At 55.3% G+C, this 53,724-nt stretch carries 46 protein-coding genes and 7 pseudogenes; 32 read left to right on the forward strand and 21 right to left on the reverse strand.

The window, feature by feature from the left end:
* Positions 1–135, reverse strand: a pseudogene (locus tag BLL36_RS30865) (IS4 family transposase); the annotation flags it as partial.
* A gap of 429 nt (positions 136–564) precedes the next feature.
* Between BLL36_RS30865 and BLL36_RS28525 the strand changes: the two are divergent.
* Both BLL36_RS28525 and BLL36_RS28530 read left to right on the forward strand, forming a co-directional pair.
* Positions 565–2,019 carry a tyrosine-type recombinase/integrase gene (locus tag BLL36_RS28525; protein WP_076954933.1) on the forward strand — a complete coding sequence of 485 codons (1,455 nt, stop codon included), beginning with the start codon at positions 565–567 and terminating at the stop codon, positions 2,017–2,019.
* A gap of 89 nt (positions 2,020–2,108) precedes the next feature.
* Complete coding sequence (locus BLL36_RS28530; protein WP_076954934.1) at positions 2,109–2,423, forward strand: hypothetical protein; 315 nt, start codon at positions 2,109–2,111, stop codon at positions 2,421–2,423.
* A 579-nt stretch (positions 2,424–3,002) separates the two neighbouring features.
* Here the strand turns inward: BLL36_RS28530 and BLL36_RS30870 are convergent.
* Positions 3,003–4,574 carry an HNH endonuclease signature motif containing protein gene (locus BLL36_RS30870; protein ID WP_165448125.1) on the reverse strand — a complete coding sequence of 524 codons (1,572 nt, stop codon included), beginning with the start codon at positions 4,572–4,574 and terminating at the stop codon, positions 3,003–3,005.
* A gap of 489 nt (positions 4,575–5,063) precedes the next feature.
* On the opposite strand from BLL36_RS30870, the pseudogene BLL36_RS31420 reads away from it, so the two are divergent.
* Positions 5,064–5,547: pseudogene (locus BLL36_RS31420) on the forward strand (MFS transporter); the annotation flags it as partial.
* A gap of 129 nt (positions 5,548–5,676) precedes the next feature.
* Here the strand turns inward: BLL36_RS31420 and BLL36_RS28550 are convergent.
* Together BLL36_RS28550 and BLL36_RS28555 are read right to left on the reverse strand one after the other, a co-directional pair.
* Entirely contained in the window at positions 5,677–6,498 is an 822-nt protein-coding gene (locus BLL36_RS28550) for a hypothetical protein (protein WP_076954936.1), read from the reverse strand.
* Positions 6,498–7,172, reverse strand: a complete 675-nt coding sequence (locus tag BLL36_RS28555) for a hypothetical protein (RefSeq protein WP_076954937.1) — start codon at positions 7,170–7,172, stop codon at positions 6,498–6,500. The genes BLL36_RS28550 and BLL36_RS28555 overlap by 1 nt, the downstream gene beginning before the upstream one ends.
* Before the next feature lie 171 nt (positions 7,173–7,343).
* Here BLL36_RS28555 and BLL36_RS28560 point away from each other — a divergent pair.
* The 5 genes and pseudogenes from BLL36_RS28560 to BLL36_RS28580 all read left to right on the forward strand — a co-directional run.
* Positions 7,344–7,718: pseudogene (locus tag BLL36_RS28560) on the forward strand (aldehyde dehydrogenase family protein); the annotation flags it as partial.
* Positions 7,719–7,812: 94 nt separating this feature from the next.
* A pseudogene (locus BLL36_RS28565) lies at positions 7,813–8,034 on the forward strand (amino acid ABC transporter substrate-binding protein); the annotation flags it as partial.
* A 361-nt stretch (positions 8,035–8,395) separates the two neighbouring features.
* Positions 8,396–8,827, forward strand: coding sequence for a nucleoside triphosphate pyrophosphohydrolase family protein (locus tag BLL36_RS28570; RefSeq protein WP_008037541.1), 432 nt, complete (start codon positions 8,396–8,398; stop codon positions 8,825–8,827).
* A gap of 23 nt (positions 8,828–8,850) precedes the next feature.
* Positions 8,851–9,993, forward strand: coding sequence for a hypothetical protein (locus tag BLL36_RS28575; protein WP_076954938.1), 1,143 nt, complete (start codon positions 8,851–8,853; stop codon positions 9,991–9,993).
* A complete protein-coding gene (locus BLL36_RS28580) occupies positions 9,993–12,191 on the forward strand; it encodes a hypothetical protein (protein WP_076954939.1) in 2,199 nt (732 codons plus the stop codon). The genes BLL36_RS28575 and BLL36_RS28580 overlap by 1 nt, the downstream gene beginning before the upstream one ends.
* A 220-nt stretch (positions 12,192–12,411) precedes the next feature.
* Here the strand turns inward: BLL36_RS28580 and BLL36_RS28585 are convergent.
* Positions 12,412–12,519 (reverse strand): annotated as a pseudogene (locus BLL36_RS28585) (transcriptional regulator); the annotation flags it as partial.
* A gap of 211 nt (positions 12,520–12,730) precedes the next feature.
* Here BLL36_RS28585 and BLL36_RS28590 point away from each other — a divergent pair.
* From BLL36_RS28590 to BLL36_RS28600, 3 genes are all read left to right on the forward strand, one after another.
* Positions 12,731–14,338 carry a hypothetical protein gene (locus tag BLL36_RS28590; protein ID WP_076954940.1) on the forward strand — a complete coding sequence of 536 codons (1,608 nt, stop codon included), beginning with the start codon at positions 12,731–12,733 and terminating at the stop codon, positions 14,336–14,338.
* A 38-nt stretch (positions 14,339–14,376) separates the two neighbouring features.
* On the forward strand, positions 14,377–15,753 hold the full coding sequence (locus tag BLL36_RS28595) for an AbiJ-related protein (protein ID WP_076954941.1): 1,377 nt from the start codon (positions 14,377–14,379) through the stop codon (positions 15,751–15,753).
* 241 nt (positions 15,754–15,994) lie between these two features.
* Positions 15,995–17,023: a hypothetical protein gene (locus BLL36_RS28600; RefSeq protein ID WP_076954942.1), complete on the forward strand. Its 1,029-nt coding sequence runs from the start codon at positions 15,995–15,997 to the stop codon at positions 17,021–17,023.
* A 303-nt stretch (positions 17,024–17,326) separates the two neighbouring features.
* Here BLL36_RS28600 and BLL36_RS28605 read toward each other — a convergent pair whose 3' ends face one another.
* From BLL36_RS28605 to hpaA, 7 genes and pseudogenes are all read right to left on the reverse strand, one after another.
* Positions 17,327–19,144 (reverse strand): ATP-binding protein, encoded by a 1,818-nt coding sequence (locus BLL36_RS28605; RefSeq protein WP_076954943.1) that lies wholly within the window; start codon positions 19,142–19,144, stop codon positions 17,327–17,329.
* Positions 19,144–19,578, reverse strand: a complete 435-nt coding sequence (locus BLL36_RS28610; RefSeq protein ID WP_076954944.1) for an ABC-three component system middle component 2 — start codon at positions 19,576–19,578, stop codon at positions 19,144–19,146. The genes BLL36_RS28605 and BLL36_RS28610 overlap by 1 nt, the downstream gene beginning before the upstream one ends.
* Positions 19,579–20,649: an ABC-three component system protein gene (locus BLL36_RS28615; protein ID WP_076954945.1), complete on the reverse strand. Its 1,071-nt coding sequence runs from the start codon at positions 20,647–20,649 to the stop codon at positions 19,579–19,581.
* A gap of 54 nt (positions 20,650–20,703) precedes the next feature.
* On the reverse strand, positions 20,704–21,009 hold the full coding sequence (locus BLL36_RS28620) for a hypothetical protein (RefSeq protein ID WP_076954946.1): 306 nt from the start codon (positions 21,007–21,009) through the stop codon (positions 20,704–20,706).
* A gap of 551 nt (positions 21,010–21,560) precedes the next feature.
* The gene (locus BLL36_RS28625; protein ID WP_076954947.1) at positions 21,561–22,820 is read right to left on the reverse strand and encodes an MFS transporter; all 1,260 of its coding nucleotides are present in this window, start codon (positions 22,818–22,820) and stop codon (positions 21,561–21,563) included.
* A 75-nt stretch (positions 22,821–22,895) separates the two neighbouring features.
* The gene (hpaR, locus tag BLL36_RS28630) at positions 22,896–23,318 is read right to left on the reverse strand and encodes a homoprotocatechuate degradation operon regulator HpaR (RefSeq protein WP_076954948.1); all 423 of its coding nucleotides are present in this window, start codon (positions 23,316–23,318) and stop codon (positions 22,896–22,898) included.
* Positions 23,319–23,570: 252 nt separating this feature from the next.
* Positions 23,571–24,474 (reverse strand): annotated as a pseudogene (hpaA, locus tag BLL36_RS28635) (4-hydroxyphenylacetate catabolism regulatory protein HpaA).
* A 181-nt stretch (positions 24,475–24,655) separates the two neighbouring features.
* On the opposite strand from hpaA, the gene BLL36_RS28640 reads away from it, so the two are divergent.
* The 9 genes from BLL36_RS28640 (at position 24,656) to BLL36_RS28680 (ending at position 33,433) form a co-directional block, all read left to right on the forward strand.
* Complete coding sequence (locus BLL36_RS28640) at positions 24,656–25,315, forward strand: fumarylacetoacetate hydrolase family protein (RefSeq protein WP_076954949.1); 660 nt, start codon at positions 24,656–24,658, stop codon at positions 25,313–25,315.
* Positions 25,316–25,326: 11 nt separating this feature from the next.
* Positions 25,327–26,097, forward strand: a complete 771-nt coding sequence (locus BLL36_RS28645; RefSeq protein ID WP_076954950.1) for a fumarylacetoacetate hydrolase family protein — start codon at positions 25,327–25,329, stop codon at positions 26,095–26,097.
* A gap of 5 nt (positions 26,098–26,102) precedes the next feature.
* The gene (gene hpaE / locus BLL36_RS28650; protein ID WP_076954951.1) at positions 26,103–27,563 is read left to right on the forward strand and encodes a 5-carboxymethyl-2-hydroxymuconate semialdehyde dehydrogenase; all 1,461 of its coding nucleotides are present in this window, start codon (positions 26,103–26,105) and stop codon (positions 27,561–27,563) included.
* A 105-nt stretch (positions 27,564–27,668) separates the two neighbouring features.
* Entirely contained in the window at positions 27,669–28,526 is an 858-nt protein-coding gene (gene hpaD, locus BLL36_RS28655) for a 3,4-dihydroxyphenylacetate 2,3-dioxygenase (protein WP_076954952.1), read from the forward strand.
* 44 nt (positions 28,527–28,570) lie between these two features.
* Complete coding sequence (locus BLL36_RS28660; protein ID WP_076954953.1) at positions 28,571–28,963, forward strand: 5-carboxymethyl-2-hydroxymuconate Delta-isomerase; 393 nt, start codon at positions 28,571–28,573, stop codon at positions 28,961–28,963.
* A 52-nt stretch (positions 28,964–29,015) separates the two neighbouring features.
* A complete protein-coding gene (locus BLL36_RS28665; RefSeq protein WP_076954954.1) occupies positions 29,016–30,320 on the forward strand; it encodes an MFS transporter in 1,305 nt (434 codons plus the stop codon).
* Between the two features lie 12 nt (positions 30,321–30,332).
* Positions 30,333–31,136, forward strand: a complete 804-nt coding sequence (hpaH, locus tag BLL36_RS28670; RefSeq protein WP_076954955.1) for a 2-oxo-hept-4-ene-1,7-dioate hydratase — start codon at positions 30,333–30,335, stop codon at positions 31,134–31,136.
* A gap of 15 nt (positions 31,137–31,151) precedes the next feature.
* On the forward strand, positions 31,152–31,955 hold the full coding sequence (gene hpaI, locus BLL36_RS28675; protein ID WP_076954956.1) for a 4-hydroxy-2-oxoheptanedioate aldolase: 804 nt from the start codon (positions 31,152–31,154) through the stop codon (positions 31,953–31,955).
* Positions 31,956–31,972: 17 nt separating this feature from the next.
* A complete protein-coding gene (locus BLL36_RS28680) occupies positions 31,973–33,433 on the forward strand; it encodes an NAD-dependent succinate-semialdehyde dehydrogenase (protein ID WP_076954957.1) in 1,461 nt (486 codons plus the stop codon).
* Between the two features lie 68 nt (positions 33,434–33,501).
* On the opposite strand, the gene hpaR (BLL36_RS28685) is transcribed toward BLL36_RS28680, so the two are convergent.
* Positions 33,502–33,924, reverse strand: coding sequence for a homoprotocatechuate degradation operon regulator HpaR (gene hpaR, locus BLL36_RS28685; RefSeq protein WP_076954958.1), 423 nt, complete (start codon positions 33,922–33,924; stop codon positions 33,502–33,504).
* A gap of 52 nt (positions 33,925–33,976) precedes the next feature.
* Here hpaR (BLL36_RS28685) and BLL36_RS28690 point away from each other — a divergent pair.
* A pseudogene (locus BLL36_RS28690) lies at positions 33,977–34,902 on the forward strand (aldehyde dehydrogenase family protein); the annotation flags it as partial.
* 119 nt (positions 34,903–35,021) lie between these two features.
* Here the strand turns inward: BLL36_RS28690 and BLL36_RS28695 are convergent.
* From BLL36_RS28695 to BLL36_RS28720, 6 genes are all read right to left on the reverse strand, one after another.
* On the reverse strand, positions 35,022–35,303 hold the full coding sequence (locus BLL36_RS28695) for a DUF2218 domain-containing protein (protein WP_076954959.1): 282 nt from the start codon (positions 35,301–35,303) through the stop codon (positions 35,022–35,024).
* 84 nt (positions 35,304–35,387) lie between these two features.
* Positions 35,388–35,936, reverse strand: coding sequence for a VOC family protein (locus BLL36_RS28700; protein ID WP_076954960.1), 549 nt, complete (start codon positions 35,934–35,936; stop codon positions 35,388–35,390).
* A 34-nt stretch (positions 35,937–35,970) separates the two neighbouring features.
* Positions 35,971–36,957, reverse strand: coding sequence for a fumarylacetoacetate hydrolase family protein (locus tag BLL36_RS28705; RefSeq protein WP_076954961.1), 987 nt, complete (start codon positions 36,955–36,957; stop codon positions 35,971–35,973).
* A gap of 74 nt (positions 36,958–37,031) precedes the next feature.
* Positions 37,032–37,424 (reverse strand): hypothetical protein, encoded by a 393-nt coding sequence (locus BLL36_RS28710; RefSeq protein ID WP_076954962.1) that lies wholly within the window; start codon positions 37,422–37,424, stop codon positions 37,032–37,034.
* A 29-nt stretch (positions 37,425–37,453) separates the two neighbouring features.
* Positions 37,454–38,953: an aldehyde dehydrogenase family protein gene (locus BLL36_RS28715; RefSeq protein ID WP_076954963.1), complete on the reverse strand. Its 1,500-nt coding sequence runs from the start codon at positions 38,951–38,953 to the stop codon at positions 37,454–37,456.
* A gap of 99 nt (positions 38,954–39,052) precedes the next feature.
* Positions 39,053–39,850: an IclR family transcriptional regulator gene (locus BLL36_RS28720; protein ID WP_076954977.1), complete on the reverse strand. Its 798-nt coding sequence runs from the start codon at positions 39,848–39,850 to the stop codon at positions 39,053–39,055.
* 379 nt (positions 39,851–40,229) lie between these two features.
* Between BLL36_RS28720 and BLL36_RS28725 the strand changes: the two genes are divergently transcribed.
* The 5 genes from BLL36_RS28725 to BLL36_RS28745 all read left to right on the forward strand — a co-directional run bounded on the left by BLL36_RS28725 (position 40,230) and on the right by BLL36_RS28745 (position 45,967).
* Positions 40,230–41,600 carry an aminotransferase gene (locus BLL36_RS28725; protein ID WP_076954964.1) on the forward strand — a complete coding sequence of 457 codons (1,371 nt, stop codon included), beginning with the start codon at positions 40,230–40,232 and terminating at the stop codon, positions 41,598–41,600.
* 35 nt (positions 41,601–41,635) lie between these two features.
* Positions 41,636–42,760: an ABC transporter ATP-binding protein gene (locus BLL36_RS28730; RefSeq protein WP_076954965.1), complete on the forward strand. Its 1,125-nt coding sequence runs from the start codon at positions 41,636–41,638 to the stop codon at positions 42,758–42,760.
* Positions 42,761–42,860: 100 nt separating this feature from the next.
* Positions 42,861–43,916, forward strand: coding sequence for an ABC transporter substrate-binding protein (locus BLL36_RS28735; protein WP_076954966.1), 1,056 nt, complete (start codon positions 42,861–42,863; stop codon positions 43,914–43,916).
* A gap of 18 nt (positions 43,917–43,934) precedes the next feature.
* A complete protein-coding gene (locus tag BLL36_RS28740; protein ID WP_076954967.1) occupies positions 43,935–45,152 on the forward strand; it encodes an ABC transporter permease in 1,218 nt (405 codons plus the stop codon).
* Between the two features lie 2 nt (positions 45,153–45,154).
* Positions 45,155–45,967 (forward strand): ABC transporter permease, encoded by an 813-nt coding sequence (locus tag BLL36_RS28745; RefSeq protein WP_076954978.1) that lies wholly within the window; start codon positions 45,155–45,157, stop codon positions 45,965–45,967.
* Positions 45,968–46,026: 59 nt separating this feature from the next.
* On the opposite strand, the gene BLL36_RS28750 is transcribed toward BLL36_RS28745, so the two are convergent.
* The gene (locus BLL36_RS28750) at positions 46,027–46,779 is read right to left on the reverse strand and encodes an IclR family transcriptional regulator (RefSeq protein ID WP_231998916.1); all 753 of its coding nucleotides are present in this window, start codon (positions 46,777–46,779) and stop codon (positions 46,027–46,029) included.
* Positions 46,780–47,090: 311 nt separating this feature from the next.
* Positions 47,091–48,521, reverse strand: coding sequence for an NAD-dependent succinate-semialdehyde dehydrogenase (locus tag BLL36_RS28755; RefSeq protein WP_076954969.1), 1,431 nt, complete (start codon positions 48,519–48,521; stop codon positions 47,091–47,093).
* Positions 48,522–48,783: 262 nt separating this feature from the next.
* Between BLL36_RS28755 and BLL36_RS28760 the strand changes: the two genes are divergently transcribed.
* The 6 genes from BLL36_RS28760 to BLL36_RS28790 all read left to right on the forward strand — a co-directional run.
* On the forward strand, positions 48,784–49,176 hold the full coding sequence (locus tag BLL36_RS28760) for a cupin domain-containing protein (RefSeq protein WP_076954970.1): 393 nt from the start codon (positions 48,784–48,786) through the stop codon (positions 49,174–49,176).
* Positions 49,173–49,943 carry an HpcH/HpaI aldolase family protein gene (locus BLL36_RS28765; protein ID WP_076954971.1) on the forward strand — a complete coding sequence of 257 codons (771 nt, stop codon included), beginning with the start codon at positions 49,173–49,175 and terminating at the stop codon, positions 49,941–49,943. Before BLL36_RS28760 ends, BLL36_RS28765 begins: the two co-directional genes overlap by 4 nt.
* 45 nt (positions 49,944–49,988) lie before the next feature.
* A complete protein-coding gene (locus tag BLL36_RS28770) occupies positions 49,989–50,921 on the forward strand; it encodes a DUF6282 family protein (protein ID WP_076954972.1) in 933 nt (310 codons plus the stop codon).
* Between the two features lie 25 nt (positions 50,922–50,946).
* Positions 50,947–51,996, forward strand: a complete 1,050-nt coding sequence (locus tag BLL36_RS28775) for a beta/alpha barrel domain-containing protein (protein WP_076954973.1) — start codon at positions 50,947–50,949, stop codon at positions 51,994–51,996.
* A gap of 609 nt (positions 51,997–52,605) precedes the next feature.
* A complete protein-coding gene (locus tag BLL36_RS28785; protein WP_076954975.1) occupies positions 52,606–53,121 on the forward strand; it encodes a flavin reductase family protein in 516 nt (171 codons plus the stop codon).
* Positions 53,122–53,449: 328 nt separating this feature from the next.
* Positions 53,450–53,724, forward strand: a 275-nt coding sequence (locus tag BLL36_RS28790) for an FAD-dependent oxidoreductase (RefSeq protein ID WP_394329506.1), incomplete at its 3' end; no start/stop codon positions are given.

The raw sequence follows: 53,724 nt of genomic DNA on the forward strand, positions 1-53,724 counted from the left end.
CAATGAAACAAGGGACATCAGTTCAACGATGGTTGAGAACAGAAGCTCACGCGGATATTGCCGCTGACGATGTTCTTCGAACACCTGATCGACCCATTCGCCAGGAACGACCTGCTCCAGTATCACTTTGGTCATGACACTGGCCGGTGCTTTTTTCTCAAACCGCGCTAGAACTTCTGCCCACATCGCTTTCGTCACCCTGACTGGAGTTTTGGGGGATTTTATCAAAGACCTTGAAAGGGCTGGCTTTTAACACTAAAGCCTGCGAAATCACCTGGCAGATTTGCGCGAGTTTTGCGCAGGCACAAAAAAGCCGATCTAGCTGATCGGCTTAAGAGTCTGATTTTACTCAGGAATAATGGTCGGGACGGAGTGATTCGAACACTCGACCCCTAGCACCCCATCTCCTTTTTCATGCTTCTTGAAAGACTCCAAAATTTTACTCTGGATTTTTCTAAGCTAGTATTTACTTGAGCTCCAGCGGTGTTCTGCTCTACGAGAGTCCAGTAACGTCCATCAAGAGCCGACGTTTTTGTGGGGGCAAAAGTAGGGGGAACCCATTTTATGGCCAAAATCACCATCAAAGAACTCGAGTCGCTGACCGCCAATGATGCCGGCCGGATCCTCAGGGAGGATGGCAATCTCGCCGGTCGAATTTCAGTCCGTAAGGACGGCGTGTCGGTCAGCTTTTTCTATCGGTATCGCTGGGGCGACCAAAACAAAGAGTACGCCTGCGGAACCTGGCCGCGCAAATCCCTGACGGACATCCGCAAGGCCCGTAACCAGGCCAGGGCGCTCATTGATGAGCAGATCAATCCCAACGAACACAAGAAAGCTGCCAAGGCACAGGCATACGCCGCGGCTAACCTAGAGGCCGAACAAGTAAAAACGGCGAAGGTGAAAACGCTGACCGTCCAAGATCTGGCACAGGCCTGGCTGTTGGATGGCGTCGCGCGCAAAGACGGCAATGCCGAGTTGCAACGACGCTTTAACAAGGACCTTTTGCCAGCACTCGGCAAGACCGCAGTGAACAGCGTCTCCGAACACGATGTTCGGGCTCTGATCCGGGCCGTGATCAACCGCGGCGCTCACCGGCAAGCCATCAGTTTCTTCGCCGACCTCACTCAGATGTTCGGTTGGGCCAGAAAGCGCCAACCTTGGCGGGCCTTACTGATCGAGGGTGATCCAACTGAGCTGGTCGACATCTCCCCCTTGATCCCGGCCGACTACGAAGCCGAAAGAAGCCGCATCCTTTCATCGGCTGAGCTGTTGGAACTGCACAACCGTTTCCAGCAAATGACCGCCGATTACGACGCCCTCCCCGCCGGTCAAAAATACGACGGCATTCGACCGCTGAAGAAGGAAACCCAACTTGCGCTATGGATTAGCCTAGGCACGCTGTGCCGGATTGGCGAGTTGCTGCAGGCCGAATGGAAAAATGTCGATCTAGACCGGCAGACCTGGTTTCTCCCCAGTGAAAACGTCAAAGGCACCCGGGGCAAGAAGCAGGACCACCATGTCTTCCTCTCGCCCTTTGCCCTGCATTTCTTTCAGGAACTCAAGACCCTGACGGGGCATTCCCAGTGGTGCTTCCCCAACAAGCAGGATGATGGGCATGTGAATGTGAAAGTGGTGAGCAAACAGGTAGGCGATCGCCAGGCCCGATTCAAAAACCGCAAGGCCCTTTCACGACGGCGTCACGACGATACCCTGGTGCTCGCCGACGGCCAGAACGGCGACTGGACGCCACATGACCTGCGCCGTACCGGGGCGACCATGATGCAAGCCTTAGGCGTTAGTCTGGATGTCATCGATCGCTGCCAAAATCATGTCCTGGCCGGCTCTCGGGTGAGACGTCATTACTTGCATCACGACTATGCCGAAGAGAAGAAAAACGCCTGGAACCTGCTGGGCGATCGGCTCAGTGCGGTGTTGTCCTCGAACTACGAGCACACGCCAAACGAGTCTATGTTGTCTTTTTCAGTGTACGCGGTGCCAGAGACGCGAGCACCGTCATAGGTGGGTGCGCCCATAGCCTCCCGGAATTTAACATCCGCGAGCCCCCGTGTTATGCCTTAAATTCGCGACAAGCAAAGGTGACAGACTGCATGTACACATTCGTGAGCTTCACCGTCGCGGAACTGTTCGAAAAGGTATGGCAAACACCCATGGTCAAACTGGCCCACGAAATTGGTGTTTCCGACGTCGCCGTCGCCAAGGCTTGTCGCAAAGCCGGCATCCCTCTCCCTGGGCGTGGCCACTGGGCCAAATCGGAAAAGCAGCGGCAACGCAAACCCAAACCTCCTCAGGTCGAAGGCGATGTCCGATTCCAGGTGCTCGACCCTGACAACTCGCTTGCCACGACTGGCACTGATTTAAACTCATCTATAGTTCGGCGAACGATTGAAGCCCCTATCAATTAACCGAACCTCACGCGCTGCTGAGTCAATGGCTAAAGAGCGCAAAAGCGTCGAGGATCAAGGACGGCCACCTCGATTACCCGCTGGGTGGGTTGGCGCTGTAGTCACTCACCTTGTTCTGGTCCTTTGAACGGGGCGCAGGGTGACAGGGGGGTGGTTTGAGTGTCAATTAGTGGCACTTTGGATTTTATATGGAGGGCTTCGGTCGTAAGCGGTCCATAAACCTCACTTTCAAGGTGCTTTGCTAGACATTGGTTCTATGCGCTCGACTGTCCTGTGGAGCCAGCTTGTAATGTTGCGATCCGCCGCAAAAGTCAAAAAAACAGTGGCGCGGCGCGTGACTCCCTTTGTCGATAGGCCCTACCGACTCCGTAGCAGTAAATAGTGAGGGGGGGGATACGAAGTCATCACCCATGAAGCACCGCATTCTATTCAATGAACAGTAATAAGCGGGGGATTTGCATTGTTAATACCCCCTCGCTTACTTTTAACTAAGACCACCCATGTTAAAAATACTCGTAATATCTATACGCTCATATCAGATGGGCTCTGATCTTTCAGATCTTTGCATGCAAAACCAGCCTACCTATATTGTCTCCAATCATGATTTCGATTAAATTTTTGGGAGACTCGCCCCTCTCCGCGGCATGGAATGCACTCATTTGCATGATAACGTCCTTCGCCCTTGCATAGCTGACACTCTACCGTATCATATCTTGACCAATCATGATCGTAGAAGAAGCTCTCGCTTACTTTTCCATCACCACGGCATGGTGGACAATCATAACCATCATACAAGCCGGTTCCACCACAGAGTTTACACGCCACTAAATCATACATGGACCAATCGTGATAATCGTGAAAGCCCTTAGTGACTTCGCCTCTACCGTCACACGGAGGACAATCATTGCCGTCATGTAGGCCGTTACCATCACAGAGACTGCATGTGACTAAATCATACATGGACCAATCGTGATACTCGTTAAAACCCTGAGTGACTTCGCCTTGGCCATCGCACGGAGGGCAATTATTGCCGTCATGTAAGCCGCTACCATCACAGAGGCTGCATGCGACTAAATCGTATCCTAACCAATCATGGTAATCATAAAAACTCTGAGAGACTTGGCCCTCACCACCACAAGGTGGGCAATCATGGCCGTCGTGCTGACCGCTACCTTCGCAAAGCTTACACGTAACCAAATCGTACATTGACCAATCATGGTTGTCGTAATAACCCTGAGAAACCTGTCCCTCACCTCCACATGCAGGACAATCCGCGCCATTGTGCATGCTGGAGCCACTACATAAATGGCAATTGATAAGCTTATAGGCAGATAGATCAATATGATCCTTAATTTCTGGATCTATATCTCCGGCGCCTAAACACACGGGGCATGTATCAAAAAAATGGGTTGCACCATGACCTTCACAGAGAGGGCATATGTGCTCTTGGTTTTGTTCTATGTATGAATCGATTTCTGAGTTCAGGAATTCAGAACTGTTAAAATTAGCATGATCGATTTCGGTATCGGAATACGATTCTGTGGAGCTGGCGATTTTCTCCAAGGTACTTTGGAATTCATCGTCCGGTATTATCTTACGGACGACATTATGAATCCCCAAAAGAGATTTGGCAGCGTTAAGTCCTGCCAAATATGACTCTATCAGATTACCTTTAACCTTCCACAATTGCCGCTGAAATATCCTTAGACCTTTCTTAAGAATCAGGACTTCTTCTTTGTCGATGTTTGCGGGAATTCGAGCGTTGTCATATTCCGTATGATGATCAGGGCATAGGAATATCAGATTTTTAGGATGATTGCAGTGGGTGGCAGAGACGCAATCGATATGCGCAATTTCGCCGTGACTCTTGTTACACACCGGGCAAGAGCTTCTTGCTTCGCTCCTGATTTCACGCTTTATTCCCTCTGGAATATTGGGCCTTTGTCCCTTAGCAGTTTTTGGCCACTTTCCTTCCATTTTCTTATTTAGGCTTGCGAGTTCGTCTTGGTCGTAGTAATAGACCTCGTCGCGCTCTTGGTAGCTTATTTTAGTTTTATCAAGAATTGCATTTGAAGTGAGCCATCGCAAAAGACTCGGCGAAAGGTCAAACTTCAAAGCCGCTTCATACTCATTAATAAAGCTTTTTTTCATCTTGGAAGCCATTAGCATCGTTTTATTTTAAATTCATAAGGGAGGCAAAGGGAAAGTCCCGCGACATATAAAAGAGCGCAGCCTATTTTATTGTTTTATTCGTTTGGCAGGTAATAGTTTTTAGAATCTTTATGGTTTGGTTCAACGCCTTGTTAGCCGTTGCGTTTCCAGCATAAGAAAAATGAGCCATTTGAACTCCTTCATCCGTGACATGGCAAGTGGCCATAGACTACCCTACGCCGGAGATTTGGGGAATCTTCTTAAGGCGTCTGGCTATAAAACGGTAGCGAAGTCTAGATGGATTAATGCCAAATTTAGAATGGCGCATTCCGCTTTTTTTGACTGCAGATTGCCTTTGGCATCCATAGGTAAAAACGGTCGGGCTGGAGTATCACCCCATAGATGCGGAAAGTCCGCCCCCCCACCGAATTGCATCATCGCCGCATACGGTTTGTCGCTGCCAACTATGGCCGAACTGTCGGTTGCATGCGTGGTTACTCGCTTGCAGCCGCCATCGGACTGAGCGCATTGCTGGGGCCGAGCCAGGCAGGATCACGTGTTCTACAGGTGTTTTCGAGTAAGCGACACCCGATCTGGACGACCTTGATCTCCGTGATATTCGTAGCAATTGGTCTGCTGTTTGTGACCGTCGCACCGGAAATGACTGCGCTGGGGCTGGTGATCTATGGCGCGGGTAATGGTTTACGGGCTATCGTTCGAGGACTGCCGCCATTGGCCCTCATGTCGTCCACCCATTATGTTTTGCTGATGGGGCGCATGGCTCGGCCTTCGCTCATAGAACAAGCCTTGCCCCCCCCTTGCAGGCGGTTACCTGTCGCAGACCTGGGGCGCTGGCGGTGTGCTTGCGGGACGGAGTGTGCTGGCCGTATTGAACGTGCTCTTGGTTTTAATTACCAGAGCACGCCGAGATATTTTTCGGTCGCGTTGGCGAAACGCTCAAGGGAATGGGTAATGGATTCGAGTTCGTGCTACAAGCAGGATAGGAATATGCATCATGGAAATGACTGTGCTTTGCGGTGCCGAACCCAGCACGGCCATCCCTTTAGAAGCCTATGAGCGCATTCTCCAAAGGCTCCTCGCATCACCCCATCTTGAACCATAGCAAGCTAGCGAAAATGGCTAACGCCCCCCCGGCGATGACGGCCCCGGAGTGCTGTCCATACAGCCTTCGAACAGCCCAGCGTAACGGCCGGGCCTCCGCTTTTTTCTGCTTTGCCAATAAATCGGCGAAAGCGTGATTAAGCGTACCCAACTTCAATTGCGCTGATTCCGCTTCGCTCAACTGCTCCGCTAAATAACCAAACATCCTGTGTTCGAAAATATTTTCTTGCCATGTCTCGACGACAGACAAACCTTGTACCAGCATCGGACGTGATGATCCCTCACGTTGCGCCGAATCGTGGTAATCAAAAATCAAACCGAATTGTTCATAGAACCTGTTGCGCCGCGCTTTGTTATCACCTCGTGCCTGACCACTCAACAGCTGGATGGAGTTAACCGATGCGTCAGGCCATTGCTGAACCCACTCAACGATCACATTCATTAAGTAGGTACCGATCCGTTGCCCATTTAACTCCGGCAAACTGAGGTACACCGAGCCGTTGGACATTGAGGACGAGGTGAGGGAGACCGCATTGAAATGGCTTGAATAGCTACCATTGAATTCACCGTGGCCATTTTCAAAAGACGAGGCTCTGGTGGTAATTCTTTGGTAAGACAGTCGAATGGATGCCTCGCAAATTTTTCCGCTTGGGTCTCGTTTGTACACTTCCTCTCGCTCGACGATGACCCAGCCAATCGGCGGATCTTCAACGCACGCTCTGTCTCTAATTTCAAGCACTAAAATGCGAGGGTTGATGCTTTGTTGTTGTCGCCGACCCGTATCAAAAGAAGGTATTGCCATCAGTTCGTCCGTTCCTGGCCGTCGGAAAGTGGGAAAAATAGCTCATCTACTTTTGTGGTGATGCGCCCAACAATGGGTGCTAGATCTTGCCTGAGCGATCTAATCGCGTCAGCGGTATCGCCCATGCCTAACTGGCCGGCCATAAACTCTACGCCTTCTTCAAACAGCTGATCATGTCGCTCATCAGTGAAAGCTTCGCCATCCTTGTGGGCACGCTCTGAATTGCTCAGCAAATGTACCCGAGCATGTTGGAGGGCCTGCTCATAATCGCGGTTGTTCATTTCGATCGAGGCGATCAAACCTTTTGCGCCCATGTAGAAGCGAACAACGTCCTTTGCCAGCTCTCGCGGGAGAAGGTTTAGTGCTGGCGGCCCGGAATCGTAAATAGGGAATGGATTTTTCCCAATCGGCAGTATATTCAAAAAAGGTACGCCATCATCCTGCTCCGACAGCTCGTTGCCGCACTCTTCATTGAAAGCCTCCCATGCAGTGGAAATCTCGATGCGAAGGAGCATTAATGTCGTAATCATTCTCTCCTTGTCCGCCGCCGCCTCTTTTCTCAACGCCAACTCATGAGCATTGGTTGCTCCCTTAAGCGTAAAGAACCCTCCAATAGCGGCCCCTACAAGGCCCGAAACCAGGCTGACGTAAGTATCAGCGCTTCCCCAATCCATACGCTTCTTGCTCCAGTATTTTTATGCATAGAGTGCCGATGATAGGCCCTCAAACTAGGTGCGTTCACCGGTTGGTCCGACGTCGAGTCGCGCTCCAGTAACCAGCGAGTCATAAACGCTTTATAAAACCTGTCAGTAGCATTACGCATCGATAGATCACCTCGCAATGCCAAGGCTGAAGGGCCAGGATACGTCTACGAGCCTACGCTGTTCGGTGATGTCACCGACCAGATGACCTCATTCAAACAAAAATTGTTTGGACCCGTGGCATCGATCATCACTGCGCGGGACGCCGCACATGCTCTGGAACTGGCCAATGACAGTGAATTCGGGCTCGCCTCGACCGTCTACACACGCAATGTCGAACTGGCCCATAAGCTGGCCGGCGAACTGGAAACCGGAGGCGTGTTCATCCATGGCTATTGCGCAACCGATCCACGCGTCACTTTCGGCGGCGTAAAGAAAAGCGGTTTTGGCCGTTAGCTGTCGCATTTCGGTGTGCGCGAATTCTGCAATGCACAGACCGTCTGGCTGGCCCGTCACTAACAACAAGCAAGTCGCCAGGCCCCGCGAGACCTCTCGCCGAGCCAAGATGAGCGAGTCCGAAAAAGACTCGCCTCACCCTCATGAGGAGCTTTCGATGCGTGCCTTCCCTGCAATCCTGGGCGTTACCCTGACTGCGGCCTTAAGTAGTACTGCCCTCATGGCTGTCGAACCCACCGGCACGCTTAAGAAAATCAAGACCTCGGGGACCATTACCCTGGGTCACCGAGACTCGTCCATTCCCTTCTCTTATATCGCCAACAGATCCGGTCAGCCGGTGGGCTACTCCCATGACATTCAATTAAAGATTGTCGAGGCTACCGGCATCACGCTTCTGTCAGGGACGGGCGATTTTCCTTCTGCCTCGGCCTGGGCCAGAGGTGATGGGGAATTAGGGTCTGTCGTTGGTGAATCCACTAGCTGAAGGCTCCCTGCTGTCCTAGAGCGTGCCTGACAGACGTGGCACGCCTATGTGAAGAAAGGTCAGAGGTTAACACCATAATTGTAACGCCAAGCTTCTAACGCCTGGGTTTGCTCTGCCGGATGAAATGCAAACTACGAGGCAGAGGCGCCATGAGAGCGTCTGCGAAGCTAGGGCGGGCCAGGGTGTTTTGGATTGCTTTGCCCTGAAAAAGAAGCGTAGTGTCTGCTGCTAACGCCTCACCAACGGAGATGGATCAATGAGCAAAAGTTTTCGTGACCGCATCCAGACAATGAATGCGATGTACAAGCTGCCCATCCATGAGGCTCCACACCTCTTCCCGGATGCAGAAGATCGCCTCCTGAAATTCAAGCGGACGCTGCTCGACGAAGTCGCCGAGATCGATGACATTACTGAGCAGATTCGTCGAGGAGACGATGCCATCGATGTTCAGGTCGCCATTGCAGACCTTCTCGGCGACGTCATCGTGTATTGCCGCTCCGAGGCAATGAAGTACGGCATCCCTCTTGAAGCCGTACTGGAGCTGATCATGGACAGCAACGAGAGCAAGCTAGGTGCCGATGGCAAGCCTATCTACGATGAGAATGGGAAATTCCTCAAGGGCCCCAATTACTGGAAACCCGAGCCCCAAATCAAGCAGCTTCTGGCAAGCCTCCCGGCCCAAAAGTAACCCTACGTTTCAGAGGTGATAGCTTGGCAATTAACCACGTGGGGAAGTGCCGGAGCCTGGTTGAGATTGAGGAAATCATCTCCCAGATCGAGTACTCCGACAGCGATACCGTGTTTCGCTTCCCTATAGACACCCTCGGCGCTCGACATAGCCCGATGCATGACGCATCGCGACTGCAGATGGTCGTTACGCTCGCTCGCCAAAAACTCGAAGATGACTATTTGGACATTCATCCAAACGCTCAAGAACTTGATGCTCAGCAGGCTGTTTGTGATTACTCACCTGGGATTGCAGGGGTTCGGCTGTCCAAGGGAATACGGATTGGTAGCAAGGAAATTGATCGCCGAGACGTTCTGACCTTCGCGACCAAAAGAATGCAAGCGATGGATGCTCAAGAGTTTGACGACCTTGTCAAGGGGCGCTGTATAGACCTCCTGTGCGTCGGAGGTTCCAAAATCCAGTATCTGAAGCCGCTGTTTTCTTCGCGAGGCAAGGCTAAAGAGAAAGACGGCATGGCCCCAGTGATGCGCACGCTAGTGGATCGTACAACGCAGCAAAGCAGGGACAAAGTACCTGAGTCCTTGGTCGATGCGCTCGCTTTGTTCTCTGCTGAGCTTATTCAAAACACCCAAGAGCACGCGATCACAGACCATACTGGCAGGCCGTATCTCTCGCATGTCGAGGGGGTGCTGATGGGCTGGACACGGTTTTACGAGTCGACCTTCAAAGACGATTTCTCTGGCCACCCCGATCTGAACAAATACTGGAATGATGAAGCTGCTAGAACCGAAACCGGAGCCAAGAGCCTCCGGGCATTCGAGATCAGCTATTTTGACTCAGGGCCAGGGTTAGTCAGCCGCTTCACTGGCAAGCGCGTGCAAGAGATGTCACTCGAAGACGAACGACGAGCGCTTCTCCGTTGCCTGCAGCACAAATCAACGTCGAAATCCCAGACAGCAGCAGGTGAAGGCTTGCCCTCGGTCTTGCAAGAGTTGAGGCAGATCGGTGGGCTGATGAGGATCCGCACGGGAAGGCTGTCGATGTTCAACGCCTTCACGCCTGGCGATAACCGTGACCTCTTTGCTTTCAATGACTGGACTGAAACCAACCTTTCGCCCGTTCAAGGTGCGGTCATTTCTATTCTCGTACCGCTGAGGGCTCAGTGATGGAACGCTTTTATTCCTGGCGGCACCTGAAACACTGCACCACGCACGGCAGCATTGAAGCCCTAGTGCTCTGCTATAAACGCTGCCAGCTGACCGAAGGCAATGTGTATACCGATGTAGAGACCGCCCTCAAGAGTGATGCCAATCTTCCCGATTGCGTGTACATCGTGGGCTCTACCGAGCAATGCAACACGTTCAAGGCAGCCTGGGATCCGGCCAATCTGCACCTGCAAACCATGATCAAGCGCGGCATGAAGGCTGGCTTTGACTTCGTGAAGCAATACACCTTCGTTGAGTGGGATGGCACAAACTTCAATCAACACGCACTTGGAGCGCATACGGGCCCTTACAACGTGGATCTGAAGCTTCTCATAACCCGTGGCGTAAACAGCCTTATCGAGAAGAATAGTGCCATTCACCAGGCCCCCTCTGGCCATGTGTTCAAGCACCCTTCCCAACGCCGGAACAAGGTCTTCATCCAAGCAAGGGAAATCGCCTCAGGCGAGGCAGAGTTGTACGTCGTCGCATACTTGATCACGCTATGCCACGGGCAGGCCCTGCAAGGGAGCACCAAGGTTTTCATCGATACCATGGGTATCTATGCTTACGTCAAATGCGCTCTGGCCCTGTGCCGCTCCGAGGCAGAGATAGTCAGCTTCCACTCCTATGATGAGTTGGAGAAGATCAATCCTCCATCAGATCCCTATTTCTGCATTGTCTCCGCCTCGACGTCCGGAAGCATGGCAAAGAAGATGGCAAGCAGCGTTTGGGATCCTCAGCGAATCGCCACCATCGTCGATGTGACGTCCCAGGGACGAGCCGGCGACGTAATGGTCGCGCTTGATAATATGGGGGTCGCATTCCCTGACTTGAAAGTCAGCGACGGCACCCTGATCGAGATCATCGGCGAAAATTTCTCGTCAAAAGCCAAGCCTCCTCGACCAGTCGTTCTCGGACAGCCACATACTCCGAAAGCCTTGGCCGATTTCCATCAGTTTTTTGGCTTTTCGATACATCCTTTCAATACCCGAGTTGGAACGAAGAGCAAGCTGCTGCAGCTTGATGTCATCGAGTTGCTGGAACACGCAGAGTTTAAGAAATGGCTCGACGCAGAAATTGACTGGTCATTCCCCCTGACCGTAAGTCACGTTATCCACGCCGATGACGAGGCTTCCAAAGCTCTCGCAGTGATCGTCGTGGCTCGCCTGCGCACTCGCTTGGCTGCTGGTTCGTCGATTACGGTGCTTCCATACCACGAACTGGAGAAGGACAACTGCAAAGACGCCACCGGCGTAGTGATCGTTTCCACCGTCGCCCGAGATGGCGGCGTGCTTCGCGAAATCAGTCGCGATCTGCGTTCGTACATCAAAGCGTACATTCCGAGGCATTTTCTTTCCCCGATCGGTATCCCCCAGACGAACGCGTCATGGAACCAATTGCGTATGTTCTTGGTTCGCAACCCCACGACCAGGGAGTACGGCTTTTCCAACTGGATACAGCTCCCACTTGGTGAAGACTCCAATGACAACTCTTGGCATCGCTTGATCGAAACTCACAAGGCTCATTCGGAACAAAACATCCATGACCTAGGCCTTGAGCACCTGCCCAACACCTCCAACATCCTGCCGTCCCTCGATCTAGCTGGAAAGGCAGCCTTAAGTGCGTTTCGAGGATTTTTGCTTTCGCCACGAGGCAACCCGCTGCGGCTCTCAGAAGGTTTTCTCTTTTTCGGAAACAAAACCGAGATTGCCAGGCGCTACGCTGACGTTGAGCCCAGCATGGTGCACCTCACCATGGCAGCCGTGCTCCAAAACGCCCGGGAACACAAAGATCACGAAAGGCGTCTCTGCCCCAACGGCTACGAGTCGGTCGTATTGGCCCCAGAGTGCTTCCTCAGATTCAACGAGGCCATCCTGCAAGCGTGCATGCTGAGGGCATGCCACCCAGCGGAGTTGGACTACTCATCCAGCCCTGAGCTCAGCAAGGTGATGAAAGAGCTGTTAGTGAAGGTGTTTGCACGTTCGGACAAGGACTTCGGCGACGCAGCCCTTGAGTTCGCTGCTGCCATCGCCGTAGGCTCGCTTCGGCTGGCGAAAACGGATATGGAGACTCTGCTGGACGATGCGCTGAAGCAGCACGCTGGCAATACGTCCGAATTGCTCGGGATGCTTGTGCTGGCCAAGCAAGCTAATCACTAGAATGACCCGCTGAAAGTCGGCTTGCCGGCCATGGCATGTTGAATACAGAGAGACCAAGCAGTAGTTCAGGCAATGAAGTGGCAAATTCGATGGGCCCAATCAACGGCTCACTAATCTTGCTGGGCTACGGATCTGCGAGCCAGACGGTGGCGTCCGTTGGGACAGGCAGCATGAGCTGCCTGGTCTCGTTAGGCTGAAAACTCCTAGCGCGGCTGATGGATCAATTGAGCCACGACTCAACAGTTTCCGCACCATACTGTACTTTCCAGGCCTTCAGACCTTTGTGATTTCCCCCTTTGGTCTCTATAAATTCACCCGTGTGGGGGTTTGCCTGATAGTTCCCCGGCAACATCGATTCGACAGTGCACCACGGCAATTTTTCGGTCTGAGCGATGGCGTCCACTGTACAGTGGACGCCATGCATGCCATCGGAGCTGATTCGTCGTAAGCAGTGACGATCGCGTTGATCTAGCCAGAGACGGTGACCTCTCCAGGCCATCCTCCGCTGAGCCACCAATTGAGCAGTGCAAGGATTCGCGATGCCCAGATACCTCAGTAACAGCGCAATACGTCTTTTGGAAGCGAGCCAAGAATCTTTGGCCTTGGCGCTGCATTGCCTGGGCACTCCAAATCGGGGAAGCCTGAGAGTTGAGGTAGCTCGATACTCCCCCGCGATTGGATTGATCGGAGCCGCCGCTGAGCAGGCTTTGGCTGCAATTATCGTTCAGGTTCGGGGCGATGAGGCTCTGGCTGCGTCCTCCACCCAGTACAAAAGCGCGCGACAGATTTTGTCGGACATGAGGGATTTACTCCGCGCGCCCATTCCTGCCAGCTCTTTCCTGACCGCAGGCGTAGCCGACCCCGCTCAACAACGCGATTCGATCCTGCAGGCGTCAGAAGGATTTTCTGTGCTTTTCACCTACCGGGCGACCGGGCTCCATGCTGGCCTTGGTTTGTCTCGCACAGTGACACTGAAACAAGCCGTGAAGGTTCACAGTTTCCTTGAGCTCCTAGCCAGGTCAACTCGTATCCGCGCCTATATGGATCGGTTGCCGATACCACCAGATGAAGTCATCGACCAGACTGTATTGATTGATGACCTCATTCAAAAATTCCAAAGCACCGATGCAATTACCGAGCGGGTCAACGCCTTACGATCTTTGTTCCTGATCCTCCCCGAAGTCCCCCCAGAAGCACCGGAGTGGCTTGAAGCGTTTGACCGCTCCGTAGTCTCGCCACGCCCTGCTGACATCACTTTGCTTTTGGAAACACTTGAACGCGCGGCACCAATGAGGTTCCGTCGCATGAATGCAGGGGGCCAAGCACTACCAGTAGTTGTCCGGCCAAACGACCCAAATGCGTTACCTATCGCCTTGCAGGACATGCGCCAAGCCTTTGGCCACGCGCGTGAGCAGTTTGGCGCAGACGTGGGAAATGCAAATGGACGGCTCGATCAAGGTATTCTGGATCTGCCCCCAGAGTCCTTCTTGCTCGATTTGTGCCTCCAAGGCCCTGAGCAGCTACGCGAGACTCTGGATCGGCAAACGCTCACCGGTCAAGAGGTGTGGCCTTTCGTGGCTACTGCATTGAGCCAGCAAGGAACAGAGCGCCCATACTGGTTCTTGGTATCGATGGTCGACGACATCGGGCAGCTAATCGGCCAGCTTCGCAGGGCTTCGGCGGTATCGGCTCAGGGACAGTTCAAAGAACGCTGTACCGCAGCCATCAGAGCCCTTGAGGCCAAAAGACAGGAGCGCACACTTCCGCCAGCTACTGAAATTGCGACCTTTACCGTCACACAATCTGCTGCGACTGAAACCGCACGAGAAAGCATCCCCGACTCGATGGAGCGCAACGAAGGCACTGTTCGTGAAGCCTCTTTGAAAGCAATGCCGCCACTAGCCGCGTTATATGCCGGCGAATTCACTGCCGGCCAGGCTTTTCCTGCGGTGTATGCGTCCGAGAATCCAGATTCTAAGAAATACTGGACTCGCCAGTTGCTCATAGCAGCGACCGATGCCAGCGACCGCTCAATGCTCATCACTGCCCTGCGAGCCCCTGAATTCGCCAACCTAAAGACGGATGCTCGAAAAGCGCTGCGCCTGGTAGATATTCTGACCTACGGGCCGAATATCGAACTAGGGTGACCACGATCCGTTCAACGACATCGGAGCCCCCCCTGCGCATGCCTCGAACCCAGCAAAACCTCACCAGCCTGCGAGATACCTTCAGTCAGATCTTGGGCAACCAGAAAGACCACTACACGGATACACGGATCCCTGAATTGCTTTTCAGGCTAGGGCTGGATGATTGCACTGAGTACAGCTCCAAAAGGCAACACCTTGAGAAAGCAGTAGAAGCTTCGAGTGATGCTCAAATGTTGGCTGCCGCTCAGACAGCCTTGGAACTGATCGGCTTTGCGGCTCATGAGCGAGACCAGCTTCAAGAGCTGGTGTGGGACGATGGAACAGCGCCTGTCATCCCCGGTCGTTACCGAAGAGAGCTGGCAGAAATGCTCAACCCCATCGAGCTTTTCATAGACAGGGCTGCTTTTGAACACGTGCTCGGTGAGTTCTGGCAAATCGACACGATGTCGTTTGTGAATTTGCTGCGACCGACCCCGACACTTCGCCAAGAAATTGTCCGCCACTACATCGAAAATCCCGATTGGGATGCGGTGACGATCTTCGACAAGCTCGGAGCGTTTCAGTCCTCGCATGCCCGATTTGGCCGATTCGTCGAAGCCTTGGCTTCCTCCCGGGTATTGCCCAGCGAACCCGCTCAGCGAAAATTCATTGAGATCGTCAACGATACCCTCAAAACGTGTGGAGTCCACATTGTCGTCGGGGTGGGGGACGATGCCTTCCTGACGGCCTCCTTGGCTTACGTAGGATCAGCCAAGCAGTCCGCCCCCAAGAACCTGATCTTCGCCTCCACCACGAAGCCAGATCTGCGACTCGGCAACGCCTTGGACAACGATATAGAGGTGATGTCCGACCCGACGGATATCCTGATCTATGACCGACCTATCGGAAGCACCGGCCTCTTGTGGCGTGACCTACAGGCTTGGTATGCCCAAACCTATGACATCGAGGAAGGCCAAGCCAAAAATCGCCTATATCGGCGCCTGGAGGCCTGCTTGCCTAAATCATCGCCCCCTCAAGCGCTAGCCTTCAGCAGCTTTTTCAAGGCCTTCACGACACACATTCCTGAACTTCCAGTCTTACTGCCCGAGGTCTGGTTTCACTGGGATCCCCTGACGGTCTCACGGCGCGGCAAGGAGGCATTGCTCAGGTCGCGCATGGACTTCCTTCTACTATTGCCCGGCGGGGTGCGGGTTGTAATCGAGATTGATGGCAAACACCACTATTGCGATGCAACCGGACGCTCAAGTCCCCGCCTCTACGCCGAGATGATGGCAGCTGACAGGGCTCTAAGGCTGGTGGGGTATGAGGTCTATCGCTTCGGTGTTCACGAGCTTCAGCAGCCTAATGCCGAGGAGGTTCTGATAATATTCTATCGCTCGCTGTTTGAACGTTACTCATTGCTGCCGGCACCGTGATTCACTGATCCCATAAGCCGAAGATCGCTTAGCCTGAGCGCTGAAAAACTTTCCGCGAAGTAATTGATCAACGCCGATGCTTCCGGCCTCTTCCTGGATTCATATTGCTCCTCCAAATCCACAGATGGCACCATGTGGAAGACCTGATCATCACGATAGAATTTCAGCGAGACGCTGGGATGCTCACCCTCGCCCCCCCGAAGGCTCACATTTTCAAAATCTACCAAGGAAATCGAAATTCATGGACAGTGTTTTTGAAGGTACCTTCCCTACTGACGCGAGCCCAGAGGAAATCTTCCCGCAAAACGCGCTCTCAATATTGCCATTCGTTCCGGAGGCCATATCAGCCTGGGCGTCAGGAAACGACCTGCATACCTTCATTCACAAACTACTTGAAGGTACGGGTTATGAAGATCAGGCAGATGAAAGGCTGGAGGGAGCGATCAAACAAGCCCTGGCTTTGGCAGACCACTTTGCAGAGATCGCAAGTCATTCAATGCCGGCGCCTGGTGCACGAACCCAAGCACCCGTGATGGTCGACTTTGAGCATGACCCTGTGTTCGGACGGTTAGCCAAGACATTGATAGCTTGGCAAGAGACCATCGGAAACGTCTTGTCCGAAGCAGGATATTTTTCTCTTTCACACATGCTTGAAACCCGGTCTGATCTGATGTGCTCTGTACAGCTGGCGGGCGCGCTGTACTACCGTCAGTCCATGCAAGTGCTGCGCGGATTCATCGAAAGCGTCATTTTACCAATCCATTTTTGCAGACGGCCCGAGCTGTTCAAGAAATGGAAATCTAACGAGTACCAAGCGCCTTCGATACGTGGCAAGGACGGAGTTTTATCGCGCCTGAAAAAAGATGGGATCATTTCGACAGAGCTGGAAACTACCATCTCCGATGCCTACAACCTGCTCAATGGGTATATCCATGGTAGCGAAGAGAAACTGAACAACACCGGCCTGGATCGAGGCGAGTGGGAAGGTCATACATTCCAACAGGCGCGGTTCGAGGCATGGGCGCAGGTCTTTGCCTCACTCATCGAGGCCTCCCTCCCTCTCGTCAAAATCAATTTATCTCAGTGGGCAACAGCCAGGTTAGATTGGGAATTATTCTGTAGCGTATGCCATGGTCATGACCTCGAAACCAAGCAGCAAAGAATTGACCCACCGATGACTCAGCATCAGTGTAAGCAATGCAGTCATACCTTCTGGAGGAATGAGGACGGCCAGCAATTCGTGCATGCAACCGTAGAATTTCTCGACTGATCATTTCATGCGCTCAGGGCTGTGGAGAAGACCTCAACAGCCCGCCATGCAAACTGACTTTTTAGCTGACCTGCACGGGGATAGCCCAAGCCAAGCCCACGAGTTAATATTTGGGCGTTATTAGCTCTCCACGACTCCATGACTCGGGACTCAAGACTCAGGGCTCCCATGACGCTGATCGGGAAGGTTTAAGCTTTGGCCTGTACCTTCACCCAAACCAATCATTCGTGTTTACCGAGAGCCGAAAGCTAGTAAGTCGATCACCGCGCCATGTAAGGGTGACCGACAAACTATACAGTCGGATCAGCCTCGTAGTGGGAAGAAGCCGTATCTCCCACTCTTTCTGCTTTTCGTGAAGTGCTGATAATTCAAATGAGGGATGAGCGCCATATCAGGCTCCTTGTTCTCAAATACAATCACTTGAGAATCTTTGAAGTTGTCGGCAATATCCTGATAGAACGCATAAATCACGTCCGCTGCCACCTCCTCATCATCTTCTTCAGGCTCCGGATCCCCTTCTTTGTATGTCGTCAGTGGCGAATCAAGCACCACAAAGCCAGGGTGGCGCCCAGAGAGTTTTAGTAGATTCATCAGCCCTAGAGCAAATGCAGAAGACGCGATGGCTCGATACCCCTTGCCAAAATTGCCTCTCGCACTCCCACCAATGGAGATGTCCCGTGCTTTGAAGTTGAATTCCACCGGGGCGTGATTCGGGAAACTCCAGCGCTGCAAGATATCCTGAATCTCTTTAACCAAAGGCTTGGCAGACTCCTCAAAGCTTTCAGGGGTGTATTTGTTTTGCTCCTCAAGCAGCAATACACCCAGCTTTTTCAGCTCCCCTCTTAGCTTGGCCTTATTCGTAACGTACTTATCCAGCGCCGAGTGATCCTGGTTGAGGCATGAGGCTAGCTCCTTCAGATCGCTCACCAGCTGCACTGAGCTCTGAATCTCTGTGGAGATCAACTTCTCCAGTACTGCGATGGACGTTTTGGTAGTCTCAGCGGTGGAAGTATTCCGTTCAATCGCTGCCGCCAGGGATCCCTGTGCCTCCCCAAGCTCATGGAGGTTTTTCGAAATTCGCTCCAGCTCGAAGGAAACCCCCTTCTTGATGTCATCGACATCGGTTGTGCATGATTCGGAGTCGAAATGATTGCCACAGGTTGGACAAAGCACCGCGTCTGACTCGTCGAGTAAGACTGCCGCTTGCTCAATTCCCTGTAGACGCTGGCGGTCTGATTCATATTTCTGGCCAAGCATGCCAAACCGCCCCAGTAGGGCCCTATCTTCAGCAATTTTTCCTTCGACCACTTCCAGTTCGGAGATATGGCTGGCCTTTTGGGTGAATAGCCCTTCACTCGAATGAAAAGCGCCTTCCAGCTCAGTTTCTGCCACCTTCAGCCGAAGCTTAACTTGGGTCGTAAAAGAACTTAGCTTCTGGAGTTCAAGCGCCTCAGCCGCGTCGTCACCTGGATAGAATTGCTTGATAATGTCTTCGACAGCAGCTGCCCTGTGCCTCAATGCCCCTTTTGACGCCAACTCCTTTTTAGCCTGTTTAACCCCGGTGTCGTCTTTCCCCGTCAGCAACAGCTTCAGAATGGATGTCTCCATAGTGCGCTCATCTTTCTGACCCGTACCCAGTGGAGAGTACTCAGCCACGATTCGCGTTTCATCCATCAAAAATACTTTTTCGAAATCACGAAGAGAGAACGAAGCGTTATTGAGAGAGGCTGTACCTTTCAACAACAGCTTTCCATTCAACCCCAACCTATCCAGAAATTGATTGGAGATCGAATTCATCTTTGTAGGGTTATGTTTCACCCCCAGGGTTTGAACCTTCCCATCCTCATCGTAAAGGGTAGGCTTAGAGCTTTCTGAAAGGTGCCTCTCAATGGTGAAGGAACGCCCATCATCATGCACAAACTTAACGTTGAGAGTGGTGTAGCCCTGCGACTCGTTGATAGGCTTTGGAGGCGTATTTGCACCAAGGGCAAACTTCACGCACTGAACAATGTAGGACTTACCAGTGTTGGAGCCGCCTTGAACAACGTTCGCACCCTTCTCAAAATAAACAGCGGCGTCTGCACGGTCAGGGCCACTCACGACAACGCTTTCAATATACATCAGACCACCCTGTCAATTTTATAAATAGTGCGGCGTTGAGCGGCGAGAAAATCAACATTAGCCTCGACCCAAGAAACACGTCTTCTGAAATCCACATGGTATTCAGTACTCAACTTGGCGGCAAACACACTACCCGCACTCGTGATAGAGTATCGAACACCTTTCTCATCAACTTGGGAAGTAATCAAACCTTTAGCGGTAAATAGTTTTATGGCGCTTGGGAAAATTTCTCGCCTACGCACAAGTTCGGCAAGTCGATTCAAAAGGACTGGATGCAGGCTTGCATCCCCTTGAAAGTCACCACTATAAATAGAGGCATAGTCAAAAAAGATAAGTTCGTCGAGATCAAGCTGCCGGGCTAAGCCTGCAAGCAACAGAACAATGCGCGCACCAACTTCCACAGGGCTGTTGTACAAATCCTTTGAGCTCGTCATCTATTTCTTAATCCATTTAAACTTTAGGTCATTCACCAGTTGATGACATAGCCCCTTTCGATCGGAGGTCTGCAAGAAATGCCGAAGTGGATGAGAGTCATATGGAATATTAACGGACTGCGTGCTTACTTCGAGAAAACGTTGATACCCATCATCGAATTTCTTACGCACCACGCTGTGCAAGCCTTCGTGGCACTCACCTTTGAGGCTTTCATAGCATCCTGTAGGAAAAGCATCGCGCGAAAATATCTCCAGTGACTCAGCGCTGAAAAAGTTAATCCGAGCTCGCTCAAGATCTTCCTTATACTCAGAGTCCATGACGTTACTGAATGAATACTCTCCACCATCGGCATCAGAGAACGCATCTAAAAGCGCATCAATATAAATTTTCTCATTATCACCAACAGCGCTGGGCTCAGGCTTCCGAACCTGCGGTCGCTTAAGGTGATAGCTTCCAAACCGCGTCGTGTGATATGGCGTCAGGGCGTGCCTATCAATTAACTCCTGTGAAGACATTTCATCAACAAATGAAAAATCAAGGGTATTTATATAATCCAACAGACCACCCTCAAGAGGAATGGATTCCGTCTTCGTAATCTTATCCTTACATACCTTATCCCAACGCTTAATGATCTCAGCCTTGATGCGAGACTTCTTGGACAGCATATCGATGCAATCAGAGCTGCAGCCTTTCGGGGAAACAAAGCGGTACTCACGCGGCAGGGTGTAATCCTCCCTCCACGTGTAGTAAACCAGCTTACCCAGCTCCCCAACTACGTTTGCTACGCTCAGTTTATCTTTGTAGTGCTTGCATTGGTAATTGTCCCACTCCGTCGCATGCCGCGCGATGACATCGCGCCCCTTGTCTCCCGCACCAGCACAGCGAGTGACCGATTCGTAGTCTTTACCTAAGTAAGAGACGAACTCCAGCGTAAAGATTTCCCAAGTATCCGGAGACATGATCTGCAGGCGATCAAGGGGATGAATTGTTTCACCTTTTTCTACATCCAGTGCTGTGAGCTCGAATTCCGGGGGTGGAGGGAGCTTAATGGCATTTTCACCAAAAGACATTAGCTACTCCTCTGCGACAAGGTGCTTTGCTTGCTGAGTTGTAATTAGCCCATATCATAATCCGAGGTCGCGCTCCACCTGTAGAGTCTGGATACGATCTGGCATCTCACCAAGGATTTTATTTGGATTCTTCCGCAAGGCGCCCGTGAGCTTCTTCAGGAAACGCTGATTCAACTCCATATTCCCCATCAGTTCGGCAATAATAATTTCAGGGTCAACGTCAGCTTCTTCCAGTCCAATTCCCAGCGCCGCGCGGGCTGCGCCGATGGGTTTGTCCATCGCGTATTCGACTAGATCGGCAGGATGAAAAGCATATTCCTGCTTCTGTTCCTGGCCCTTTTCCTGCTCCTGCTCACTCATGCATGAGTTCCTTAGTTGTCGGCATATTGTTCGTCTGGGGATTCGTCTGGGTTCTTGAGTTATTGGGCTTTCAGGCTTTCAAGCGGGTGCTCTTCTAATCGCATTCACGGCTAAGACTCCCAAGTAGCCGCCTCGGGATATGATGGTCGTCTGTCTGCGTTTCTGTGGCGTAGCTGATCCATGCCGAATTCCTACCGCCCTACTCTCCCCTTAGGCGGGGGTGGCTGGCATCTAAGTATCCATAGGTAATGGCACAATACTATCTTTAATACGCCGTGCTGGGGAACCCGACGGGGTGCCTGGAGGGCTAACTGGAGGAGTCGTGCGGGGCGCTTGGGGACTGAGGGTTATGGAATTGCGGGCTTTGTGTGAGGGGTGGATGTAGCCGACATGTTCATCGATTTTAGAAAAATGGACAATGGACAAAAAAAATAAGCTACTGATTTGTATAGATTTTACATGTCCATTTATGGATTTAGCTCACACATACAGAACTTATCGGACGCGGCCACGACTTTTTCTTAATCGTCGAGAACAAGATTTCAGCCGATTCAATAAAGAGACCACGCGTGAGCGCTAACGCCTGCGTCTACCCGCTGCGAAATCCATTGCCACGCACAGTAAACGAGCAGTAAGGCCCCGGATATCTGCATCGCCCAGGGGCCACCGATCCTTGCGGCTAACAGGCCGGCGATCAGGCCTCCAATCGCGTCGAAGCCAAAGCGTGTCGAGGTGTAGATCGACACTATCCGGCCACGCAGAACTTCCGGGGCTTGGCTCTGCAGCAGGATATTGGTGCCGACATTGTTGATCGTTACTCCAAAACCCAATACGGCCATTGCGGCCAACGAAAGCGCCAAGTGCGTACTGGCCGCAAACACCATTAAGGCGATGGCGCTGATTGTGGCTGTGGCGATGATCAAACGCTGCAGTTGCTCGGCGGATTGGCGGCCGGCGAGTAGCAGAGTCGAGAGCAGTGAGCCGAATCCTGCGGCCCCCCAGAGCCAGCCCAGCGTCCTGGCATCACCGGAAAAGATGTCGCGGGCGAACACCGGCAACAATACGGCGTCGCTGGAGGCGCTGACGTTCACGACCAGTACACCCAGGATCAGGCCGCGTACCGAGGGCGCTTGAAAGGCGTAGGCCAGGCCTTCGCGAAAGACATTGCTCATGCTGCCGTTGGCGCGCACGCCCGCGCTCATACGAACGGCCAGCAGGCCGAAGATGAGTGCAACGTAAGACATCGCATTCAACGCAAAGCAAACAGCCTCGCCGACCATGCCGATCAGTAACCCGGCCAGAGGCGGGCCGACAAAGCGAGAACAGGTAAATAGGGTGGCATTCAGCGCCAGGGCATTCGGCAGGTCTTCGACATTGTCGACAAACCGGCTCAGCAGCGATTGGCGAAGCGGCGTGTCCACGGCGTTCAGCACACCGAGTGCGAATGACATGATCACGATCAGGTTGGCGCCAATGTGGCCACTGTAGGTCAGCAGTGCCAATAGCAGTGCCTGGATACCCAGCAGGGTCTGAGTGAACAACAGTAGCCGGCGTTTATCATGGCGATCAATCCATGCCCCGGCGATTGGGCCGACAAGCAACTGTGGCAACAAACTGGCACATGTCGTGATACCCAAGAGTGCCGCAGAGTCTGTTAGACGGTAGATAAGCCAGGACAGCGCCACCATCTGTACCCAAGTGCCCAGTGTGGAAATCGCATGGCCGATGAAGTAAAGGCGAAAGTTGCGATGGCGCAGCGCCCGAATGGAGTACGGCCAGCGAGACGACGTGGGTGATTGGGGGTGATTCACGACAGAGGACCCGTCAGAGGCAAATAATATTCACATGTTAACTTACTATCACCCCCTCGCGTGATCAGTCCGCCGTCAAGGCTTGATATTTTTCAGGTCATTGAGCAACGCCAGCAGCTGCTCCATTTTTTCCACGCCAAACTGTTCCTGGATTCTGAGGTAGTTGCTTTCCATGCCTTCGCTCATGGAGACGAAGCATTGCTGGCCGCGCTCTGTGAGCGCAACAAAAACGCGCCGTTGATCCTGGCTGGACTTCTGCCGACGTACGAGACCATCGCGCTCCAGACGACTTAAAACGCCTGTCATGCTCGGCTTTAGAATGCAGGCCTGATGTGCAAGTTGATGGCTTTCAAGTTCGCCCTGCTGGCGCAGTATCCGAATGACCCGCCACTGTTGCTCGGTCAGGTCATGCTTGTTCAGTGCTGGACGGAAGAAAGCCATTGCGGCTTCGCGAGCTTGCAGCAAGGTCAGTGTCAGTGAAGGTCTGGGGTTAGCCATAACGGAACTACTTGAATGGGCGAGTCGGCAGCTTAGTGTCGCCAGCCAACGGGTGCAAGCTGCGGACCAACGCTCGTTTATTCTCTTGTTAGCGCTTTTACAACGTGCCTTCAGTTGAACATCGCCCAGCAGCGGTGCTTCTGTGAAAAGTACAATCCGTTCCCCGTAAAAGCCATTCTGTCGAACCGCTGCGGTGGCCATGATGATCCGTACAAGATCAACAAGACCAAAGCAAGAATACCTATGCCCCGTTCAACGCAAACCCGATTGACGCTGGCGGTACTCCCCCGGAGTGAGCTGTGCGTAGCGCTGGAAGAAACGACTGAAATAGGCCGGACCTTGAACCCGAGCTGGTAGCAGATTTCGTTGGCAGAGCTGCCCGTAAACAACAGCAGTCGTTTGGCCTCTTGCATCAAACGCTCCATGATCAAACGTTTGGAAGGCAGGTCGGCGATCCGTCGGCATACATCGTTGAGTCGTGCTTCTGTCACCCCAATGCCTTCAGCGTAACGGGACAATGGCCAGTGCTGTTGGTAGTGAGCTTCAATCAGCTCATTGAAGCGATGGAAGATTTTCAGATCCTCGTGCCTGGCAGGCGTCGCTTTCAACGAGTGGGAACACAGCCGCAACAGGCTGATCATGATCAATCGCGTCAGGCTTTCCAAGGCAGCGCTACGCCCGGAACGCTCAGCCATTACCTCTTCGCTCAGTTCCTCGAACAGGTATTCCAGTCGGCGGACATCGCCCGCATATGCGGCCCCAGATGAGCCAGCGCGACACACGCCGCCGGCAGTTGCGCGCCGGCCGGCGCCAGACTGGAGTCGGCATCGATCAGTTGCCACACCAATTGCTGACGCACCGTCAACACGTGCCCGTCACTGTCGGCCTCGGTCACAAAGGAGTGCGGGACGGTGGGGGGTGTCAGGAAGAACATCGGCCCGGACTCAACGTATTGCTGGTCGTCCAGGTACACCCGCACCGTTCCGCTTTTCACGTAGTGAACCTGGAAGAACCGGTCATGCCGGTGAACCGGCATGTTGCGACCGAAGAACCCCGCCAGGTTACCCAGCTTGTCGTAATGAACTTCAGCGTCGCTGTAGCGCTGGTCGTACACCTGGCCAATGTTGATGTTCGGAATGGGTTGACGGTCAGTCATCGCACGCTACTCATTTGTATTTTGATTCAGGCATTGCCGTTGCTTTCATCCTGCACCCAATTCGGTACGGCAACCACTGTGCAGAGAGTCTGCCACGCTTGACGATAGTTAACATATTAATTATAACTGTTAACACATTAACAAAATCACAGAGCCCTCATGGCTCTGCCAGGAGAAAAGCATGAGCCGTGCCTTGCATGACGTCGCGACCGGCACCCTTTTCGGTGTCGCGCTGAACTATCAGGGACTGCTGAAGCAGCGCCTCGCCGAATTCGAACAGCCGCCTTATCAGAAGCCGCCAATAAAACCTGTGCTTTTCATCAAGACGCCCAACACGCGCAATCAGCACGGTGCCGAGGTTGTGCATCCAGGCAATGGTGAACGTTTGCAACCTGGGCCGGCATTGGGGGTTGTGATTGGCAAAACAGTCAGCCGAGTCAGCCCGGCCGAGGCACTCGATTACGTGGCCGGTTACACCATCGTCAATGAATTCAGCCTGCCGGAAGACAGCTACTACCGCCCCGCCGTCAAAGCAAAATGTCGTGATGGTTTCTGTGTCATCGGGCCTGAACTGGTCCCGAGCGCACAACTCGCCGACCCGCACAGTCTGGCCATCAAGCTGTACGTCAATGGTGTCATTCGCCAGCAAAACAACACGGCCAATTTCGTTCGCGACATTCCCCGGCTCATTGCAGAAATCAGCGAATTCATGACCCTGCATGCTGGCGATGTACTCATCACCGGTACCCCTGAGGACCGCGTAGACGTGGTACCAGGCGACCGCGTCGAAGTCGAAATCAGCGGCCTGGGTCGCCTCGTCAATCACATCGTGGCCCAGTAACAGGAGTTCATATGAAACACGCCCGTATCCGCTTTGAAGGCGAAACCCACACCGCTACCGTTGAAGACAACAACGCCGTCCGTTTGGCCGATGGTCGCTTGCTTGCAGAAAGCCAGGTGGAATGGCTACCACCCGCGACCGGCAGCATGTTCGCCCTGGGTTTGAACTACGCCGATCACGCCGCAGAACTGGCCTTCAAGCCGCCCACCGAGCCGTTGGCGTTTATCAAATCACCCGGCACCTATACCGGCCACAACCAAGTGACCTGGCGTCCGGATAATGTTGCGTATATGCACTATGAGTGCGAACTCGTTGCCGTCATCGGCAAGCAGGCACGCAACGTCAAACGTGAAAACGTCCTGGAATACCTGGCGGGTTACACGGTGTGCAACGACTACGCGATTCGCGATTACCTGGAAAATTACTACCGTCCCAATCTGCGAGTGAAGAACCGCGACGCTACGACGCCTGTTGGTCCATGGATCGTCGATGTCGCCGATGTTCCAGATCCAAGCAACCTGAAACTGCGCACCTGGATCAACGGTGAACTGCGTCAGGAAGGCAGCACCAAGGACATGATTTTCGACATCCCCTACCTGATCGAGTACCTGTCCAGCTTCATGACCTTGCAGCCCGGCGACATGATCGCAACCGGCACGCCTGAAGGACTGGCCGATGTGGTGCCAGGCGATGAAGTCGTTGTGGAAGTTGAAGGCGTGGGTCGCCTCGTTAATCGAATTGTCAGCGAAGCGGAGTTCTTCTCCGCCCGGAAAGAGGCTTGAGCACTATGATCAAACATTGGATCAACGGCCGTGAGGTCGAAAGCAAAGACGTGTTCGTCAACTACAACCCGGCCACGGGTGAAGCCATTGGTGAAGTGGCCAGCGGCGGTGCCGAAGAAGTGGCTCAGGCAGTAGCAGCGGCAAAGGAAGCGTTTCCAAAGTGGGCTAACACGCCAGCCAAGGAACGTGCCCGACTGATGCGCAAGCTTGGCGAACTGATCGAGCAAAATGTGCCGCATCTGGCCGAGCTGGAAACCCTCGATACAGGCTTGCCGATTCACCAGACCAAGAATGTATTGATTCCACGTGCTTCGCATAACTTCGATTTTTTTGCCGAAGTCTGCACGCGTATGGACGGGCACAGCTACCCGGTCGATGACCAGATGCTCAACTACACCCTCTATCAACCGGTAGGTGTTTGTGGCCTGGTATCGCCATGGAACGTGCCGTTCATGACGGCGACCTGGAAGACCGCGCCGTGCCTGGCGCTGGGCAATACCGCCGTCCTGAAAATGTCTGAACTGTCGCCACTGACCGCAAACGAACTGGGTCGACTGGCCGTCGAAGCGGGTATTCCCAATGGTGTACTCAACGTCATCCAGGGCTACGGCGCCACTGCGGGAGATGCGCTGGTTCGGCACCCGGATGTACGTGCGATTTCCTTCACCGGCGGCACAGCCACCGGCAAGAAAATCATGCAGACCGCGGGCCTGAAAAAATACTCCATGGAACTGGGCGGCAAGTCGCCGGTGCTGATTTTCGAAGATGCGGACCTTGAGCGCGCCCTTGACGCGGCGTTGTTCACCATCTTCTCGCTCAACGGCGAGCGCTGCACCGCTGGTAGCCGAATCTTTATCCAGGAAAGCGTTTACCCGCAGTTCGTGGCCGAGTTTGCCGCTCGCGCCAAACGCTTGATCGTCGGCGACCCGCAAGACCCGAAAACCCAGGTCGGCTCGATGATCACGCAGGCCCATTACGACAAGGTCACAGGCTACATCAAGATCGGTATCGAAGAAGGCGCCACCCTCCTCGCTGGCGGCCTGGACCGTCCGGCCAACTTGCCTGCCCACTTGAGCAAAGGTCAGTTTATCCAGCCGACAGTGTTCGCCGATGTAAACAACAAGATGCGCATTGCTCAGGAAGAAATCTTCGGCCCCGTGGTGTGCCTGATTCCGTTCAAGGATGAAGCCGAAGCCTTGCAGCTGGCCAACGACACCGAATATGGCCTGGCGTCCTACATCTGGACCCAGGACATCGGTAAGGCGCATCGTCTGGCCTACGGCATCGAAGCCGGTATGGTGTTCATCAACAGCCAGAACGTACGCGATCTGCGTCAGCCGTTCGGCGGCGTGAAAGGCTCCGGCACCGGGCGTGAAGGCGGCCAATACAGCTTCGAAGTGTTCGCCGAGATCAAGAACATCTGCATCTCTATGGGCAGCCATCACATTCCACGCTGGGGACTATAACCACAATATCGATTGCTGAAGCCAGCGATGGGTCGCGCATCGGCCTGTCGCAGCTTCACTTACCGTCGGATTGAAACGCATAACAACAATTTCAGGAGAATCATCATGGGCGAAGTCGTCCTGGCTGCGAAAATCTGTCACGTACCCTCGATGTATTTGTCGGAGCTTCCCGGCAAACACCATGGCTGCCGTGAAGCAGCCATTGCCGGACACAAGGAAATCGGCCGTCGCGCCCGTGAACTGGGTGCTGACACCGCGGTGGTTTTCGATGTGCACTGGCTGGTCAACAGTGCTTACCACGTCAACTGTGGCGAACACTTCAAAGGTATCTACACCAGCAACGAGTTGCCGCACTTCATCAAAGACATGGAGTACGAGTACCCAGGATGTCCAGAACTGGGCGCGCTGATCGCTGCAGAAGCCAACGCCGCTGACGTGCGCACACTGGCGCATAACATCCCGAGCCTGGAGCTTGAATATGGAACCCTGGTGCCTATGCGCTATATGCACATGGGCGTACCGCAAGACCAGAAATTCAATGTCGTTTCGATCGCTGCCTGGTGCGCCTGGCATCGCCTGCAAGACAGTTTCACTTTCGGTGCCGCTGTACGCCGTGCCATTGAAAAGAGTGACCGAAAAGTACTGGTGCTGGCCTCTGGCTCTCTGTCACACCGCTTCTCCGATGACCGCAATGCCGAAGCCAATATCCACTGCTGGACGCGTGAGTTCGACAAGCAGGTCGACCTGCACGTGACTGAGCTGTGGCGCCAGGGCCGCTGGAAAGAGTTCTGCGCCATGCTTCCGGACTATGCCGAGCATTGCTTCGGCGAAGGCAAGATGCATGACACCGCCATGCTCCTCGGTCTGCTCGGCGGGCCTGATTACAACAAGCCCGCTGAAATTATCACCGAGCCGTTCCCCAGTTCAGGCACCGGTCAGATCAACGCGATTTTCCCTCTTTGATGTGTGCCCGCACGGCATGACCGTGCGGCACGAAGGAGCTGTTCATGCCTCATTTCATTGCTGAGTACACCGACAACATCGAACAACAAGCCGATCTGCCTGCCCTGTTCGAAAAAGCCCACGCCACGCTGGGCGACAGTGGCGTGTTTCCTTTGGGTGGCATCCGTAGCCGCGGGGTACGCCTGGACACCTGGCGTATGGCCGACGGCAAGCATGATTACGCGTTCGTCCATATGACCTTGAAGGTCGGTCATGGCCGTGATCTGGCGACACGGCAGAAAGTCGCCGAGCGTTTGTTCGAGGTCATCACCCAGCACTTCGCCGAGCTTCAGGCACAGCGCCCGCTGGCGTTGTCGTTCGAGATGATCGAACTGCATGAGCAACTCAACTTCAAGGAGAACAACGTCCACGCCTTTCTCAAGGCTCAGGCCCGTTAACGCAGCCTGCCCGTTCGTTCCATCGGCCTCTCAGACAAAAAATTATAAAACCATGAGCACAGCCAATACTGTCGACACTATCGAGACTGTTGCACGCGACCGTACTCACACCATCATCACCTGGCGTCTGATGCCATTGTTGTTGATCTGCTACCTCTTCGCTCATCTCGACCGGATCAACATCGGTTTCGCCAAGATGCAGATGAGCGCTGACCTGAATTTCAGCGACACCGTCTACGGCCTTGGCGCCGGCCTGTTCTTCGTGGCCTACGCGCTGTTTGGCGTACCCAGCAACATGGCCCTGGACCGTGTTGGCCCGAGACGCTGGATTGCCGCGCTAATGGTCGTGTGGGGGGCGTTGTCGACCTGCATGTTTTTGATCGACAGCCCTATGGGTTTCTATGTCCTGCGCTTTTTGCTCGGTGTGGCCGAGGCCGGTTTCTTTCCAGGCATTCTGGTGTTTCTGAATCGCTGGTACCCCGCCGCTCGTCGAGCGCAAATCACTGCATTGTTTGCGATCGCGGTACCGATGGCAGGTGTCATCGGTGGCCCTCTCTCAGGCGGCATCCTCGAACACTTTCATGACTTTGGCGGCCTGCGCGGCTGGCAATGGATGTTCGTCATCGAGGGCGCGCCCGTCATCCTGCTCGGGCTGGTGGTGCTCAAGTGCTTGCCGGACCGCTTCGAGACGGTCAAGTGGCTGACGCTGGACCAGAAGCAACAGCTGCGCGAGCAACTGAACAAGGAAGAACACCGCAAATCGATCACCTCGTTCTCCGCCATTCTCAATAACCCGCAGGTGTGGCTGCTGGTGGCGGTGTATTTCGCGGTGATGCTGGCGGTCAACACCCTGGCCTTCTGGATGCCGACGCTGATCCACGGAGCGGGGATCGGCAGCGACGGCAAGGTCGGTCTGCTCAGTGCCGTGCCTTATCTGGCCGGTTGTTTTTTCATGATCGGCTGTGGGCGCTCGTCTGATCGACACCGCGAGCGGCGCTGGCACCTGTGTGTGCCGCTACTGATGTCTGCCGCCGGCATTGCCGTTGCCGGGCTCTCACCCACCAACCCGACGCTGGTTCTGGGTGGTTTGATCGTCGCCGGCATGGCTGCCAATGCTGCGTTGCCGATGTTCTGGCAGTTACCCCCGGCCTTTCTTTCCAACAGCACCCAAGCCGCTGGCATTGCCCTGATCAGTTCCTTCGGCAGCATCGCTTCGTTCTTCGCGCCCTATCTGATCGGCTGGATGCGCGACACAACCCAGAGTGCCAGCCTGGCCCTTTACGTCCTGGCACTCCTCATTGCACTCGGTGGTTTTCTGGTGCTGCGTACCCAGGCCGCCATCGTCAACCCTCAGTAAGAGATCATTGTCATGCTTGATCACCGTCTTATTCAGCAAGCCGCCGCCCACCTCGATCATGCCGAGCGCTCACGCGAGCAGGTACGTCAGTTTTCCCTGGAGCATCCAGAGATCACTATTGAAGACGCCTATGCCATTCAACGCGCCTGGGTGGCCCAAAAAATCAAGGACGGTCGCAAGTTGGTCGGGCATAAAATCGGCCTGACCTCTCGCGCCATGCAGGTGTCCTCCAACATCACCGAGCCGGATTACGGCGCGCTCCTCGATGACATGTTCTTCGATGAAGGCACCGACATTCCGTTTGAGCGCTTTATCGTGCCGCGAGTTGAGGTCGAGCTGGCGTTCATTCTGGGCAAGCCATTGAAAGGTCCGAACGTGACGGTTTTTGATGTGTTGGACGCCACCGAATGGGTGAGCCCGGCGCTGGAAATCATTGACGCGCGCATCCAGCAGGTCGACCCGCACACCAAAGCGACCCGCAAGGTGTTCGACACCATCTCCGACAATGCCGCCAATGCCGGCGTGGTCATGGGCGGTCGCGCCGTGCGCCCCACGGAGATCGACTTGCGCAAGGTACCCGCCGTGCTCTATCGCAACGGCGTGATCGAGGAGTCCGGAGTTTCAGCGGCGGTACTCAACCACCCGGCGAAGGGCGTGGCCTGGCTCGCAAATAAACTGGCGGCCTATGACGTCACCCTGCAACCAGGACAAATCATCCTGGGTGGCTCCTTCACCCGTCCTGTTGCGGCCAATCCTGGCGATACCTTCCATGTCGACTACGACATGTTGGGCTCCATTGCCTGTCGTTTCGTTTGATCGGAGATCTTCTCGATGGATATGCCTGTAAACACCTTCAAGATTCGCCTGCAAAGCGGTGAAGCACAGATCGGCCTTTGGCTTGGACTGGCAGATGCTTACTGCGCCGAGCTGGCCGCCAACGCCGGATTCGATTGGCTGTTGATCGACGGCGAACATGCGCCCAACGATCTGCGCGGGATGCTAGGTCAGCTTCAGGCCGTGGCGCCCTACCCCAGCCATCCTGTGATTCGCCCGGTCATCGGCGACACTGCACTGATCAAGCAAGTGCTCGATATTGGCGTGCAGACGTTGTTGGTGCCCATGGTGGAAAGCGCAGACCAGGCGCGGGAACTGGTTCGAGCAATCCACTACCCACCCAAGGGTGTTCGCGGTGTCGGCAGTGCGCTGGCACGCGCGTCGCGCTGGAACAGCATTCCCGGTTACCTCGACATAGCCGATGAACAGATGTGCCTGCTCGTGCAGATCGAAAATCGCGAAGGCCTGGCCAATCTGGATGCCATCGCGGCTGTAGACGGTGTCGACGGGGTCTTTATCGGTCCAGCGGATCTGAGCGCCTCAATGGGTTACCGCGGCAACCCGGGCCATCCAGAAGTGCAGGCTGCTATCGAGGACGCCATCGCCCGCATCCAGAAAGCCGGCAAAGCAGCTGGCATTCTCAGCGCCGATCAGAAGCTGGCCAAGCGCTACATCGAACTGGGTGCGGCGTTCGTTGCGGTGGGCGTAGACACCACGGTGCTGATGCGCGGACTTCAAACGCTTGCAGCAACCTTCAAAGATTCACCGGCGCCCACCAGCGCGGGTGGCAGTGTCTACTGACAGCCCTGGAAAACACAATGAAACTTAACGATGTGCAATTGCTGCGTGAACAGGCTTATGTAAATGGCCAGTGGATCGAAGCCGATAACAATGAGCGTTTTGCCGTTACCAACCCGGCCAACGGCCAAACGATTGCCCATGTCAGCGCACTGGGCCAGGCAGAAACCGCCAGAGCGATCGCCGCGGCACAAGCAGCCCTTCCCGCCTGGCGCGCAAAGACCGCCAAAGAGCGCAGCACTATCCTGCGCAAATGGTTTGACTTGATCATGGCCAATCAGGAAGACCTTGCCCGCTTACTCAGTCTGGAGCAAGGCAAGCCATTGGCCGAGAGCCGTGGCGAAATTGCCTACGGGGCCAGTTTCATCGAGTGGTTCGCCGAGGAAGCCAAGCGCATCTACGGTGATGTGATCCCCCATGACAAGCAGGGCCGCCGCCTGGTGGTGATCAAGCAAGCCATCGGCGTGGTAGCCGCCATCACGCCCTGGAATTTTCCCAATGCCATGATTACTCGCAAAGTGGGTCCGGCATTGGCCGCTGGTTGTACGGTCGTGGTAAAGCCAGCGTCGGAAACCCCGCTGTCCGCACTAGCCTTGGCTGAGCTGGGTGAGCGTGCGGGTATCCCCGCCGGAGTTCTGAACATCGTCACCGGCAACCGTGCTCGTGAAATCGGCGCCGAGTTGACCGGCAATCCAAGTGTTCAGAAGGTCTCGTTCACGGGGTCTACCGGTATCGGCAAAACCTTGATGGCGCAATGCGCCGAGACCATCAAGAAAGTCAGCCTTGAACTGGGCGGCAACGCACCCTTTATCGTGTTCGAAGATGCCGACCTGGATGCAGCGGTCGAAGGCGCCATGGGCTCAAAGTTTCGCAATAGCGGGCAAACCTGTGTCTGCACCAATCGAATCCTGGTGCAGAACAGTGTCTACGATGAATTCACGCGACGACTGGTGGCTGCGGTCAACCAACTGAAGGTCGGCGCCGCTGACGTGGATAACGCGCAACAAGGGCCGCTGATCAATGCCAAGGCTGTGGCCAAGATCGAAGAACATATCAGTGATGCACTGGGTAAAGGTGCCACCTTGCTGGCAGGCGGCAAAACCCACGCGCTGGGTGGCAACTTCTTTGAGCCGACGGTCCTCGGCGACGTGACTCCCGCGATGCTGGTCGCGCGGGACGAAACCTTCGGTCCGTTAGCACCGGTGTTCCGTTTCGAGACCGAAGCCGAAGCGATTGCGATGGCCAACGACACCGAGTTCGGCCTGGCGTCTTACCTCTACACCCGTGATCTCGGGCGTGCGTGGCGCGTCAGCGAAGCGCTGGAGTACGGAATGGTCGGTGTAAACGAAGGATTGATCTCGACCGAAGTGGCGCCGTTTGGTGGTATCAAACAGTCGGCACTGGGACGCGAAGGTTCGAAATACGGCATCGATGATTACATCGAGCAAAAGTACATGTGCCTGGGAATCGGCCAAGCCTGAAACGTTTGCCTGACAATAACAAAACCGTCCCCAGCGCAATGCTGGGATGGGTTATGCATCACTCGTGATTAGCGCTTGAGCGTTTTCAGTTCGTTGAGCAACGTCAATAACGTCTGCAACTTCTCCTCGCCGAAGCCAGCCTGCAACCGCTGATAATTCGCTTCCATACTCTGGCTCATCGAGCTGAAGCAGGCTTCCCCCTTCTCAGCCAGCCGCACCAGTACTCGCCGTTGATCTTGTTCCGCTTTGCGACGTTCAACCATGCCCGCGGCCTCCATGCGCATCAGCACGCCGGTCATGCTCGGTTTGAGGATGCACGCCAGCTCAGCCAAGCGATTGATCTCAAGCTCATCGTGCTGGCTCAGGATACGAATGACCCGCCATTGCTGCTCGGTCAAACCGTGTTGATTCAGCGAGGGACGGAAAAAACCCATGGCGGCTTCGCGTGCATGGAGCAATGTGAGGGTCAATGATTGGCGCGGCTTGGGCATTGGCGTAGATTCTGAGTCATAATTAGTTAATAAATTAACTACATTCTAGCATTGTCGGATGATCATCGTGTGCAGCTTTACGGTCATGCAAGGAATCCTGCGAATCGCCGAACTGGCCATTGAGGCCGGCTTTCCTGCCGGTGCGCTGAACGTATTGACGGGTTGTGGTCTGGTGGGCAAAGGCCTGATCGAACACCCAGGCACGAACAAGGTTCGTTCACCGGTTCGGTGCCAACCGGTATTACCGTCGGCCGCAGTGCCATGGGTGCCGGCCTGACCCGCGCGACCCTGGAGCTGGGCGGCAAAAACTCCGCGGGTTTCCTGCGTGATGTGGATCTGGACAAGGCCGTCAACGGCATCATTGAGGCAGGCTTCCTGCATTCCGGGCAAATCTGCGCCGCAGCCGAGCGCTTCTTCGTCCATCGCTCGCAGATCGATCCGGTCATGGACAAACTGGCCCAACGCCTGAGCAAACTTAACATCGGCTCGCCATTGGATGAGCGCACCGAATTCGGCCCGGTCACCAACCGCCAGCATCAACTTAAACTTGGCGAGTTTTTCGCCAAGGCACGCGCAGAAAACAACACCATCATTCACGGTGGCAACCTGATCGACCGCCCAGGCTGCTACATCGAACCGACGGTAATCCTCGCTAACACTGTCAACGACACGTTGCTCAACGAGGAGACATTCGGCCCGATTGCGACCTTCTTCCCTTACGACACCGAAGAAGAACTGCTGGAGTTGATGAACAACACACCTTATGGCTTGAGCGCCAGCCTATGGACCAACGACCTGAGCAAGGCCCTGCGCATGGTGCCCGCCATCGAGGCCGGTACTGTGTGGGTGAACATGCACACAATGCTTGATCCGGCGGTGCCCTTTGGCGGCAACAAATCCTCCGGGGTTGGTCGAGAGTTTGGCAGCGCTTTTATTGATGATTACACCGAGCTGAAGTCGGTGATGATTCGCTACTGATAGCGGTTCATCGAGGGATAAGGCTTGATCCTGCCCCATGGGTGTACTGACCCATTTATAAGGAATAAATGAAAACGGGCGCCTATCGAGACGCCCGTTTTGTTTGTCGGTCAATAATTTCAGCGTTGCCAGCTTATGACCAGCGGATCCTCACCGGCCATGCGCTGCAAGTGATCTGCCACTACCGGTTCCAGTTCATCCAGTTGTGCCAGATCAGGAGCGTGAAGGGTGAAGAGCAATCCGTCTTCATTGATTTCCAACAGGCAACGGGACGGGTCGAAAAAGATATCGCCCTTCTTCTCGTCGAAACTGACCGCGAACTTGTGGCTCCAATGGCGGCAGAGGCGGGTCAGGCAACGGGTTGCCAGCGGTGTGCTGACCTGCGCGCGAGACATCAACATGGTCGACTCCTTAATGAACAAAGCCCCTTGCGCGCAATGGCTAAAGGGGCATAACGATGTTACGTAAGCGCCATGCGGCTGTGGCTAGTGTTTGTAGCCGTGAGCCGCGCCGAAGATCAGTTCGCGCTCCGACCAATTATGACGTTCATCCCAATGCATCAGTACTGCCTGGGCATCACGCTCGTACTCCTCGTCCATAGCCGGGGTAGCAGTATGCACACCCAATTCAAGGCGATGCCCCGAAGGGTCGAAAAAGTAGATCGACAGCAGAAAATCATCATGATTGACCGGCCCCAATACCTTGACGCCTTTGGACTCCAGATCAGCCTTGGCTTGCAGCAGAGTCTCGACATCCTTGACCCGAAAAGCGAAGTGTTGGACCCAGCCCGGAGTTTCGGGGTCGCGCCCGGAAACCGCGCCAGGGTCATTGGGCAGTTCAAAAAAGGCGATGCAGCTACCGTCCTCCATCTGGAAAAAAATATGAATATGCGGGCTGTAGGCGCCTGTTGACGGGACATGGTCCTCGCCCATCGCGTGAATGAATTTCAGACCGAGGACATTCGTATAGAACTCCACGGTTTCCTTGGCATCCTTGCAACGAAAGGCCGCGTGATGAAGACTTTTACAGAGCATGATGAACTCCCTATTCTGGGGTTGATTGTCTGGATCAGTTGATTTTGCGTTGTGCAACAACCTGATTGATGGCACCAAAAACCGAACGCCCTTTGCGGTCGAAATGTTCGATCCTAACGCGCTCGCCAAACTTCAGCAGCGAGGTCGTGGCCTGGCCAGTTTTGATGGTTTCCAAAGCGCGCCACTCGCCAATACAGCCGCAGCCAACACTGTCATCTTCATTGGAAACCGTGCCAAGCCCCACGAGACTTCCGGGTTCGAAGTCACGGGTCTGAGCCACATGGGCAATCATGTGCCCGTAGTGGAAGGGTGTATCGATGCCTGTTTCGATATCGCCAAAGAGCTTGCCGCGAACCCAGCACTTCATTTTTCCGGACACCAGCTTGCCATCCCAGAGCTCGCCCAGTTCATCGGGCGTAACGGCGATCGGGCCCAGGGTTGAAGCTGATTTACTGGTAACAAAACCAAAGGTGCGCTTGAGCTCAGCGGGGATCAGCGTGCGCAACGAAACTTCATTGAGCAGCACGAATAACCGGATGTAATCCGTCGCTTTCTCCGGCGAGACGCCCATGGGTACATCACCGGTGATCGCGGCAATTTCCGCTTCGAAGTCGATGCCCAAGCCGTCGTCAGGTAGACAGATAGGTTCATTCCAAGCCATGAAGCCATGGGAGATGCCCTGATACACGAGCGGCTTTTCCATCAGATCTGCCGGCAAGGTCTCGCCCCGCGCGGCACGATTACGCTGAATATGGCTGAGGTAGCAGGCCCCATCCAAATATTGATAACTGCGTGGCAAAGGAGCACCTAGCGCCGCCATATCAAGAGCAAAAGCACCTTCGACCAGATCGTCATTCAACGCGTCATACAACTGGCGCAACGGGGCTTCAAGCGAGTCCCAATGGTCCAGTGCAAACTGTAGCGTGGGTGCCCGATCACCGACTTTCACTGCTTGGCTCATATCGCGGCTAACCACCAACAGCTCACCATCACGACCAGATTTAAGTGATGCAAGTTTCATGATTCTCACTCCAGTCATTGGATAGGCAGCCTTGCCCCGAGCACTCGGGACAGGGATGGCTCAACTGCGTGTCCTCACCTTGGAGGGTGATCGAACAGTGCATGCAAATTGTTTGAGTTAAAGAAAGACTCTGGATGAAACAGCCCCACTTCCATCGATAACGCGAGATAGCGGCGCGCCTGCAGATCGGCAAAATGTGCCTGGAGCGTGGCGAAAATGTGTTTGCCTATCTCCTCACGTACAGCCTTCGGGCGAGCGGCATTGAGCTTGAGCACGACATGGATACCGGCGTAGTCGCCCAGGCCATCGGCAAAGCAGTAGTGCTCAATGCGCCGTGCGCGACTGCGGATTCCACCAGTGGGAAACAACTGCATTTCGATCAGTTGCCGATGAACTTTGCCGAACAAAACGTCGAGCTCGAGTTCGTTCTCCAGATTGGCGGTGTAGTCGACAATGAAATGCGGCATAGGTAATCCTCAGGTAAAACTCAGGCAGATCAGGAAATCCGAACCAGCACGGTTTTGCTTTCCAGATAACCATCCAACCCTTCACGGCCAAGATCACGGCCAAAACCTGATTGCTTGGTACCGCCCTCCGGTAACGCCGGATAAGGAAAGCCTTCGGTATTAACGGACACCTTGCCGCACTTGAGCAGAGGAACTAGCCGATGAACGCGGCTCAAGTCGCGACTCCACACACTCGCCGCCAAACCGTATGCAGTGTCATTGGCAAGCAGTGCCGCTTCTTCGAGGTCATCGAATGGCAATACGGCGAGGACCGGGCCGAAAATTTCTTGCTGCACCAGGTCATCCCCTTGCTTGATGTCGGCGAGTACCGCCGTCGCCGCAAAGAAACCCCCGCCTTGAGGCGAGCGCCCTTGGGTAACCAGGCTTGCGCCCCCCTGCACAGCTCGCTGCACGTAACCCTGCACTCTTTCGAGCTGACGAGCGTTGATTAATGGCCCCATCTGGCTACCCGCATTGAGCCCGGCTCCGAGTTGCAGACTGTCAGCCTGTCGGGCGACTCCTTCCAGGACCTGCTCATACACCCGTCGCTGCACATACAAACGCGCACCGGCGACACAGATCTGCCCGGCGTTGGTGAAAATCGCATTGGCCGCACCGCGGATAGCCTGTTCCAGATCCGCGTCATCGAACACGATGGTTGGCGATTTACCGCCCAGTTCGAGGGTGACTTTCTTCAAGCTGTCAGTGGCCAGGCGATTGATGTATTTGCCGGTCTCAGTGGATCCGGTGAAGGAAATCTTCGCTACCAGGGGATGTCGCACCAGTGCTTCGCCGGCCTCTGCACCGTAGCCCGTCACGATGTTCACCACGCCGTTTGGAAAACCGGCCTGCTGAATCAGATCAGCCAGGATCAATGCCGTCAGTGAGGCGTCCTCCGCCGGTTTCAGCACGACTGTACAACCGGCTGCCAGTGCCGGAGCAAGCTTCCAGATCGCCATCATCAACGGCACATTCCATGGCACGATGGCACCCACCACGCCCACCGCTTCGCGGGCGGTGTAGGCGAAAAACTGGCTACCGGGAAACGGCATCTTCACATCGACCGTATCACCGACGATCTTCGAAGGCCAGCCTGCCATATAGCGCAGAACACCAGCGGCGCCGCCCACGTTGATTTCGGCAAACCCCAACGGCATGCCGTTGTCGACGCTTTCGACCTGGGAAAGAAGTGCTGCGTTAGCTTCGATCAACTCGGCCAGGCGCAAGATCAGACGTTCACGATCCAGCGGTGCAAGTCCGCGCCAGGACGGATGATTGAAGGCGCGATGAGCAGCCTGCACTGCTCCGTCGATATCTGCGGCACTCCCTGCCCCAATGGCACTGATCTGACGACCACTGGAGGGGTCGAGCACCGCGATGCTGGCGGTTGGCGACTGCCATTGCCCATCAATAAAGTGACCGTGTGAGCGCTCAAGAAATAAACGAGCTGCAGGACTCAGGCGTGAATAATCATTACTGTCGATCGCCATGACTCAGGCTTCCTATTCCCCTGACGGGAGCATTGAACATGACCCCATAGTAGGAAGCGGTAGAGTATCGGCCTATACCCGTCCAAGGTGACCCCTGCATCAATTAAGGTGGGTGCTGCTGAATGAGCCCTTGTAGCCCAGATTCCAGGAGATGCGCAGCGCAGATCGGCGCAATGCCTCTATCTGGCTGTCCAGGGGTTGCCTTGGAATATGTTGCACGGTTCCGACAATGGCCAAGGTTCCAACCAACTCGTTGGCCCCATTGAATATCGGGGCAGCCAAGGCACAGATACCCCGAGTTTCCTCTTCGATGGCCACGGCATAGCCATTGAGGCGCACCTGTTGCACCTCCCCCTCAAGCGCCTTAGGATCAACCAATGTGTGTTCAGTGTGTCGTTGCAAATTCGTGCGCGATGCCCATTCGTCCATCAGGTGACGCACAAACGCCAGCGCCACTTTGCCTTGAGCATTGCAATGCAATTGCAGCTCAGTGCCCGGCCGCACGCCAATCTCCAGTGAGGCCTTGCCCAGACTGGTAGTGACAACTGTCAGGCGCCCTCCTTCCAGAACCGACAACACCACGGACAGACCAAGCTCCTCACGCAAATCGCGCATAGCATCGCCAGATGCGCTGAGCAGATCAATGCCCGATGCGGCAGCCTGACCCAACACATATGTGCGTATGCCAAGCCGGTAACGGGAAGTGGCCGGGTTCTGACTCAAATACCCCCTTTCCACCAGTGTTTTCAAATGGCGGAATACCGACCCCTTGGTCGTGGCCAATTTTACAGCCAGCTCACTGACGCCGATTTCCCCCTGAGCACCGGCAACCTGCTCCAACACATCGAGCGCCAGCTGCACGGAGCGCACCCCTCCCTTACCAATGTCGTCACTCATGTGGGCTCCCTGAAAAATAGCCATGGTGGATGCCAGCCTGATTGCCGTTAATCGTTTCGACAGGCGGTACAGCCGTTTCTTTAGTTACGCCTGTTTCTCATACCGCTCGGGCAAAATCAAGAACGCAAACGCAGGCAAGACCACCGACACACCCACCTTCGATTCATCTTTGGTCCATGCGTATCGTAAGCCTTTGATCTTGATATAAAACAAATAAAGCAGCCAAAAAACAAATCGCATCATTCCAAGCGCCAGGACCACTGAACGAAACAGTATTTTTGTGAACGAAACAAAATAGTGTTTGACGCTTATAAAAAATCCTCGTAAAAAAGAAACCACGTCACGCATACGCATACAAAAAATCACCGAGGGATACACTATGACGGCGATCGATTCACCCCTTGCGAGCAAGGACATTGCCCACCACCTCCACCCACAGACCAACCTGCGCCTGCACGAGCAGATCGGCCCTTTAGTGATAGAGCGAGGGGAAGGGATCTACGTCTTCGACACTGACGGCAATCGGTACATCGAGGGCATGTCGGGATTGTGGTGCGCAACGCTGGGGTTCAGTCAGCCGCGACTGGCCGAAGCGGCCTACGCACAGATGCTCAAGCTGCCTTATCAACAGACCTTTGCGCACCGCACCACCCAACCGGTGATCGACCTGGCCACTGCGCTGATCGAGCGAGCGCCTTCCACCTTGAGCAAAGTGATTTTCCAAAGCTCCGGCTCGGAAGCCATCGATAGCGCCATCAAACTGGTTCGCTACTACCACAACGCCATCGGCAAGCCGGGGAAAATCAAGCTGATCGCCCGCCAGCGCAGCTATCACGGCACCACGTTGGCAGCCGCCAGCCTGACCGGTCTGCCGAACATGCATAAAGGCTGGGGTGAACCGCTGGCCGATGTGATTCATGTGCGCTGCCCGCACCTTTATCGCCAGGGTCTCCCCGGTGAAAGTGAGGAGGACTTCGCCAGCCGTCTGGCCGATGAGCTTGAACAGACCATTCTCGAGGCCGGCCCCGACACCATCGGCGCGTTCTTCGCCGAGCCGGTCATGGGCACCGGTGGCGTCATCGTTCCCCCAGCGACCTATTTCGCCAAGGTCCAGGCCGTGCTGCGCAAGTACGACATTCTGCTGGTCGCCGATGAGGTGATCTGCGGATTCGGTCGCACCGGCCATTATTGGGGCTCGCAAGCCATGGGCTTGGAACCGGACATGATGACCTGCGCCAAGGGCTTGTCAGCGGCCTTCCAACCCATCTCTGCTTTACTGATCAGTAACACGATCTATCAAGTCATCGCCGACCAAAGCAACGCACTGGGCGGGTTCGGCCACGGCTACACCTACGGCGGACATCCGGTGGCTGCGGCCGTGGCGCTGGAAACCCTGGCGATGTATGACGAACTCGACATCCTGTCCAACGTCGCCGCCGTGGCGCCGCGTTTACAGGAGGGCGTTCGCGCATTCGGTGATCACCCGCTGATCGGCGAGGCGCGAGGTATTGGCTTGATGGCTGCGCTGGAATTTGTAGCTGATAAACAAACCCGTGAGCCTTTCCCTGCGCAATTGAAGGTGGCAGGACAGGTCGCCGAAGCGCTTCAACGTCGCGGTGTCCTGCTCAGGGCGCTGGGAGATTCGCTGGTCATGGCCCCTCCCCTGATCATCAACGCAACTCAGATCGAGGTCATCCTCAAAGCCGTGGCTGAATCCCTCGACGAGGTATACGCAGGGATGCAGCAATGACTGCGGTTTCAGCCATGAAAGAACGAGCCAAGCCCATGAACGCACCGTCGCCCCAACCCTCCCTTCCAGTGCAGCAAGCGTGCACACAGCCGCTGGTGCGGTTCGAAAAGGTTCACAAGACCTACGATGAACGCAGCTGGGTGGTGAATGACTTGAACCTGGAAATTGCCCAGGGTGAATTTCTGTCGCTCCTGGGGCCTAGCGGCTCAGGCAAGACCACAACGCTGATGATGCTGGCGGGATTTGACTCGCCGGATCGGGGGCAAATATTTATGGATGGCCACGATATCAGTCGGCTTCCCGCCTACAAGCGCGACATGGGTGTGGTGTTCCAGAGTTATGCGTTATTTCCGCACATGACGGTGGAACAGAACGTGGCATTCCCATTGAATCTGCGCAAAGTCTCCGCTACCGAGCGTAAACAGCGAGTCGGTGAAGCACTGGAACTGGCGCAATTGAGCGGCTTCGCGTCGCGCAGTCCGGCCCAGCTTTCCGGCGGACAGCAGCAACGTGTCGCATTGGCCAGGGCCTTGGTATATCGCCCGCGCATGCTGCTGATGGATGAACCGCTGGGCGCACTGGATAAAGCTCTGCGTGAGCGCATGCAACTGGAACTCAAGAGTATCCACCGCCAACTCGGCATCACCTTCGTCTACGTCACCCACGACCAGGACGAGGCGATGACCATGTCTGATCGTGTAGCGGTTTTCCATGACGGCAAGATTGAACAGATTGACCGACCAGAAGCCATCTACAACCGCCCAGGCAGCCGGTTTGTCGCCAACTTTCTGGGTGAGACCAACTTGCTCGACGGTGTGATAACCCACCTCGGCAACTCCAGCGCCACCATCCGCCTCAACGATGATGGTTCGATTCGCGAAGTACCGTGCAATGTCGCCCCGTTGGCCGTCGGTGACTCGGCCTCTCTGGCTATCCGTCCTGAAAACGTACGTTTGGCCAACCCCGGAGAACCCGCCTTGCAGGCGCGCCTGATCGACAGCATTTTCCACGGTGCCCATTGCAACCTGCGACTGACCATGCCCAGTGGCACACCACTGACGATGAAACTCAACCCCGGCAGCTTGAACCGCGCCCTGCCCGTTCCGGGCGAGACAGTGGCACTGGCGTTGCCTCGCGAGCATTCGTTACTTCTGCCTTGAACTGTCTGCCAATGAGAGATCGATAACAACAACCAGAATCACCGCATTTTTTCTATTGCTGCCCACAAGAACGATTAAAAACCCAGCTCTGGAGTCAATCATGGTCAACCGCAAACCGCTTCTCACCTTATCCACCGTCCTCGGAATGTTGTGTGTCGGCGCCCTTTCGAGTACCGCTCAAGCCCGCGACCTCACCGTCGTTTCCTGGGGTGGCAGCTATCAGGACGTGCAGCGGCAGATTTTTTTCGCGCCGTATGCCAAAGCGTCAAGCAACAAAGTAGTGGAAGATTCCTGGGACAGCGGCATTGGAATCCTTCGTACAAAAGCAGAGGGCCCGGACAGTGGCTGGGACGTGGTTCAGGTCGAAGGTGAAGACTTGCAGCTGGGTTGCGGCGAAGACTTGTTCCTCCCTCTGGATTTCTCCCGCATTGGCGGCAAGGACAACTACATTCCGTCAGCCGCGAGTGAGTGCGGTGTGGGCGCAGCGGTCTACAACTTCGTGCTGGGTTACGACAAGTCGAAACTCAACGGCACACCCAAGGGCTGGAGCGATTTCTTCGACCTGAAAACGTATCCGGGCAAACGCGCTCTGCGCCAGGGTCCCAAGGGCAATCTTGAGATTGCGCTGATGGCCGATGGCGTGCCGGTATCGGACGTCTACAAAGTGCTGACGACACCCGATGGCGTGAAACGCGCATTCGCCAAACTGGATCAAATCAAGGATCAGTTGCTGTTCTGGAAATCCGGTGGCCAACCGATGCAACTGCTGGCTTCTGGCGAGGTCGCCATGACCACCTCTTACAATGGTCGAGTGACCAATGCGATCAATCAGGATCACAAACCTTTTGGCCTGGTCTGGAACCAATCGCTTCAGACCATGGACAGCTGGGTGATCCTCAGAAACTCGCCTAACGCCGAAGCCGCGTATGGCCTGCTCAAGGAAATGGGCAAACCCGAGCAGCAAAAACTCTGGCCAGCGCTACAGCCTACCGGGATCACCGCGATCAAAGGCATCGCCATGGTGGACCCCAAGGTGCTGGCGGACATGCCAAGTGCGCCTCAGAACAGCCAGAACGTTTTGACGATAGACGACAAATTCTGGGTGGAACGCGTCGATGAGCTCAGCGCCAAGTGGACCGCCTGGTCTGCCAAGTAATCATCCTGAGGCCCTGAAATGACCATGATCGCTCTTCCACTGCCCGTAGCCGCCCGCAAGAATTATCGGGCGCTATGGCGGGCCTACGCCCTGATGGCGCCGCTGGTGCTGTTCTTGCTGATTACCTTTGTCGGGCCGATTGCCACGCTGTTATGGCGTGGCGTGGCGGACACCGAACTGCCCGACGCGCTGCCCCAAACCGCACTCGCGCTCAAACAGTGGGACGGGCGATCAGCCCCTGATGAACGTCTGCTGCAGCCGTTCGCTCAGGACCTGCGAGCGGTCTCTTCCAAAGACCTGGCCGCTGTTGCCCGGCGGCTGTCTTACGAAGCTCCGCAGATGCGCGCCATGCTCACCGCTGCCAAGCGTTCAGTTGATAGCCTGGACGGTTCAGCGCAGGCGTTTGCCACCCTGGACCCACGCTGGCTGACGAAAGAAACCTGGCAAACCTTCAAGCGCGCCACTGGCCCCGCTGGAAGTTTCCATGTGCTTTCAGCCCTGGACCTCAAGCACGATTACAACGAAGGGATCGTCAGCAAAGGAGAGGAAGGTTTGTATCGATCGATCCTGCTGCGTACTTTTGCCATCGCCGCGGCCACTACGGTGATTTGCGTATTGCTGGCGTTTCCACTGTGCAGCTTTCTCGATCGACGCACTCCGCGCACTCGTAACCTGCTTCTGCTGCTTCTGCTGCTGATCCTGCTGCCGTTCTGGACCTCGATTCTGGTGCGCACCACTGCATGGATGGTGTTGCTCCAGGACAATGGCGTGGTCAACACCACCCTGATGTATCTGGGAATAATCGATGCGCCGATGCGCCTTTTGTACAACCGTTTCGGCGTGATTCTGGCACTGGTGCACGTCATGTTGCCGTTCATGGTTTTTCCGCTGCTGTCGGCCATGCAGTCGAGCAATAAACTGCTGATTCAAGCAGCCTATTCGATGGGCGCGCGCCCGGTGTTCACCTTCTTTCGAGTCTACCTGCCTCAGGTCTTGCCGGGCCTTGCTGCCGGTGCCTTGATGGTATTCATCGTCACCCTGGGTTTCTACATCACCCCAGCCCTGATCGGCGGACCGGGTGACCAGATGATCAGTTACTACATCGCTCAATTCACCACGGGCACCTTGAACTGGGGTCTGGCTTCCGCACTGGGAATTATCCTGTTAGCGGTCACCACCCTGCTCTACCTGATTCAGGCCCGACTCGCTCGTGGCCGCTCCCAGGGGACACACTGATGATTAAGAATCCCAACGCAGGACCGATGAGTTTTCTGGGCTTTTTCAGCCTGTCTCTGAGCGGCTGGCTGGTGCTGGCATTTCTGGTGCTGCCGATCCTGATCGTATTGCCTTTGTCGTTCAGTGACAGTCGTTACATGTCGTTGCCGATCAACAGCCTGACCTTGCACTGGTATCAGGACTTTTTCGGCTCGACACAATGGCTCGGCGCGCTGTTCAACAGCTTTTCCATCGCCATTCTCAGCACCGTCTGCGCCGTGGTGCTCGGTGGCTTGGCGGCCCTCGGCTTGAGCCATGAGCGCTTGCCCGGGCGGCGCTTCATCGAAGTCCTGCTGATTGCACCGATGATCGTTCCGGCGGTCATTGTCGGCGTCGGCATGTACTTTGTGTTCTCCAGTCTGGGCCTGACCCGCACCTTCGGCGGTCTGGTGCTGGCCCACACCACCCTGGCGGTTCCCTTTGTGGTAATCAATGTCGGTTCGGCCCTCAGCGGGCTGAATCAACGCCTGCTCTGGGCGGCCGCGAGTATGGGCGCAACGCCCTGGATCTGCCTGCGCAAAGTGACGCTTCCTCTGATTGCGCCGGGACTGATTTCAGGCGGGTTGTTTGCCTTCGCCACCTCGCTGGATGAGGTGGTGGTCACCATATTTCTCGCCGGCCCCGATCAACGCACCCTGCCCCGGGAAATGTTCACCACCGCCCGAGAATCCCTCAGCCCGGTGTTGCTGGCGGCCGCGACGATTATGGTGCTGTTTGCCACCGTCCTTCTGGTGCTGTCGCGGCATCTGACCCACCGCAAGGAAAATGCCGTCTGAGCAAAAAATCCAGTCGTAAAAAAACCGCTTCAGGAGAGCGGTTTTTAATGCGGATGATTTCAGCGTGGCGACTTCCTGTTGTAAGTCGCAGCGTGCAATCGCTCGCTGATTTCGGCGGCCGCCGCTTGCAGCTCCTTGAGCATGTTGGCCGGCGGTGGCACTGGAATCGCCGAGCTGGGCCCTACAATGCCGATGGTGCCGACGATTACGTCGTTCTCGCGAAACAGTGGGCAGCACAACGCATTGATACCGACCGTGATTTCGCCATCGGCGTCGTCATAAAGACGCTCGCGAATCAGCGCCAGACGTTGTGCCAGCTCTTCGGGGTCGCACATGGTTTTGTCAGTCAAGCGTGGCATCTTGCGCCGCATCACCCGTTGCTGGGTCGCCGCATCGGCGAACGCCAATACCGTGCGTCCTTGGGCCGAGCAGTAAGGCAGAACCCGATTGCCCGGCTTGACCGAAATACAGACATTGGCCTTGGACTCGACACAGGAGACCACCAGCGCGGAGTCATGGGTGGCCACCGAGAGCAGCGCACTTTGGCCAGTGTTGTCACGAATCCGCGTCAGGTAAGGATCGGCCAGTGCGCGCAGATCAAACTGCTCGCTGGCAGCTTCGCCATAGGCGACCAGGCGCGCACCCAGCAGGTATTTTTCGGTGCTCGGGTCCTGCTCGAGAATGCCCAGCTGCCGCATCGAAGCCAGATGGCGATAGGTGCGTGGCTTGGCGGTTTGCATCAGCTGTGCCAGCTCGGTGACTCCCAATGGACGCCGGGCAGCTGTCAGTTCATCCAGCAATCGGAAAACCATTTCGACCGACTCCAACAAAACCGGTCCAGTGGCAGTCGCCTCTTTCAGGTCCTTGTCTTCTGCTTTCACTGCTCACCTCTGTGGTTCTGAACCTTGATTACGGCTGGTTGCGTTTCGCTATTCTTACCTATCGTATCGCTTAAAGAAACACTAAAACACATAACGAGCTTCACCCGGGCAACCTTTCTTTCATTAGAAAGCGGTGGCTCGGGTGAAGACATCTACAGTCTGACCACGATCAATACCCCGCCTGAGGTGATCAGGTTTTCAGCGGCCTGACGATACTCGCGGCGGGTTCGGTCAATTGAGGATCAGCCAACCTGACTGACGAACTTGGTGGTCAGGTAAGCGTCCAGTCCCTCACTGCCACCTTCGCTGCCGTAGCCACTGTCCTTGATACCGCCGAACGGGGTTTCCGGTGCCGCGATGCCAAAGTGATTGATCGAAACCATGCCGCTTTGCAGCTCATCCGCCAGCAAGATGGCACGCTGAATCGAGCGGGTGAAAGCAAACGCCGCCAGACCAAACGGCAGCGCGTTGGCCTTGCCAATCACCTCCTCCAGATCATCAAAGGCGACGATGGATGCAATCGGGCCAAAGGGTTCTTCGTGCATCACCCGCGCGCTGTCCGGCACGTCCGCCAGTACGGTTGGCGGGAAGAAGAAGCCCGGTTGCGCAGTGTTCTGTCCACCCACGGCCAAGGTCGCCCCAACGGCCAATGCGTCATCGACATAGGCCTGCATCGCCGCGACCCGGCGAGGATTGGCCAATGGCCCCATCTGTGTATCGGCGGCGTCACCAGCACCCACCTTTAATGCTGCGCCGGCCTTGCTGAACGCGCTGACAAATTGCTGATAGATCCCGCGCTGAACAAAAAAGCGCGTGGGCGATGCGCAGATCTGCCCAGCGTTGCGAAACTTCAAACTCGCACCCAACGCTGCGACTGCCTCGACATCCACGTCATCGCAGACAATGAACGGCGCATGACCGCCCAGCTCCAGCGTGCAGCGTTTGAGGTGTTGCCCGGCCAATGCCCCCAGTGCCCTGCCGACCGGTACTGAACCGGTGAAGGAAATCTTGCGGATCACCTCCGAGCGGATCAGGTAGTCAGAGATCTCTGCCGGAACGCCAAACACCAGATTAAGCACGCCGGGCGGTACACCGGCGTCCTGGAATGCACGGCACAACTCGATGCAGGAAGAAGGTGTTTCTTCCGGCCCCTTGGCAATGATCGAACAGCCTGCCGCCAAGGCACCGGCGATTTTGCGTACCAACTGGCTAACCGGAAAATTCCACGGGCTGAATGCCGCGACCGGGCCAATAGGCTCGCGCAACACCATCTGCCGAGCTCCACGTGCACGAGGCGGAATCACTCGACCATAAGCCCGTCTGCCTTCTTCAGCATACCAATCGATATGGTCACCGGCACCAAAGGCTTCCATGCGCGCCTCGGCCAGCGGCTTGCCCTGCTCCAGGGTGATCAGTTCGGCAATCGCATCCGAGCGCTCACGCACCAGATCAGCGGCACGACGCAGAATTTTCGAACGGTCATACGCCGACGTCTTACGCCAGACCTCAAACCCCTTGGCAGCTGCAACCAAGGCTCGATCCAGATCAGCGTGGCTGGCAAAACCCAGATCGGCGATGTGTTCGCCAGTGGCGGGATTGAAGACCGCCCCCTGTTGCTCATGACTGCCTCGGGACCAGTGACCGTCAATCAGGATGGATTCGATAACACGCATTGTGATTCCTCGCGATACTGAAGAGGTTTCTGCACTATTCCTCTGTGCGAAACATTGTTTTTCTGTTAGACACAATCCTAGGGCCGGAATTTCTCCTCTGTCAAGTCATTATGTGCCGTAAAAAGTTCTGCCAAGAGGAGTTGACGGCACGCATTCGGCGGGAGTAGCTTTTATCTACAAAAGAAACTATGTTCTTTACAGCGAAACACATAAAACAATCAAGACAGACCCTTCACTGTCTCGGCAACTGAGGATTTCCACAATGAACCTGGCCCAGGCCCTGCTGCACAATTGGAACGACCTGCCCCGTGAAACCGTACGTAAAGGCGTAGAACGCGTCGGCTTCCGGGGCGATGCCACCATCTGCGTGATGAACTGGCTGACCCCGGGCATGGACGTTTTCCCCCACAGCCACACCTTCGAACAACTGGTGATCATCGTACAGGGGCGCGTGCGCTTTCATTTAGGTGACGAGGTGGTTGAAGGCGGGCCAGGCAGCATGTTGCGCATCCCGCCGCATGTGGTGCATTACGCCGAGCCGTTGGGGGATGAAGTGGTGATGAACCTTGATGTGTTCTCCCCCCTGCGCGAGGACTACCAGCATCTAGTGGAATATCAGGCCAACGAGTTCGCCATCGCGAAGAGCGCGTCATGAGCAGCCTAACCTTGCGCCAGCGGCTGCTGGCGGGCGAACGGCTGTTGAGCAGCTTTATCAAGACACCCGCCCACGCCTCGATTGAGATCGCCGGGATCGCTGGGTTGGATGCCGTGGTGCTGGACGCCGAGCATGCCGGTTTCTCCAGCACCAGCCTGGATATTGGCCTGCTGGCTTGCCAGGCGGCCGCCATCCCCGGTCTGGTCCGCGTAGCCGACAACCGGCCAGCGACTCTGCTCCAGGCTCTGGATCTCGGTGCCGCCGGCCTGGTCCTACCGCATGTCACCAGCGCCGCCCAAGCCCACGACATTGTTGCCGCAACCCGCTACCGGGAAGGTCACCGTGGCTTTTCCAACTCACCGCGCGCGGGAGGTTATGGACTCATGGCGCTGGCCCGGCACATTGATTTCCACGATGGCCGTGCGGCGGTGATTTGCCAGATCGAGGATGCCGCCGCCCTCGATCATCTGGACGCCATTGCCAACGTTGACGGCGTCGATTGCTTGTTCGTCGGTCGGGCTGACCTAGCGGTGTCGCTGCGCCATTTTGATCTCAATCATGAGGTTGTCGAGCAAGCCGTGATCCAGACCTTGCAGGCTGCCCGCCGAGCTGGCAAGGCCGCCGGACTTTTCGTTGCGCACATCAACGATGTCGAACGCTACGCCGCCCATGGCGCGGCCTTTTTTATCGTCGGCTCGGATCAAGCCGTCCTGCGCAAGGGGTGGTCGGAGCAAGTCGAACGCTTCCACAACGCCGCGTCGCGCTGATGTGAACCCATTCCACAAGAACAATGCCCAACAAAGGTGCCCGTGATGAACGCCAAAGCCCAAACCTCCTCCTCTGTAGATCGTGAAGCCCAGATTGACAGCCTGGTACGCGGCGCGATCGACCTGCACTGCCACAGCGGCCCTTCGGTCATGCCCCGCTACTGCGACCATATCGAAGCCATGCAGGAAGCGTCCGAAGCCGGTCTGAAAGCGGTCCTGCTCAAGGATCACTACTATTCCTGCACGCCGGTCACGACCCTTTTGAACAAGCATTTCTCCGAACTCAACGTGCAGATGCTGTCCGGCGTACCGCTTAACAACTCGGTGGGTGGCTTGAACATTCATGCCGTCGAGCACGGCCTGAAGCTGGGCGCGAAGCTAGTGTGGATGCCGACGTTCTCTTCGGCCAATCACATTGCCCATCATCATCAGGATGTGAAGTTCGTCGATAAATTCCCGCAGACCACCCAGCGCATGCTGCAACCGATTCCGCTCACGGTGCTCGACGACGACGGCAAGTTGCGCGAAGAAGTCAAAGGCATCCTCGACCTGATTGCCGCTGAAGATGTCGTGCTTTCGGCCGGGCACCTGAACATCAGGGAAATCTGGCCGCTGTTCGAAGAGGCGCGCAAACGCGGGGTCAAGCGCCTGCTGGTGAACCATCCGACCTACGTGGTCGATGCCACCCTCGATGACATGCGCCAACTCGCCAGTGAAGGCGTGTACATGGAGCATTCGATGTGCATGTGGGTACCGGGTTCGAAGTTCAAATTCTACGACGGTGAATTCCTCGCGCAGGTCATCGAAGCCGGCACCGTGGACCTGACCATTCTCGGCTCGGACCTCGGCCAGCAAGGCAACCCGACCATCGTCGACGGCTTCCGCAACGTGATCGGAACCGTCCTTGACCTGGGTTACAGCGAGGACGATGTGCGCAAGATGACCTCACTCAATGCCGCGCGCCTGATGAACATCTGACCGGGTCAACAATCGAGGCAACACCATGAGCCGTCTGACGACGCACATTGGGTCTTTGACCCTGAAAAACCCGGTGATCTGCGGTGCCGGTGAACAGACCATGAACAGCGCGTCCATCAAAAAGGCCCTGGCGACAGGTGCTGGCGCAGTGGTCGCCAAATCAACCAACGAGTCAGTGGCCGCCAAGCAGCAGTTGGACAAAACCGACTATGCCCTGCTCGACGCCCAATGGAACCGACTGCCGTGGGATTTCAATCCACCGGCCGACGCCAGTTTGTTCGGACGCTCCGGGCTGGTGCAACGAGACTTCGAGGGTTGGATCGATGAGCTGGCCGTGCTGGATCGCCAGGCCAGCAGTCAGGACGCCTATGTCATTCCGAGTCTGATCCTCAGCGACCTTGAGCAGTGCGCGAGCTTCGCAGAACAGATCGAGCAAGCCGGCTTGCGTGTGTTGGAACTCAACATCGGCGCGCCCCACGGCGAAGAAGCGGCCAAAGGCGCCATCGTGCTAGAGCGCGGTACCGACCGGATCGAAAAGATCGTGCGCAGGCTTCGCCAGGCGACGACTTTGCCGCTGTGGATCAAGCTGACCGGGCAAAGCGAAGACGTTGTCGGCATGGCCGAAGCCGCCCGCCGGGGCGGCGCCGACAGCGTGGTGATGATGGGACGTTTCATGGGCTTTCTGCCCGATCTGGAAACCGAGCGGCCACTGCTTGGCACGTCGGCGGCGATTGGCGGAAGTTGGGCCCTGCCCCTGACCGCACGCTGGTTGATGCTCACCCGCAAGAAGCTCGGGCCGGACTTCCCGCTGATTGCCACCAACGGTGCACGCAACGGACTGGATGTTGCACGTTTCCTCTTGGCCGGCGCCTGTGCAACAGAAATGACCTCCGCCGTTTTCACCGGAGGCTACCCCGTATTGGGAAGAGCCATCGACGAACTCGACCGCTATCTGGTCGCTCGCGGTCGCACCGTCAATGAGTTGCTGGGACTGGCGGCGGATCATGTCCAGACCTATCAGGAGCAAATCAGCCGTCAGGACTACTGGCAGGCCTTTGCTCCGGACACCGACTGAACCGCACCAGAACGAGGACCGACGACATGGACAACATCGACTCGAGTACGCCGCGCTGGCAACGGATTACACCAGAGGCTGCCCGGCGGCTATCAGGTACGGTGACCACCGACCGTATCTGTCGGCATGTCTCGCCCAAAGGACGAAGGTTGTCCAGACTGCGGCGTATCGGTCGTGAAATCGTTGAGTCGTGGCGACTGATGCTGGTCTGAACAGTGATGTATAGCCTGAGACTTCAGTGCTGCCCCATCACGTCCCAAGAAAAGAAGACAGAAGCAATATCTCCTCCCTTCATCCTTCTCGCCCCATGCCAGTTATCCGCATCAGCCGTGTTCCTCCTAGTTGAACGCAGATCTGGCATCGGGTGCTCGCCAACGCTCCTTCAAGATTCATGCTTCGAACAAGTCTTTGTAGATTCCGTCATCGTCAAAGCCTTCCAGCATGCAGCTATGGCCCCTGCCCTAAAAATTCAACGAAACGCTCGGTCAAACACATCGTCGGCGACTGCCATCTCATAGTTTAAAACCCATAAAAAGCTGTCACACAAGGGGGGTAGTTATCCTTCCTTCAAATAAATGTAAGGTGGGGTTTAAAGCCACGACTTACCCAATGGCTTACAAAAACAAGAGAGAGGAATCAATCGTGGAAGACTTTAAGCTTGCTTTACAGCGCCTGGCGAAAGCGGTGGCTGTTATTACAACTGCAGACAAACATGGTCGCTACGCAATGTCCGCCACTGCCGTGAGCGAACTGTCCATGGACCCTCCCTCTATGTTGATTTGTGTCAACAAATCCGCCTCGCTGTATCCCGTACTCGAAAGTGGTGCACCTTTCATTATCAATATTCTGCACCATCAGCAAACTGACATTTCAATAGCCTGTTCGGGTAAGGTCAAAGGTGAGGCTCGGTTTCAAGTCGGAAACTGGATTGAGACAGCCTCGGGCGTTCACCGCTTGAGTGGAGCGCAGGCATCTATTATTTGCCAAAACGTTAAAACCATCGAATTCGGTACACACGCTATTTTTATCGGAGAGGTCAAAGAAGTCTTTATCGAAAGCACTCCAGACCCGCTGGTCTATGTGGATCGTCGTTACGGCAAGGTAGAGGATGCCAAACTCGCTTAAATCACCTGACCATCAGAGTGAGGCGGGCGAGGTGTTTTCCGATCTTATTTGAACGCATCTTAGTTTGACGCGCAGACAATGTCAGCACGCTATTAATTCAGTTCAACTTCTAAACTGCATTTCATGGAAAGCACCGCAAGGTATCCGCACAACAAAAGTAAAACTTAATAGTCATGAGTTCCCCTACAGCACAGCCTCCCTCTTGTCAGGGGTCGCTCTCTGTTCAATCAGCAGCGTCTGGTGAGCTTTCATTCGCCGCATGTCGAAACGCCTACAGCGCTAATAAAAGCTGAAATAGACTACCGCCCAACTTTAAAGTGAGAGAACCATGCAAGAAACGCATAAAAGTATGAAAGACGTGTCCTTTTGGTTCGCAGAGCTTATCGAAAAAAACGATATCGCCTGGCCTAAAATGTTGCATCAAACAATAGATATTCATGCCGATGTCTGCATCGTTGGCGCCGGTTATAGCGGACTATGGACCGCCTATGAATTGCTGTCCGCATCGCCCGAGTTGAACGTGGTGATCATCGACGCTAAATACCCGGGCTATGGCGCCTCCGGACGAAATGGCGGCGCCGTCATCCCTCGCATCAACGGCTC

Source organism: Pseudomonas cedrina subsp. cedrina, from assembly GCF_001983175.1.
GTDB classification, from domain to species: Bacteria; Pseudomonadota; Gammaproteobacteria; order Pseudomonadales; family Pseudomonadaceae; genus Aquipseudomonas; species Aquipseudomonas cedrina.

Excerpts from the sequence above, each read along its gene's own strand:
- BLL36_RS28525 (WP_076954933.1), top strand. The coding sequence starts at position 565 with ATGGCCAAAATCACCATCAAAGAACTCGAGTCGCTGACCGCCAATGAT.
- BLL36_RS28530 (WP_076954934.1), top strand. The coding sequence starts at position 2,109 with ATGTACACATTCGTGAGCTTCACCGTCGCGGAACTGTTCGAAAAGGTA.
- BLL36_RS30870 (WP_165448125.1), bottom strand. The coding sequence starts at position 4,574 with ATGAAAAAAAGCTTTATTAATGAGTATGAAGCGGCTTTGAAGTTTGAC.
- BLL36_RS28550 (WP_076954936.1), bottom strand. The coding sequence starts at position 6,498 with ATGGCAATACCTTCTTTTGATACGGGTCGGCGACAACAACAAAGCATC.
- BLL36_RS28555 (WP_076954937.1), bottom strand. The coding sequence starts at position 7,172 with ATGGATTGGGGAAGCGCTGATACTTACGTCAGCCTGGTTTCGGGCCTT.
- BLL36_RS28570 (WP_008037541.1), top strand. The coding sequence starts at position 8,396 with ATGAGCAAAAGTTTTCGTGACCGCATCCAGACAATGAATGCGATGTAC.
- BLL36_RS28580 (WP_076954939.1), top strand. The coding sequence starts at position 9,993 with ATGGAACGCTTTTATTCCTGGCGGCACCTGAAACACTGCACCACGCAC.
- BLL36_RS28590 (WP_076954940.1), top strand. The coding sequence starts at position 12,731 with ATGCCCAGATACCTCAGTAACAGCGCAATACGTCTTTTGGAAGCGAGC.
- BLL36_RS28595 (WP_076954941.1), top strand. The coding sequence starts at position 14,377 with ATGCCTCGAACCCAGCAAAACCTCACCAGCCTGCGAGATACCTTCAGT.
- BLL36_RS28600 (WP_076954942.1), top strand. The coding sequence starts at position 15,995 with ATGGACAGTGTTTTTGAAGGTACCTTCCCTACTGACGCGAGCCCAGAG.
- BLL36_RS28605 (WP_076954943.1), bottom strand. The coding sequence starts at position 19,144 with ATGTATATTGAAAGCGTTGTCGTGAGTGGCCCTGACCGTGCAGACGCC.
- BLL36_RS28610 (WP_076954944.1), bottom strand. The coding sequence starts at position 19,578 with ATGACGAGCTCAAAGGATTTGTACAACAGCCCTGTGGAAGTTGGTGCG.
- BLL36_RS28615 (WP_076954945.1), bottom strand. The coding sequence starts at position 20,649 with ATGTCTTTTGGTGAAAATGCCATTAAGCTCCCTCCACCCCCGGAATTC.
- BLL36_RS28620 (WP_076954946.1), bottom strand. The coding sequence starts at position 21,009 with ATGAGTGAGCAGGAGCAGGAAAAGGGCCAGGAACAGAAGCAGGAATAT.
- hpaR (WP_076954948.1), bottom strand. The coding sequence starts at position 23,318 with ATGGCTAACCCCAGACCTTCACTGACACTGACCTTGCTGCAAGCTCGC.
- BLL36_RS28640 (WP_076954949.1), top strand. The coding sequence starts at position 24,656 with ATGAGCCGTGCCTTGCATGACGTCGCGACCGGCACCCTTTTCGGTGTC.
- BLL36_RS28645 (WP_076954950.1), top strand. The coding sequence starts at position 25,327 with ATGAAACACGCCCGTATCCGCTTTGAAGGCGAAACCCACACCGCTACC.
- hpaE (WP_076954951.1), top strand. The coding sequence starts at position 26,103 with ATGATCAAACATTGGATCAACGGCCGTGAGGTCGAAAGCAAAGACGTG.
- hpaD (WP_076954952.1), top strand. The coding sequence starts at position 27,669 with ATGGGCGAAGTCGTCCTGGCTGCGAAAATCTGTCACGTACCCTCGATG.
- BLL36_RS28660 (WP_076954953.1), top strand. The coding sequence starts at position 28,571 with ATGCCTCATTTCATTGCTGAGTACACCGACAACATCGAACAACAAGCC.
- BLL36_RS28665 (WP_076954954.1), top strand. The coding sequence starts at position 29,016 with ATGAGCACAGCCAATACTGTCGACACTATCGAGACTGTTGCACGCGAC.
- hpaH (WP_076954955.1), top strand. The coding sequence starts at position 30,333 with ATGCTTGATCACCGTCTTATTCAGCAAGCCGCCGCCCACCTCGATCAT.
- hpaI (WP_076954956.1), top strand. The coding sequence starts at position 31,152 with ATGGATATGCCTGTAAACACCTTCAAGATTCGCCTGCAAAGCGGTGAA.
- BLL36_RS28680 (WP_076954957.1), top strand. The coding sequence starts at position 31,973 with ATGAAACTTAACGATGTGCAATTGCTGCGTGAACAGGCTTATGTAAAT.
- hpaR (WP_076954958.1), bottom strand. The coding sequence starts at position 33,924 with ATGCCCAAGCCGCGCCAATCATTGACCCTCACATTGCTCCATGCACGC.
- BLL36_RS28695 (WP_076954959.1), bottom strand. The coding sequence starts at position 35,303 with ATGTTGATGTCTCGCGCGCAGGTCAGCACACCGCTGGCAACCCGTTGC.
- BLL36_RS28700 (WP_076954960.1), bottom strand. The coding sequence starts at position 35,936 with ATGCTCTGTAAAAGTCTTCATCACGCGGCCTTTCGTTGCAAGGATGCC.
- BLL36_RS28705 (WP_076954961.1), bottom strand. The coding sequence starts at position 36,957 with ATGAAACTTGCATCACTTAAATCTGGTCGTGATGGTGAGCTGTTGGTG.
- BLL36_RS28710 (WP_076954962.1), bottom strand. The coding sequence starts at position 37,424 with ATGCCGCATTTCATTGTCGACTACACCGCCAATCTGGAGAACGAACTC.
- BLL36_RS28715 (WP_076954963.1), bottom strand. The coding sequence starts at position 38,953 with ATGGCGATCGACAGTAATGATTATTCACGCCTGAGTCCTGCAGCTCGT.
- BLL36_RS28720 (WP_076954977.1), bottom strand. The coding sequence starts at position 39,850 with ATGAGTGACGACATTGGTAAGGGAGGGGTGCGCTCCGTGCAGCTGGCG.
- BLL36_RS28725 (WP_076954964.1), top strand. The coding sequence starts at position 40,230 with ATGACGGCGATCGATTCACCCCTTGCGAGCAAGGACATTGCCCACCAC.
- BLL36_RS28730 (WP_076954965.1), top strand. The coding sequence starts at position 41,636 with ATGAACGCACCGTCGCCCCAACCCTCCCTTCCAGTGCAGCAAGCGTGC.
- BLL36_RS28735 (WP_076954966.1), top strand. The coding sequence starts at position 42,861 with ATGGTCAACCGCAAACCGCTTCTCACCTTATCCACCGTCCTCGGAATG.
- BLL36_RS28740 (WP_076954967.1), top strand. The coding sequence starts at position 43,935 with ATGACCATGATCGCTCTTCCACTGCCCGTAGCCGCCCGCAAGAATTAT.
- BLL36_RS28750 (WP_231998916.1), bottom strand. The coding sequence starts at position 46,779 with ATGGTTTTCCGATTGCTGGATGAACTGACAGCTGCCCGGCGTCCATTG.
- BLL36_RS28755 (WP_076954969.1), bottom strand. The coding sequence starts at position 48,521 with ATGCGTGTTATCGAATCCATCCTGATTGACGGTCACTGGTCCCGAGGC.
- BLL36_RS28760 (WP_076954970.1), top strand. The coding sequence starts at position 48,784 with ATGAACCTGGCCCAGGCCCTGCTGCACAATTGGAACGACCTGCCCCGT.
- BLL36_RS28765 (WP_076954971.1), top strand. The coding sequence starts at position 49,173 with ATGAGCAGCCTAACCTTGCGCCAGCGGCTGCTGGCGGGCGAACGGCTG.
- BLL36_RS28770 (WP_076954972.1), top strand. The coding sequence starts at position 49,989 with ATGAACGCCAAAGCCCAAACCTCCTCCTCTGTAGATCGTGAAGCCCAG.
- BLL36_RS28775 (WP_076954973.1), top strand. The coding sequence starts at position 50,947 with ATGAGCCGTCTGACGACGCACATTGGGTCTTTGACCCTGAAAAACCCG.
- BLL36_RS28785 (WP_076954975.1), top strand. The coding sequence starts at position 52,606 with ATGGCTTACAAAAACAAGAGAGAGGAATCAATCGTGGAAGACTTTAAG.